51 protein-coding genes (1 of these 51 cut by a window edge) are annotated in these 56632 nt (G+C 66.2%); 32 read left to right on the top strand and 19 right to left on the bottom strand.

What is annotated here, in order from left to right:
• A protein-coding gene (locus N5C88_RS10615; RefSeq protein WP_059374749.1) for a leucyl aminopeptidase crosses the window boundary here: on the bottom strand, positions 1 to 1452 show its 5' portion. It extends 57 nt beyond the left edge of the window; 1452 of the gene's 1509 nt are visible here — the first part of the coding sequence; it begins with the start codon at positions 1450 to 1452; its stop codon lies beyond the left edge, outside the window.
• A 57-nt stretch (positions 1453 to 1509) separates the two neighbouring features.
• Between N5C88_RS10615 and lptF the strand changes: the two genes are divergently transcribed.
• Entirely contained in the window at positions 1510 to 2613 is a 1104-nt protein-coding gene (gene lptF, locus N5C88_RS10610; RefSeq protein WP_059374747.1) for an LPS export ABC transporter permease LptF, read from the top strand.
• Positions 2614 to 2664: 51 nt separating this feature from the next.
• Here the strand turns inward: lptF and N5C88_RS10605 are convergent, their stop codons facing one another.
• Positions 2665 to 3585, bottom strand: coding sequence for a LysR family transcriptional regulator (locus tag N5C88_RS10605; protein ID WP_059374745.1), 921 nt, complete (start codon positions 3583 to 3585; stop codon positions 2665 to 2667).
• Positions 3586 to 3810: 225 nt separating this feature from the next.
• Here N5C88_RS10605 and N5C88_RS10600 point away from each other — a divergent pair, with 225 nt between their 5' ends.
• The 4 genes from N5C88_RS10600 to N5C88_RS10585 all read left to right on the top strand — a co-directional run bounded on the left by N5C88_RS10600 (position 3811) and on the right by N5C88_RS10585 (position 8172).
• Complete coding sequence (locus N5C88_RS10600) at positions 3811 to 5028, top strand: ABC transporter substrate-binding protein (RefSeq protein WP_059374743.1); 1218 nt, start codon at positions 3811 to 3813, stop codon at positions 5026 to 5028.
• A 93-nt stretch (positions 5029 to 5121) separates the two neighbouring features.
• Positions 5122 to 6615 carry a CoA-acylating methylmalonate-semialdehyde dehydrogenase gene (locus N5C88_RS10595; RefSeq protein WP_059374741.1) on the top strand — a complete coding sequence of 498 codons (1494 nt, stop codon included), beginning with the start codon at positions 5122 to 5124 and terminating at the stop codon, positions 6613 to 6615.
• 94 nt (positions 6616 to 6709) lie between these two features.
• On the top strand, positions 6710 to 7654 hold the full coding sequence (locus N5C88_RS10590) for a CysB family HTH-type transcriptional regulator (RefSeq protein WP_054450660.1): 945 nt from the start codon (positions 6710 to 6712) through the stop codon (positions 7652 to 7654).
• 194 nt (positions 7655 to 7848) lie between these two features.
• Entirely contained in the window at positions 7849 to 8172 is a 324-nt protein-coding gene (locus N5C88_RS10585) for a DUF2325 domain-containing protein (RefSeq protein WP_054451313.1), read from the top strand.
• A 157-nt stretch (positions 8173 to 8329) separates the two neighbouring features.
• Here N5C88_RS10585 and N5C88_RS10580 read toward each other — a convergent pair whose 3' ends face one another.
• Entirely contained in the window at positions 8330 to 8989 is a 660-nt protein-coding gene (locus N5C88_RS10580; protein ID WP_059374739.1) for a C40 family peptidase, read from the bottom strand.
• Positions 8990 to 9276: 287 nt separating this feature from the next.
• On the opposite strand from N5C88_RS10580, the gene N5C88_RS10575 reads away from it, so the two are divergent.
• The 6 genes from N5C88_RS10575 (at position 9277) to ltaE (ending at position 17193) form a co-directional block, all read left to right on the top strand.
• Entirely contained in the window at positions 9277 to 11166 is a 1890-nt protein-coding gene (locus tag N5C88_RS10575) for a propionate--CoA ligase (protein WP_059374737.1), read from the top strand.
• Complete coding sequence (locus N5C88_RS10570) at positions 11163 to 11570, top strand: heme-binding protein (protein ID WP_042792413.1); 408 nt, start codon at positions 11163 to 11165, stop codon at positions 11568 to 11570. The genes N5C88_RS10575 and N5C88_RS10570 overlap by 4 nt, the downstream gene beginning before the upstream one ends.
• A 113-nt stretch (positions 11571 to 11683) precedes the next feature.
• The gene (locus N5C88_RS10565; protein WP_251879514.1) at positions 11684 to 12907 is read left to right on the top strand and encodes an MFS transporter; all 1224 of its coding nucleotides are present in this window, start codon (positions 11684 to 11686) and stop codon (positions 12905 to 12907) included.
• A gap of 217 nt (positions 12908 to 13124) precedes the next feature.
• Entirely contained in the window at positions 13125 to 15104 is a 1980-nt protein-coding gene (acs, locus tag N5C88_RS10560; protein ID WP_059374732.1) for an acetate--CoA ligase, read from the top strand.
• 152 nt (positions 15105 to 15256) lie between these two features.
• Positions 15257 to 16144: a DMT family transporter gene (locus N5C88_RS10555; RefSeq protein ID WP_118931830.1), complete on the top strand. Its 888-nt coding sequence runs from the start codon at positions 15257 to 15259 to the stop codon at positions 16142 to 16144.
• A 38-nt stretch (positions 16145 to 16182) separates the two neighbouring features.
• A complete protein-coding gene (ltaE, locus tag N5C88_RS10550) occupies positions 16183 to 17193 on the top strand; it encodes a low-specificity L-threonine aldolase (protein ID WP_280015289.1) in 1011 nt (336 codons plus the stop codon).
• A gap of 13 nt (positions 17194 to 17206) precedes the next feature.
• On the opposite strand, the gene N5C88_RS10545 is transcribed toward ltaE, so the two are convergent.
• Positions 17207 to 18541 (bottom strand): aspartate aminotransferase family protein, encoded by a 1335-nt coding sequence (locus N5C88_RS10545; protein ID WP_059374726.1) that lies wholly within the window; start codon positions 18539 to 18541, stop codon positions 17207 to 17209.
• Between the two features lie 159 nt (positions 18542 to 18700).
• Positions 18701 to 19582 (bottom strand): GntR family transcriptional regulator, encoded by an 882-nt coding sequence (locus N5C88_RS10540; protein ID WP_280015288.1) that lies wholly within the window; start codon positions 19580 to 19582, stop codon positions 18701 to 18703.
• A gap of 157 nt (positions 19583 to 19739) precedes the next feature.
• Between N5C88_RS10540 and N5C88_RS10535 the strand changes: the two genes are divergently transcribed.
• The 5 genes from N5C88_RS10535 to N5C88_RS10515 are packed head-to-tail and all read left to right on the top strand — an operon-like array spanning position 19740 to position 26020.
• On the top strand, positions 19740 to 20846 hold the full coding sequence (locus N5C88_RS10535; protein WP_059374723.1) for a C45 family peptidase: 1107 nt from the start codon (positions 19740 to 19742) through the stop codon (positions 20844 to 20846).
• 50 nt (positions 20847 to 20896) lie between these two features.
• Positions 20897 to 22468 carry an ABC transporter substrate-binding protein gene (locus tag N5C88_RS10530; RefSeq protein WP_280015287.1) on the top strand — a complete coding sequence of 524 codons (1572 nt, stop codon included), beginning with the start codon at positions 20897 to 20899 and terminating at the stop codon, positions 22466 to 22468.
• A gap of 6 nt (positions 22469 to 22474) precedes the next feature.
• Positions 22475 to 23419 carry an ABC transporter permease gene (locus N5C88_RS10525; RefSeq protein WP_013392266.1) on the top strand — a complete coding sequence of 315 codons (945 nt, stop codon included), beginning with the start codon at positions 22475 to 22477 and terminating at the stop codon, positions 23417 to 23419.
• A gap of 7 nt (positions 23420 to 23426) precedes the next feature.
• A complete protein-coding gene (locus tag N5C88_RS10520; protein WP_059374719.1) occupies positions 23427 to 24248 on the top strand; it encodes an ABC transporter permease in 822 nt (273 codons plus the stop codon).
• Positions 24245 to 26020, top strand: a complete 1776-nt coding sequence (locus N5C88_RS10515) for an ABC transporter ATP-binding protein (protein ID WP_280015286.1) — start codon at positions 24245 to 24247, stop codon at positions 26018 to 26020. The genes N5C88_RS10520 and N5C88_RS10515 overlap by 4 nt, the downstream gene beginning before the upstream one ends.
• A 10-nt stretch (positions 26021 to 26030) precedes the next feature.
• Here N5C88_RS10515 and N5C88_RS10510 read toward each other — a convergent pair whose 3' ends face one another.
• The 4 genes from N5C88_RS10510 to N5C88_RS10495 all read right to left on the bottom strand — a co-directional run bounded on the left by N5C88_RS10510 (position 26031) and on the right by N5C88_RS10495 (position 30130).
• A complete protein-coding gene (locus N5C88_RS10510; RefSeq protein ID WP_059374714.1) occupies positions 26031 to 26375 on the bottom strand; it encodes an antibiotic biosynthesis monooxygenase in 345 nt (114 codons plus the stop codon).
• On the bottom strand, positions 26372 to 27475 hold the full coding sequence (locus N5C88_RS10505; protein ID WP_280015285.1) for a cytochrome: 1104 nt from the start codon (positions 27473 to 27475) through the stop codon (positions 26372 to 26374). Before N5C88_RS10505 ends, N5C88_RS10510 begins: the two co-directional genes overlap by 4 nt.
• A 72-nt stretch (positions 27476 to 27547) precedes the next feature.
• The gene (locus N5C88_RS10500) at positions 27548 to 28408 is read right to left on the bottom strand and encodes an NAD-dependent epimerase/dehydratase family protein (protein ID WP_280015284.1); all 861 of its coding nucleotides are present in this window, start codon (positions 28406 to 28408) and stop codon (positions 27548 to 27550) included.
• A 75-nt stretch (positions 28409 to 28483) separates the two neighbouring features.
• The gene (locus tag N5C88_RS10495; protein WP_165867786.1) at positions 28484 to 30130 is read right to left on the bottom strand and encodes an electron transfer flavoprotein-ubiquinone oxidoreductase; all 1647 of its coding nucleotides are present in this window, start codon (positions 30128 to 30130) and stop codon (positions 28484 to 28486) included.
• Between the two features lie 112 nt (positions 30131 to 30242).
• Between N5C88_RS10495 and N5C88_RS10490 the strand changes: the two genes are divergently transcribed.
• The 3 genes from N5C88_RS10490 (at position 30243) to N5C88_RS10480 (ending at position 32240) form a co-directional block, all read left to right on the top strand.
• Positions 30243 to 30692 (top strand): acyl-CoA thioesterase, encoded by a 450-nt coding sequence (locus tag N5C88_RS10490; protein WP_059374708.1) that lies wholly within the window; start codon positions 30243 to 30245, stop codon positions 30690 to 30692.
• A gap of 184 nt (positions 30693 to 30876) precedes the next feature.
• Positions 30877 to 31575: a CoA transferase subunit A gene (locus tag N5C88_RS10485; protein ID WP_025137174.1), complete on the top strand. Its 699-nt coding sequence runs from the start codon at positions 30877 to 30879 to the stop codon at positions 31573 to 31575.
• Between the two features lie 11 nt (positions 31576 to 31586).
• On the top strand, positions 31587 to 32240 hold the full coding sequence (locus N5C88_RS10480) for a CoA transferase subunit B (protein WP_054450695.1): 654 nt from the start codon (positions 31587 to 31589) through the stop codon (positions 32238 to 32240).
• A gap of 44 nt (positions 32241 to 32284) precedes the next feature.
• Here N5C88_RS10480 and N5C88_RS10475 read toward each other — a convergent pair whose 3' ends face one another.
• Positions 32285 to 32743: a GNAT family N-acetyltransferase gene (locus tag N5C88_RS10475; protein WP_059374706.1), complete on the bottom strand. Its 459-nt coding sequence runs from the start codon at positions 32741 to 32743 to the stop codon at positions 32285 to 32287.
• A gap of 191 nt (positions 32744 to 32934) precedes the next feature.
• On the opposite strand from N5C88_RS10475, the gene N5C88_RS10470 reads away from it, so the two are divergent.
• The 9 genes from N5C88_RS10470 to N5C88_RS10430 all read left to right on the top strand — a co-directional run bounded on the left by N5C88_RS10470 (position 32935) and on the right by N5C88_RS10430 (position 44103).
• Positions 32935 to 33810 (top strand): MurR/RpiR family transcriptional regulator, encoded by an 876-nt coding sequence (locus N5C88_RS10470; RefSeq protein WP_059374704.1) that lies wholly within the window; start codon positions 32935 to 32937, stop codon positions 33808 to 33810.
• A complete protein-coding gene (locus N5C88_RS10465; protein ID WP_059374702.1) occupies positions 33807 to 34787 on the top strand; it encodes an isoaspartyl peptidase/L-asparaginase in 981 nt (326 codons plus the stop codon). Before N5C88_RS10470 ends, N5C88_RS10465 begins: the two co-directional genes overlap by 4 nt.
• Positions 34788 to 34831: 44 nt before the next feature.
• A complete protein-coding gene (locus N5C88_RS10460) occupies positions 34832 to 36712 on the top strand; it encodes a dipeptide ABC transporter ATP-binding protein (protein WP_054450703.1) in 1881 nt (626 codons plus the stop codon).
• Between the two features lie 67 nt (positions 36713 to 36779).
• Positions 36780 to 38333, top strand: coding sequence for a glutathione ABC transporter substrate-binding protein GsiB (gsiB, locus tag N5C88_RS10455; RefSeq protein WP_059374697.1), 1554 nt, complete (start codon positions 36780 to 36782; stop codon positions 38331 to 38333).
• Between the two features lie 89 nt (positions 38334 to 38422).
• Complete coding sequence (gsiC, locus tag N5C88_RS10450; protein ID WP_013392281.1) at positions 38423 to 39343, top strand: glutathione ABC transporter permease GsiC; 921 nt, start codon at positions 38423 to 38425, stop codon at positions 39341 to 39343.
• A gap of 7 nt (positions 39344 to 39350) precedes the next feature.
• Entirely contained in the window at positions 39351 to 40250 is a 900-nt protein-coding gene (gene gsiD, locus N5C88_RS10445; protein WP_059374694.1) for a glutathione ABC transporter permease GsiD, read from the top strand.
• Positions 40251 to 40358: 108 nt separating this feature from the next.
• The gene (locus N5C88_RS10440; RefSeq protein WP_280015283.1) at positions 40359 to 41453 is read left to right on the top strand and encodes a P1 family peptidase; all 1095 of its coding nucleotides are present in this window, start codon (positions 40359 to 40361) and stop codon (positions 41451 to 41453) included.
• Between the two features lie 20 nt (positions 41454 to 41473).
• Complete coding sequence (locus N5C88_RS10435) at positions 41474 to 42298, top strand: M55 family metallopeptidase (RefSeq protein WP_059374691.1); 825 nt, start codon at positions 41474 to 41476, stop codon at positions 42296 to 42298.
• A gap of 14 nt (positions 42299 to 42312) precedes the next feature.
• Positions 42313 to 44103 (top strand): aminopeptidase P family protein, encoded by a 1791-nt coding sequence (locus N5C88_RS10430; RefSeq protein ID WP_280015282.1) that lies wholly within the window; start codon positions 42313 to 42315, stop codon positions 44101 to 44103.
• Positions 44104 to 44175: 72 nt separating this feature from the next.
• Here N5C88_RS10430 and N5C88_RS10425 read toward each other — a convergent pair whose 3' ends face one another.
• A complete protein-coding gene (locus N5C88_RS10425) occupies positions 44176 to 45177 on the bottom strand; it encodes a hypothetical protein (RefSeq protein WP_059374686.1) in 1002 nt (333 codons plus the stop codon).
• A 221-nt stretch (positions 45178 to 45398) separates the two neighbouring features.
• Here N5C88_RS10425 and N5C88_RS10420 point away from each other — a divergent pair, with 221 nt between their 5' ends.
• The 4 genes from N5C88_RS10420 (at position 45399) to ftsB (ending at position 49312) form a co-directional block, all read left to right on the top strand.
• Positions 45399 to 47051, top strand: a complete 1653-nt coding sequence (locus tag N5C88_RS10420) for a CTP synthase (protein WP_054450715.1) — start codon at positions 45399 to 45401, stop codon at positions 47049 to 47051.
• A 203-nt stretch (positions 47052 to 47254) separates the two neighbouring features.
• Entirely contained in the window at positions 47255 to 47539 is a 285-nt protein-coding gene (locus N5C88_RS10415; RefSeq protein ID WP_013392289.1) for a DUF1330 domain-containing protein, read from the top strand.
• Between the two features lie 4 nt (positions 47540 to 47543).
• Complete coding sequence (gene eno, locus N5C88_RS10410) at positions 47544 to 48830, top strand: phosphopyruvate hydratase (protein ID WP_054450719.1); 1287 nt, start codon at positions 47544 to 47546, stop codon at positions 48828 to 48830.
• A gap of 68 nt (positions 48831 to 48898) precedes the next feature.
• Complete coding sequence (gene ftsB, locus N5C88_RS10405; RefSeq protein WP_059374685.1) at positions 48899 to 49312, top strand: cell division protein FtsB; 414 nt, start codon at positions 48899 to 48901, stop codon at positions 49310 to 49312.
• A 36-nt stretch (positions 49313 to 49348) separates the two neighbouring features.
• Here ftsB and N5C88_RS10400 read toward each other — a convergent pair whose 3' ends face one another.
• The 8 genes from N5C88_RS10400 to N5C88_RS10365 all read right to left on the bottom strand — a co-directional run bounded on the left by N5C88_RS10400 (position 49349) and on the right by N5C88_RS10365 (position 56453).
• A complete protein-coding gene (locus tag N5C88_RS10400) occupies positions 49349 to 50083 on the bottom strand; it encodes a TadE/TadG family type IV pilus assembly protein (RefSeq protein ID WP_280015281.1) in 735 nt (244 codons plus the stop codon).
• 91 nt (positions 50084 to 50174) lie between these two features.
• Entirely contained in the window at positions 50175 to 51104 is a 930-nt protein-coding gene (hslO, locus tag N5C88_RS10395; RefSeq protein WP_059374681.1) for an Hsp33 family molecular chaperone HslO, read from the bottom strand.
• A 73-nt stretch (positions 51105 to 51177) separates the two neighbouring features.
• Positions 51178 to 51699, bottom strand: a complete 522-nt coding sequence (locus N5C88_RS10390) for a gamma carbonic anhydrase family protein (RefSeq protein ID WP_059374679.1) — start codon at positions 51697 to 51699, stop codon at positions 51178 to 51180.
• Between the two features lie 22 nt (positions 51700 to 51721).
• Positions 51722 to 53416, bottom strand: a complete 1695-nt coding sequence (locus N5C88_RS10385) for an AMP-binding protein (protein ID WP_280015280.1) — start codon at positions 53414 to 53416, stop codon at positions 51722 to 51724.
• Between the two features lie 127 nt (positions 53417 to 53543).
• Positions 53544 to 54416 carry a UDP-2,3-diacylglucosamine diphosphatase gene (locus N5C88_RS10380; RefSeq protein ID WP_118935179.1) on the bottom strand — a complete coding sequence of 291 codons (873 nt, stop codon included), beginning with the start codon at positions 54414 to 54416 and terminating at the stop codon, positions 53544 to 53546.
• Positions 54417 to 54560: 144 nt separating this feature from the next.
• On the bottom strand, positions 54561 to 55469 hold the full coding sequence (locus N5C88_RS10375) for a DUF2167 domain-containing protein (protein ID WP_059374673.1): 909 nt from the start codon (positions 55467 to 55469) through the stop codon (positions 54561 to 54563).
• Between the two features lie 148 nt (positions 55470 to 55617).
• On the bottom strand, positions 55618 to 56136 hold the full coding sequence (locus tag N5C88_RS10370) for an RDD family protein (RefSeq protein ID WP_059374672.1): 519 nt from the start codon (positions 56134 to 56136) through the stop codon (positions 55618 to 55620).
• 128 nt (positions 56137 to 56264) lie between these two features.
• Positions 56265 to 56453: a hypothetical protein gene (locus tag N5C88_RS10365; protein ID WP_006389355.1), complete on the bottom strand. Its 189-nt coding sequence runs from the start codon at positions 56451 to 56453 to the stop codon at positions 56265 to 56267.
• Between the last annotated feature and the right edge of the window lie 179 nt (positions 56454 to 56632).

Genomic DNA, 56632 nt, shown 5'->3' with positions numbered 1-56632 from the left:
CTTGTCCTTGCCGCCGCGCCAGGCGGTGCCGGCGATGTCCAGGTGGGCCCAGCGGTACGAGGTGGCAAAGCGCGACAGGAAGCAGGCCGCCGTGACCGCGCCCGCCGGAGGACCGCCGATGTTGGCGAGATCGGCGAAGTTGGACTTGAGCTGTTCCTGGTAGGCGTCGTCCATCGGCATGCGCCATGCGGTGTCCAGCGACTGGCGGCCGGCCGCGGCCAGCGCGTCGGCCAGGGCGTCGTCCTTGGAGAACAGGCCGCTGTTGACGTTGCCCAGGGCCACCACGCAAGCGCCGGTCAGGGTGGCGATGTCGATGACGGCGGACGGCTTGAAGCGTTCGGCGTAGGTCAGCGCGTCGCACAGCACCAGGCGGCCTTCGGCGTCGGTGTTCAGGATTTCGATGGTCAGGCCGGCCATGCTGGTGACCACGTCGCCCGGCTTGTTGGCCTTGCCGCTGGGCAGGTTTTCGCAAGCGGGGATCAGGCCCACCACGTCCAGCGGCAGCTCCAGTTCGGCCAGGGCGCGGAACGAGCCCAGCACGCTGGCGGCGCCGCACATGTCGTACTTCATTTCGTCCATGGTGGCGGCGGGCTTGAGCGAGATGCCGCCGGCATCGAAGGTGATGCCCTTGCCGACCAGCACAATGGGGCCTTGCGCGCCCTTGGCGGTCTTCTTGGCGGTCTTGCTGCCGGCATGGCGCAGGACGATGAAGCGCAGCGCTTCCTCGGAACCGCGCGCGACCGACAGGAACGAGCCCATGCCCAGCGCTTCGACCTGCTTGCGGTCCAGCACTTCCACCTTCAGCGACTTGAACTCGCGGGCCAGGCGCTTGGCCGTTTCGCCCAGGTAGGTCGGCGTGCAGATATTGCCGGGCAGGTTGCCTAGCGTGCGGGTCAGGTCCATGCCGTTGGCGATGGCGCCGCCTTCGCGCAGGCCCTTCTGGGCCTGGGCCGCGTCGGCGCGCTCGACCACCTGGACGATCTTCTTGAGCTTGGGACGGGCGTCGCGGTCGGGCTTGCCGAAGCTGGCGTCGTAGTGATAGGTGGCGTTGCCGGCTGCGATCGCGGCGCTGCGGGCGCGCGCGATGACGGCCACGTCCGCGATCGGGTTGGCGACCAGCGTGGACACGCCTTCGGCCAACTGGGCCGATACGCAGGCCGCGGCGAAGGCCTGCTCGGCCGAAGCGTGGGCGCGGGCCGAATATTCTTCCTGCTTGCCCAGGCCGACCAGCACCACGCGCTGCGCGGACACGCCGGGCAGGTTGCGCAGGGTCAGCGTGGAGCCGGCGCGGCCGCGGAACTCGGCCTTGACCACCGAACGCACGGCGCCGTTGGAAGCGCGGTCGATGAGATCGGCGGCGGGGCTCAACACGCCTTCCGCATAGACCCCGACGGCCAGGGCGGCGGTCTTGACTTGGTGCAGGGAAGCAGTGGTCTGTGTGCTAAATTCCATGAGGGTTTCCCGTGTACGTCTGTGTAGAATGCGGTCGATTATCCCGCATATTCTCCCATGTCTCTATTCAAACGCTCTGTCGTCAGCGAGATCACCAGTCACGCTGGCGTTGTCTTTTCCACGTTGCTCATCGTATGGCTCAGCGTGCTGCTCGTGCGCCTGCTCGGCGAAGCCGCGGGCGGCAACATCGGGGCGGACGTCGTGGTGGTGCTGGCCGCGCTGTCGACCATCACCGCATTGCCGACCATTCTCGCGGTCTCCGTCTTCATCGCGGTCCTCACCACCGTCACCCGCAATTACCGCGAATCCGAAATGGTGGTGTGGTTCGCCAGCGGCCTGTCGCTGGCCGATTGGTTCCGGCCGGTGCTGCGCGTCGCCATCCCGGTGGCACTGGCGGTGGCGGGGCTGACACTGGTGGCGGCGCCCTGGGCGTACCGCCAGATCGGCGAATACCATGAACGCTTCGAGCAGCGGTCCGACCTGTCCAAGGTCACGGCCGGCCAGTTCGCGGAATCGTCCGGCGGCAACCGTGTGTTCTTCGCCGAGGATCCCCTGGAACCCAGCGACGAACTGGGCAACGTGTTCGCGCGCGAAAATGGCCCCGAATGGCTCAGCGTGCTGACCGCCAGCAAGGCCCACAGCGAAACTTTGCCCAATGGCGACCGCTTCCTGGTGCTGGGCGAAGGCCATCGCTATGACCTGAAGCCGGGCACGCCCGAGATCCGGCTGGTGCACTTCGACAAGTACGGCCTGCGCCTGGAAAGCAAGTCGGGCGGAGATCCCGTGGCCGAAGCGCGCGCCAACGCGGAACGTTCCGCCAAGGCGCGCACCACCTCGCAACTGATCGCGGACAACACCAACAGCAGCTGGTCGCAAGTGATGTGGCGGGTCTCGCTGCCGCTGGCCGCGCTGAACCTTGCGCTGCTGGCGATTCCGCTGGGCGCCGTCAATCCGCGCCTGGGGCGTTCGGGCGACCTGCTCATCGCCGGCCTGGTGGGCCTGCTCTACATGAACCTGATGAACCTGTCGCGCGCCTGGATCTCCAACGGCAAGCTGAGCTTCGGCGTGGGCGTGTGGGCGATCCATGCCTTGGTGGCGATGCTGACCTTCTTCCTGCTGATGCGGCGCTTGCGCGTGAAGGCGCCCAAGAACAGCGCCTGACGCCGGCACATCCAACGCCTTGCGGCCCGCCCAGCGCGGGCCGCGGCTTTTTCAGGGCAGGTACTTCATCGTGCCGCCCTTGCCGGCCAGCAGGTCGGCGTTCTTTAGCACCGACTTGCGGATGAATTCCCACAGGGCCGTCACGCGCTTGAGCTTGCGCAGGTCTTCATGGCAATACATCCAGAACGAGCGCGTGATCTCGACCTCGTCCGCCAGCACCGGCGTGAGCCGCGGGTCCTGCGCGGCGATGAAGCAGGGCAGGATCGCCAGCGACTGGCCCTGCAGCGCGGCGTGGTACTGCGCCACCACGCTGGTGCTGCGCAACACCACCTTGCTGGCGGGCAGCAGGTCTTCCAGATAGCGCAGCCGCTCGCTGAACAGCAGTTCGTCGACGTAGCCGATGAAGGTGTGGTCGGCCAGGTCCGCGCGCTCGCGGATCGGCGGGTGGCTGGCCAGATAGCCGGGCGTGCCGTACAGGCGCAGCGTGTAGTCGCACAGCTTGCTGCACACATAGGGGCCGCGCTGGGGGCGTTCGATGGTGATGGCCAGGTCGGCTTCGCGCTTGGACAGGCTGACAAAGCGCGGCACCGGCAGGATGTCCAGCGTGATGTGCGGATAGCGCCGCTGGAAGTCCGCCGCCAGCGGCGTCAGCACATAGCTGCCGAAGCCCTCGGTGGCGCCGATGCGCAAATGCCCCGACAGCGCCTGGCCGATGCCCGACAGGTTTTCGCGGGCGGAGTGCACCGTGCTCTCCATCTGTTCGGCATGCACGAACAGGCGCTGGCCGTCTTCGGTCAGCACGAAGCCCGCGCTGCGCGACTTCTCGAACAGCAGGGTGTCCAGCTCCGCTTCCAGCGCGCGGATGCGCCGCGACACCGTCGTGTGCTCGACGCCAAGCTTGCGCGCCGCGGCGCTCACCCGCTGGGTGCGGGCCACTTCCAGGAAATATCTCAGGCTGTCCCAATCAAGCACTTTCCGGTTCTCCAGGCCCGGCTGCGCGCTGCGCCGCCGGTCAAATTTTGCTTGTGCATGAATGCACAAGGAATGTGCATTTCTAGTGTTGCTTGTTGATTTTCACACATCTACACTGGGTCGGCGGGCTTGGGGCCTGTAGCCAGGCTCTCCGGGGTCTGAACCCCCCGGGACCGCAGGCCGCGAAGACGGCGCCATAACGCATAAAACTCAGGAGACAAATCCATGAAATTGCACGCACGCGGGCTGGCCGTAGGCTTGTGTCTGGGCGCCGCATTGGTCGGCCAGGCGCAGGCGGCGGATAAGCCGCCAGTGAAGATCGGCATTCTGACGGACATGTCTGGCACCTACGCCGGCATGGGCGGGCCTGGTTCGGTGGCGGCGGCGCAGTTGGCCATCGACGACTGCCTGGCCGCGGAATGCAAGGGCATGAAGATCGAGCTGGTGTCCGCGGACAACCAGAACAAGGCCGACGTGGGTGCGGCCAAGGCGCGCGAATGGTTCGACCGCGACGGCGTCACCGCCATCGCCGACCTGACCAATTCCGCGGTGGCGCTGGCGGTGCAGGGCATCGCGCGCGAAAAGAACAAGGTGGTGATGTTCTCCGGTCCCGCCACCACGGCGCTGACCAACAAGGAATGCTCGCCGGTGGGCTTTCACTGGATGTTCGACACCTACTCGCAGTCCGCGGGCGGCGCCAAGGCCACGGTGAAGGCGGGCGGCAAGTCCTGGTACTTCATCACCGTGGACTACGCCTTCGGCCACTCGCTGGAAGCCGACACGGCCAAGGCCGTGCAGGCGCTGGGCGGCACTGTGGCCGGCAGCGTGCGCCATCCCCTGAACGCCCCGGACTTCGCGTCCTACCTGCTGCAGGCGCAGGCCTCCAAGGCCCAGGTCGTGGCCCTGGCCAATGGCGGCCAGGACACCGTCAACGCGGTCAAGCAGGCGCGCGAATTCGGCATCGTGGCCGGCGGCCAGCGCCTGGTGTCGCTGCTGATTTTCCTGTCGGACCTGCGCGCGCTGGGCCTGGAAAGCGCTCAGGGCCTGTCCTACGTGGACGGCTTCTACTGGGATTACGACGATGCCACGCGCCAGTGGTCCGCGCGCTTCGAGAAGGCCTTCCGCGGCCTCAAGCCGACCATGACGCAGGCGGGCGTGTACTCCAGCGTGCGGCATTACCTGCGCTCGGTGGCCGCTTCCGGCAGCACCGACGGCAAGGTGGTGGCCGACAAGATGCGCGCGCTGCCCATCGAGGATCCGATCATGCGCAACGCTTCCATCCGTCCCGATGGCCGTGTGATCCACGACATGTACCTGTATGAAGTGAAGAAGCCGTCCGAGTCCAAGGGCGGTTGGGACTATTCCAAGCTGGTGGCCACCATTCCGGCCGCCGAAGCCTTCCAGCCCTTGGCGGATTCGAGCTGCCCGCTGGTCAAGAAGTAAACCCGGGGCGCCGGCAGGCCCTTGCCGCCGGCGCCTCACCATCCATGTATGCGGATTCCATCCGCATCGACCATGCAGTGTGAGGAGCATCAAATGAGTGAAGTCCCCCGCGTTCCGCTATTGATCGGCGGCAAGCTCGTGCAGTCCAAAACCACCGAATGGCGGGACGTGATCAATCCCGCTACCCAGGAGGTCGTCGCCAAGGTGCCCTTCGCCACGCGCGAAGAGCTGGACCTGGCCGTCTCCAACGCCAAGGAGGCTTTCAAGACCTGGCGCAACAGCGGGCAGGGCGCTCGCATGCGCGTCATGCTGAAGTTCCAGGAACTGCTGCGCGCCAACTCCGGCAAGCTGGCCGAAATGATCACCCGCGAGCACGGCAAGACCCTGCCGGACGCCGAGGGCGAAGTCGGCCGCGGCCTGGAAGTGGTGGAGCACGCCTGCTCCATCGCCAACCTGCAACTGGGCGAATACGCCGAGAATGCCGCTTCCGGCATCGACGTCTACACGCTGATCCAGCCGCTGGGCGTGTGCGCGGGCATCACCGCGTTCAACTTCCCGGTCATGCTGCCTTGCTTCATGTTCCCGATCGCCGTGGCCTGCGGCAACACCTTCGTCCTCAAGCCTTCCGAGCAGGATCCGACGTCCTCGCTGTTCCTGGCGCAGCTGGCGCTGGAAGCCGGCCTGCCGCCGGGCGTGCTGAACGTGGTGCACGGCGGCCCGGAAACCGCCAACGGCCTGTGCGAACACCCCGACATCAAGGCGGTCTCGTTCATCGGCTCGACCCGCGTCGGCACCGAGATCTACAACCGCGCCTCCGCCGCGGGCAAGCGCTGCCAGTCCATGATGGGCGCCAAGAACCACTGCGTGATCCTGCCGGACGCCGATCCCGAGGTCGCGCTGAACCAGCTGGTGGGCGCTGCCTTCGGCGCTGCCGGCCAGCGCTGCATGGCCTCGTCCGTGGCCGTGCTGGTGGGTGAAGCCCGCAACTGGCTGCCTGACTTCGTCGAACGCTCGAAGAAGCTCAAGGTCAATTCCGGCATGGACCGCGAGGCCGATCTCGGTCCCCTGGTCTCGCCCAACGCCAAGAAGCGCGTCGAAAGCCTGATCCAGAAGGGCGTGGACGAAGGCGCCAAGCTGCTGCTGGACGGCCGAAGCCTGAAGGTCGCCGGTTTCGAGCAGGGCAACTTCGTGGGCCCGACGATTTTCGACGGCGTCACCGAAAACATGACCATCTACACCGAGGAAATCTTCGGGCCGGTCCTGTGCGTGGTGGGCGTTGAAACGCTGGAGGACGCGGTCGCGTTCATCAACCGTAATCCCAACGGCAACGGTGTGGCGCTGTTCACCCAGGATGGCGGCGCGGCGCGCTACTTCCAGAACAACATCGACGTCGGCCAGGTCGGCATCAATGTGCCGATCCCGGTGCCGGTGGCCTGGTTCAGCTTCACCGGTTCGCGCGGTTCCAAGCTGGGCGACCTGGGCCCCAACGGCAAGCAGGCCGTGCAGTTCTGGACGCAGACCAAGACCGTCACCGCGCGCTGGTCGGCCCATGCCAAGAGCGTGAATACCACGATCTCGATGCGCTGAACTGGGGACGCCTTGCATGTAAGCTTATATAAATAAGTTATATAACAAGGCGCCCTTATTACTTATAATTGGCCCGTCTAACAGGGGCCAATTCATGAACCTGCAGCAATTTCGTTTTGTCCGCGAAACCATCCGGCGCGACTTCAATCTGACCGAAGCCGCCCGGATGCTCTACACCTCGCAGCCCGGCGTTTCCAAGGCGATCATCGAGTTCGAGGACGAACTGGGCATCAAGATCTTCGAACGGCACGGCAAGCGCATCAAGGGGCTGACCAAGCCCGGCCTGGCGGTGTCGCAGGTCATTGACCGCATCATGCGCGAAGTGGACAACCTGAAGAAGGTCAGCGACGAGTTCGCGCGCCGCGACGAGGGCGGCCTGGTCATCGCTTGCACCCACACCCAGGCGCGCTATCTGCTGCCCCGCGTGATTCCCGCATTCCGCAAGCAATTCCCCAAGGTGCACCTGTCGCTGGCCGAAGGCAGCCCCGCGCAACTGGCCGAAATGGTCCTGCACGAGCAGGCCGACCTGGCACTGGCGACGGAATCGCTGGCCTTGACGCCGGGCCTCGCGACCTTGCCGGTCTATGCCTGGGAACACACCGTGGTGGTGCGCCCGGATCATCCCCTGGCCGAACTGACCTCCAGCGCCGCCAAGCGCCTGTCGCTGGCGCAACTGGCCGAATATCCCATCGTGACCTATGACCGCGCCTTCACCGGCCGCAGCACCATTGATGAGATCTTCGCCAACCAGGGCATCCATCCCGACATCGTGCTGGAAGCCATCGATGCCGACGTCATCAAGACCTATGTCGACGTGGGCCTGGGCATCGGCATCATCGCTGGCGTGGCCTACGATCCGCGCCGCGACAGCAATCTGGTGGGCCTGCCGGTGGGCCATCTGTTCGGCACGCATACGACCCGCGTGGGCGTGAAGGCAGGGGTGTTCCTGCGCGACTACGTCTATACCTTCCTGGAGATGCTGGCGCCTTCGCTGACCCGCGCGGTGGTGACGGAAGCGGTGCAGGGGACGCCCAAGTAGCAGGCCGTTTCCTCGGGGATTGGAGGCGCGACGCCGTTGGGTGGCGCGCCTTTTTCTTGCCGCGACACGGTCCGCCCTATCCCCTTCCATATGCTCATAAAAATAATTAAATAAGAACGGATCTCATTTGAGTTGACTAAAAAATAGGAATCATTATCATTACATCCAGTCTCAACGACCCAGTGAGGTTCATCATGACGGCAGGATTAAGTGCAGTGGTAGTGGGCGCCGACCGCCTCGGCAACATTCCGGATCTGCTCAAAGGGCACAACATTTCGATCACGCACCACATCAGCGGGCGTGATCCCTCGCATCAAAAGAAGACGTTGCAACTGCCCTCGGGCACCCAGCTGGTCATCCTGCTGACCGACTTCCTGGGCCATAACGTCATGAAAACCTTCCGCAACGCCGCGCAACGTGGCGGTATCCGGGTCGTCGCTTGTCGACGTTCGGTGTGCAGCATGCAGCAGGCCCTGCAGCAATGCGGCCTGTGCCAGCGGGCAGGCTCGGTGCACTGAAAACACGGTCTGCCGCCGCCTAACAAAAACTGGGGAGGCCGGAACGGCCTGCGGCCCAAAACGCCGCGAAGAGATGTAAAAAAACGCCGCCGGACTGGAAAGTCCGGCGGCGTTTTGCTTGTGGCGGGGAGAGCCTGGCGGCTATCCTGGGGGCGTATCAGTTGGAGGCGCGGGCGGAAGCCATCAGGCTGTTGTCCAGGCGGCGCGCGCCGTTGTAGCGCTTGGACCAGTAGGCCATGGTCATGTTTTCCACGCGGACCACGCCGCCGGCGCTGGGCGAGTGCACGAAGCGGTCGTCGCCCAGGTAGATGCCCACGTGCGAGTAGCGGCGGCCCAGCGTATTGAAGAAGACCAGGTCGCCGGCCTTCAGTTCATTCTTGGCGATCGAGACGCCTTGCTGCGCCATTTCGGCGGCGTTGCGGGGCAGTTTCAGGCCCAGCGAGCGTTCGGCGGTGTACGTGACCAAGCCGCTGCAGTCGAATCCGGTGTCGGGGGAGTTGCCGCCGAAGCGGTAGCGGATGCCAAGATGGTTCAGGGCTTCGCTGACCAGGGCGTTGTCGCTATTGACGCCCGAGTGGGTCTTCTGGCGTTCGCGCTTGAATTTCTGGCTTACCAGTACGCCGATGGGATCATCGGAGGTGGCGACCCATTCCGTCTCGTAGGGGTCAATCTCGGACGTATGGGCGGTTGACTTTTGATTTGTAGCGGCACAACCTGCCAGACCCACCACGCATGCAACCAACGCCAGCAAGCGCAGACCGCGAGTTGCTTGGCCGGAGGAAGGATTCAGTCTCGCGTGGTTGGAGTGTCGATGCATGCGCCTGGGGGTGATTTGCAGATAACGGCAAAAAACACGGAATTCGCCGTGAATGTGGCCGAGATGTCAGCAAAATCAACATTGTTCTACAACTTCGCGGGGATTCTACCAAACTTTTAAGACCAGTTCGTTACGAAACCGGCGTTAATGTCCATGCAGCGTGGACATTTGGTAGAACATTTTGACTTGCGGCAAGCCTCGTGCAAGGTTTGCCTACCAGAATGGCCGAAGGATCGGAGAAGAAATCAATCAGCCTTAAGGCCTAAGAAAGATAACAGGAGACATAAATGCAAAAAACCCGGGATTTCCATTACCGCTCGATACACGACCGCGACGCTTTCTGGCGGGAAGAGGCCGGCCGCATCCACTGGGAGACGCCTTTCGAGTCCGTGCTGGACTTCTCCCGGCCGCCGTTCGCCAAGTGGTTCACGGGCGGGCGCACCAATCTCTGCTACAACGCCGTCGACCGCTGGCTGCCGACCCAGGCCGACGCGCCGGCCCTGATCTGGGTGTCCACCGAGGTCGACCGGGAGCGTGTCTACACGCGCCAGGAAATGTACGAAGAGGTCAACGCCGCCGCGGCCATGCTCAAGGAGCTGGGGGTGGGGCGCGGCGACCGGGTGCTGCTGTACATGCCCATGGTGCCGGAAGCCGTGTTCACCATGCTGGCGTGCGCGCGGATCGGCGCGGTGCACTCGGTGGTGTTTGGCGGCTTCGCCTCGGTCAACCTGGCCCAGCGCATCGACGACGCGGCGCCCAAGGTGGTGGTCTGCACCGACGGCGGTTCGCGCGGCGGCAAGGTCGTGCCCTACAAGCCCCTGCTGGACCGCGCACTGGCGCTGGCCAAGACGCCGCCGGCCTCGGTGGTGGTGTTCGACCGCGGCCTGGCGCCATTCGAACCCGTCGCAGGACGCGACCTGGATTACGCGACCCTGCGCCAGCGGCATCTGGGCGCGCGGGTGCCTGTGGAATGGCTGGAGTCCTCGGAGCCCAGCTACATCCTCTATACCTCCGGCACCACCGGCAAGCCCAAGGGCGTGCAGCGCGATACCGGCGGCTACGCCGTGGCGCTGGCCTCGTCCATGGAATACCTGTTCGACGGCCGCGCTGGCGATACCTTCTTCTGCACCAGCGACATCGGCTGGGTGGTCGGCCACTCCTACATCATCTACGGCCCCCTGATCGGCGGGCAGGCGACGGTGCTGTATGAAGGCACGCCGGTGCGTCCGGACGGCGCCATCCTGTGGAAGCTGGTGGAGCAGTTCGGCGTGAACACCCTGTTCTCGGCGCCGACGGCGGTGCGCGTGCTCAAGCGCCAGGATCCGGAGCTGCTCAAGCGCCACGACCTGTCCTCGTTGCGCGCGGTCTACCTGGCGGGCGAACCGCTGGACGAACCGACCGCGCAATGGATTTCAGGGGGCCTGGGCAAGCCCATCATCGACAATTATTGGCAGACGGAATCGGGCTGGCCGATCCTGTCGGCCCAGCCTGGCGTGGAAAAAGTCCCGACGCGCTTCGGCAGCCCGTCGTTCCCGGTGTACGGTTTTGACGCGCGCATCGTCAGCGAGTCCACCGGCGAGGACCTGGGCCCCGACCAGAAAGGCGTGGTGGCCATCGTGCCGCCGCTGCCGCCGGGCGCCATGTCCACCATCTGGGGCGACGACGAGCGTTTCGTGCAGACCTACTTCACGTCCATTCCCGGCCGCCAGGTGTATTCGACATTCGATTGGGGGCTGGTGGACGCCGACGGCTACTGGTTCATCCTGGGCCGCACGGACGATGTGATCAACGTGGCGGGCCACCGGCTGGGTACGCGCGAGATCGAGGAATCCGTCAACAGCCACAACGCGATTGCCGAGTGCGCGGTGGTGGGCGTGGCGGACTCGCTCAAGGGCCAGGTCGCGATGGCGTTCGCCGTGCTCAAGAATCCCGCCGGGGCCGAGACTGAAGAAGGGGCAAAGCGCCTGGAAGGCGATATCATGCGGCTGGTGGAAGAGCAGCTGGGAGCGGTGGCGAGGCCCGCCAGGATCCGGTTCGTGGGCGCATTGCCCAAGACCCGTTCCGGCAAGGTCCTGCGCCGCGCGATCGTCGCGGTATGCGAAGGACGCGATCCCGGCGATCTGACCACCATAGAAGATCCCACCGCCCTGGAACAAATAAAGGAGTCGCTGCAATGAATACCAAGCCCGTGCTGAGCGCCGAAGACGTCAAGAAGATTTTGGCTGCGGCCGAAGCACACGCCCTGCAGAACAAGTGGGCCGTTACGATCTCCGTGGTCGATGATGGCGGCCATCTGCTGGGCATGCTGCGCCTGGACGGCGCGGCTCCGATTTCGGCGCACATCGCGCCGGCCAAGGCCAAGACCGCGGCGCTCGGCCGCCGCGAATCGCGCGTCTACGAGGAAATGATCAACAACGGCCGCTACTCGTTCCTGTCGGCCCCCTTGATCGACGGCCTGCTGGAAGGCGGCGTGCCGGTCGTGGCCGATGGCCACGTGGTCGGCGCGGTCGGCGTGTCGGGCGTGAAGTCGAGCGAAGACGTGCTGATCGCTCAAGCTGGCATCGCCGCCCTGGGCCTATGAGCCACGGCGAGCCGTCGGATGCGCCGGCCGGCGCGTCCGCGCAGAACGCCGGGCCAGGGGGCGACGGCCCCCTGAATCCCGGTGTGGCCAAACGCGAGGTCTGGGCCTGGGCCATGTACGACTTCGCCAATTCCGGCTACACCACCGTGATCCTCACGGCGGTGTTCAGCACTTATTTCGTCGGTGTGGTCGGCGGGCGCGCCCCGTGGGCCACGCTGGCCTGGACCGCGGCGCTGTCGCTGTCCTACCTGCTCATCATGCTGACCATGCCCACGCTGGGCGCCCGCGCCGATGCGCGCGCCAGCAAGCGCCGCTTGCTCTTTACGAGCACGGTGGGCTGCGTGGCCGCCACGCTGGTGCTGACGCAGGCTGGGCCTGGGGACGTCTGGCTGGCGCTGGCCGCCATCGTCGTTTCCAACTACTGCTATTGCGTCGGCGAGTCCGTGGTCGCGGCCTTCCTGCCGGAACTCGCGCGGCCCTCCGCGCTGGGGCGGGTTTCGGGCTGGGGCTGGAGCTTCGGCTATTGCGGCGGCATGCTCACGCTGGGCCTGTCGCTGGTGGTCGTGACGCTGGCCGAGGGGCGCGGTGAAACCGCCGAGCATTTCGTGCCGTGGGTGATCGTGGTCACCTGCGCGGTGTTCGCGCTGGCGGCGCTGCCATCCTTCTTCCTGCTGCGTGAACGCGCGAAGCCGCAGGCCGGCAAGCAGGAAGCGCTGCACATGCTCAAGCGCCTGGCCTATGCCTGGCGCGAAACCGGCCAGCACTTTCCGGAGTTCCGCCGCCTGCTCATGTGCATCGCCTGCTACCAGGCGGGGATTTCGGTGGTAATCACGCTGGCGGCGGTCTATGCCTCGGAGGTCATGGGCTTTACCACGCCGCAGATCATGCTGCTGGTGTTCACCGTGAACATCGGCGCGGCGGCCGGCGCGTTTTCGTTCGGCTACGTGCAGGACCGCATTGGCCACAAGCCGGCGCTGGCCCTGACGCTGTGCGGCTGGATCCTGATGGTGCTGGTGGCCTACGCCGCCGTGACCGCGCCCGTGTTCTGGGTCGCCGCCACCTTGGCCGGGTTGTGCATGGGCACCACGCAGAGCGCCGGCCGCGCCATGACCGGCGCCCTGGCCCCCGCCGGCCGGCTGGCCGAGTTCTATTCGCTGTGGACCTTCGCGGTGCAGTTGGCCGCGGTGATCGGTCCGCTGACCTACGGCCTGGTGACCTGGGCCACGCACGGCAACCACCGGCTGGCGATCCTGGTCACCGGCCTGTTCTTCGTGGGCGGCCTCATCCTTTTGTCGCGCGTGGACGTGAAGCGCGGGCTGGAACGGCGCGCCGCCTGAGGCGTGCGGGTCGCGCAGGCTGCTATCCTTATGGACTGTCCGGTGCCGCCGCGTCGAGAGCGCGGCGGCACGCCTTGATTACCCCGCGCCGGCCTTGCGCCGCGGGCTCCGGCCCGCATTTTGCGTAAGGTGCCCGTAAGAGCGTGGCGATACGGTTGCGGTTGGGTAATGAACAAGCGGCACAAACAAACAGAATTACCGATTGGAGACAAAGATCATGTCGAACGCTATTGAGTCCGTACTGGTGGAAACCCGGGTGTTCCCGCCGCCCGAGCGCGCTGCGGAAGGCGCCGCGATTCCCAGCATGGAGGCCTACAACGCGCTGTGCGCGCAGGTCGAGAACGATTTCGACGGATTCTGGGCCGGGCAGGCGCGCGATAACCTGCAATGGACCAAGCCGTTCACGCAGGTCCTGGACGAATCGGACGCGCCGTTCTACCGCTGGTTCGGCGATGGCGAACTGAACGTGTCGGCCAACTGTCTGGACGTGCACCTGACCAACGGCAACGCCGACAAGACCGCCATCATCTTTGAAAGCGACGACGGCAAGGTCAACAAGGTCAGCTACCGCGAATTGCTGGCGCGCGTCTGCCGCTTCGCCAATGGCATGAAGGCGCTGGGCTACAAGAAGGGCGACCGCGCCATCATCTACATGCCCATGTCGATCGAAGCCGTGGTGGCCATGCAGGCCTGCGCGCGCCTGGGCGTGACGCACTCGGTGGTGTTCGGCGGCTTCTCGGCCAAGAGCCTGCAGGAGCGCATCATGGACGTGGGCGCGTCGCTGGTCATCACCGCCGACGAGCAGGTGCGCGGCGGCAAGACCATACCGCTCAAGCCCGCGGTCGAGGAAGCCTTCACCATGGGCGGCTGCGAGGCCGTGACCAAGGTCATCGTGTACCGCCGCACCGGCGGCAAGGTGCAATGGAACGAAGGCCGCGACCTCTGGATGCATGACGTCGAGGCCGGCCAGCCCGACACCTGCGAGCCCGTGCCGGTCAACGCCGAGCATCCGCTCTTCATCCTCTATACCTCCGGCTCCACCGGCAAGCCCAAGGGCGTGCAGCATTCCTCGGCAGGCTATCTGCTGTGGGCGCTTTTGACCGTGAAGTGGACCTTCGACGCCCGCAAGGACGACGTGTACTGGTGCACGGCCGACGTGGGTTGGGTTACCGGCCACACCTACATCACTTACGGCCCGTTGGCGGCGGGCCTGACGCAGGTGGTGTTCGAAGGCGTGCCGACCTATCCCAACGCCGGCCGCTTCTGGGACATGATTGCGCGCCACAAGGTCACCACGTTCTACACCGCGCCCACCGCGATCCGCTCGCTGATCAAGGCCGCCGAGGCCGCGCCCGAAGCGCATCCGCAGAACTACGACCTGGACAGCCTGCGCATCATCGGCACGGTGGGCGAACCCATCAATCCCGAAGCCTGGATGTGGTATCACAAGAACATCGGCCGCGAGCGCTGCCCCATCGTGGACACCTGGTGGCAGACCGAGACCGGCGGCCACATGATCACGCCGCTGCCGGGCGCCACGCCGACCAAGCCGGGTTCCTGCACCTTGCCGCTGCCGGGCATCGCCGCGGCCATCGTCGACGAGACGGGTGGCGATGTGGAGCAGGGCAATGGCGGCTTCCTGGTCATCAAGCGTCCGTGGCCCGCCATGATCCGCAACATCTGGGGCGACCCGGAACGTTTCAAGAAGAGCTACTTCCCCTCGGAACTGCGCGGCTACTACCTGGCCGGCGACGGCGCGCAGCGCGATGCGGACGGCTATTTCTGGATCATGGGCCGCATCGACGACGTGCTGAACGTGTCCGGCCACCGCCTGGGCACGATGGAAGTCGAATCCGCGCTGGTGGCGCACGAGCTGGTGGCGGAAGCCGCCGTGGTGGGCCGCCCGGACGACACGACGGGCGAAGCCGTGGTGGCCTTCGTGGTGCTCAAGCGTTCGCGTCCGGAAGGCGACGAGGCGCAAGCCATCGCCAAGGTGCTGCGCGACTGGGTGGCCAAGGAGATCGGCCCCATCGCCAAGCCCAAGGACATCCGCTTCGGCGACAACCTGCCCAAGACGCGCTCGGGCAAGATCATGCGCCGCCTGTTGCGCGTGGTCGCCAAGGGCGAGGAAATCACGCAGGACGTTTCCACGCTGGAGAACCCGGCCATCCTGGACCAGTTGGCCAAGTCCCTGTGATCGTTCCCGTCCACTTGATGGACGGGAACGGCCCGCCTGCGGCCGCCGGAGGCGGCAAGGCAGGCGCATAATGTCATACGCCCGTATCGGAACCGCCGGTACGGGCGTATTTGCTTTTTCGCGTCCAGAATTTCCCCTACGGAGCCGTGCCAGTGAGCCGCAGCAGTTTCGATCGTGCAGGGCTAGCCCTGATGTTCAGCACCATCCTGGTCTGGGCGGGCAGCTGGATCGCGATGAAACTGATCGTTCCCTACATCGGCCCCTTCGACTTCGTGGCGCTGCGCTACGTCTCGGGCGGCCTGGTGCTGTTCGCGCTGGTCATCGCGCTGCGGCGGCCGCTGGCGATGCCGCCCTGGAAGCTGACCTTGTTGATCGGCCTGACGCAGACGGCCGGATTCCAGGGCTTTGTGCAGACCGCGCTGGTGTCGGGCGGTGTGGGCAAGGTCTCGCTCATGGCGTACACGATGCCGTTCTGGGTGATCCTGTTCGCATGGTGGCTGCTGGGCGACCGCCCCACCGCGCGCCATGGACTGGGTATCGGGCTGGCCGCCATTGGCCTGGTGTGCTTCGTCGAACCCTGGAACGGCCTCGGCGATATCCGTCCCGTGCTGCTGGGGTTGGGCAGCGGCCTGTGCTGGGGCGTGGGTACCGTGCTGTCCAAGCGCATGTTCGAACGCCATGCGCCCGATGTGATGACTTTCACGGCCTGGCAGATGCTGCTGGGCGGCCTGGTCATGACGCCGGTCGCTTTTCTTGTGCCGCAGATGCCCGCCCAGTGGGGCTGGCAGCTATGGGCCGGCATGACCTACATCGTGCTGATCGCGACGGCCGCGGGCTGGCTGCTTTGGCTGCTGGTGGTGCGTTTGGTGCCAGCGTCTATCGCGGGCCTGTCCAGCCTGGGCGTGCCGGTCGTGGCGATGCTGTTCGCCTGGGCGCTGCTGTCCGAGCAGCCTACCGCGGCGGAGCTGGGCGGCATGGTGCTGATCCTGGCCGGCATCTGGGTCGTGAGCCGCGCGGCGCCGGCGGCGCGCGCCGAATAAACGCTTTTTGAATTCCTTTTCCTATCCTGGGACATTCCATGATCGATCTGCGTAGCGACACCGTCACCCGGCCATCCGCAGCCATGCTGCAGGCCATGGTATCCGCGCCCCTGGGCGATGACGTGATGGGCGATGACCCGACCGTGATCCGCCTGCAGGAGGCGGTTGCCGAGCGCACGGGCAAGGCGGCCGGCCTGTTCTTCCCGTCCGGCACGCAAAGCAACCTGGGGGCGCTGATGGCCCATTGCGAGCGGGGCGACGAGTACCTGGTGGGCCAGCTCGCGCACACCTACAAGTATGAAGGGGGCGGGGCGGCCGTGCTGGGCAGCATCCAGCCGCAGCCCATAGAACATGCGGCCGATGGCACCTTGCCGCTGGACAAGTTGGCCGCGGCGCTCAAGCCCGAGGGCGATGCGCATTTCGCCCGTACCCGGCTGCTGGCGCTGGAGAACACTTTCCACGGAAAGCTGATTCCGGCCAGCTACGTGCAGGCCGCGACAGCCTGGGCGCGCCAGCATGGCCTGGCGACGCATCTGGACGGCGCCCGCGTGTTCAATGCGGCGGTTGCCAGCGGCAAGCCGGTGGCGGACCTGTGCGCGCCTTTCGATACGGTGTCCATTTGTTTTTCCAAGGGCCTGGGCGCTCCCGTGGGGTCGGTGCTGGTAGGCAGCGTCGAACTCATCGCCCGCGCCCGCCGCTGGCGCAAGATGCTGGGCGGCGGTTTGCGCCAGGCTGGCGTGCTGGCCGCGGCTTGCCTGTATGCGCTGGAGCACAACGTGGAACGCCTGGCGCAAGACCACGAGAACGCCCGACTGCTGGCGGAGGGGCTGCGCGCCATTCCGGGCGTAAAGGTATTGAGCCAGGACACCAACATGGTGTTCGCGGAATTCGAGCCCGCGCGCTGCGAGGAACTCACCGCCAAGCTGGTTGCCGACGGCATTCAGATGCGGGCCGTGTATGGCGGCCCGACCCGCCTGGTCACGCACCTGGACGTGTCCGCCGCGGACGTGCGGCAGGTGGTCCAGGCGGTGGCCCGGCACCTGGCATAAGCAGGGCGGGCGCTCAGGCGTCCGCGCGCAGCACGTCCGACAAGACCGAGAACAATTCGTCGATCTGCGCGCGCTCGATGATGAGCGGGGGCGACAGCAGCATGGTGTCGCCCGCCGAACGGATCAGGCAGCCGCGTTCCAGGCAGGCCTGGTGCACGGCGTACGCGCGCTGGCCGGGCTTGCCTTCCAGCGGTTCGAGTTCGATGGCGGCCAGGAGGCCGATGTTGCGGATGTCCACCACGTGCGGCAATCCCTTCAGGCTGTGGGCGGCGTCCTCCCAGTAGCGCCAGAGCTCGCGGCTGCGCTGGAACAGGCCTTCGCGGCGGCAGATGTCCAGGGTCGCCAGGCCGGCGGCGCAGGCCACCGGATGGCCGGAATAGGTGTAGCCGTGCGACAGCTCGATGGCGCTGTCCGGTCCCTGCATGAAGGCATCGTAGACATGCTGCTGCACCAGCGTGGCGCCCATGGGGATGGCGCCGTTGGTCAGCCCCTTGGCGCTGGTGATGATGTCCGGCGTGACGCCGAAGTGCGATGAGGCGAACGCGCCGTCGATGCGGCCGAAGGCGCAGATCACTTCGTCGAAGATCAACAGAATGCCGTGCGCATCGCAGATCTGCCGCAGTTTCTGCAGATAGCCCTTGGGCGGCACCAGCACCCCGGTCGAACCCGCCACGGGTTCCACGATGACGGCCGCGATGGTGGAGGCGTCGTGCAGCGCGACGATGCGCTCCAGTGTATCGGCCAGGTGGGCGCCCCAGTCAGGCTGGCCGCGCGTATAGGCCATCTGGCTGCGGTCATAGGTGTGCGGCAGATGGTCCACGTAGGGCAGCAGATTGCCGAACGGCTTGCGGTGGCCGGCGATGCCCGACACCGACAGGCCGCCGAACCCCACCCCGTGGTACGAGCGTTCGCGTCCGATCAGGCGCACCCGCTGGCCCTGTCCGCGCGCGCGGTGATAGCCCAGCGCGATCTTCAGCGCGGTATCCACCGCTTCGGATCCGGAATTCGAGAAGAACACATTGGAGAACCCGGCGGGCGCTTCCTGGCGCAAGGACTCGGCCAGCTCGAAGGCCAGTGGGTGGCTCATCTGGAACGACGGCGCGTAATCCAGTTCATGGGCGGTGCGGGCGATGGCCTCGACGATTTCCGGGCGGCGGTGTCCGGCGTTCACGCACCACAGGCCCGCAATGCCGTCCAGCACGCGGCGTCCGTCCGGCCGGATGTAGTGCATGCCCTCGGCGGCGCTGAACAGCACGGGCGCGCGCTTGTAGCGGCGGTTCGCGGTGAAGGGCATCCAATAGGCTTCGGCGTTGATGGCGGGGGTGGGATTAGGCGCTGACGATGACATGGGGCTTCCGGCATGTGGAGATTCGGGGTTTCTATTTTGTATTAATCAATTGATAAATACAATACAAGAAGACCCGAAGGTAATCCGCAGCGCGAGCGTCACGCGTGCCGGAGACCCGCTATGGCGGGCTGGCGGACGAATGAAGATGGAGAGGGCCGGTTAAGACACTTGCAGCGAGGTCTTCAAGTGGCGCCGCATGAGCTGCGAAGCCCATTCCTGGTCGCCGGCCTCGAGCGCGTCGATGATCTGCAGGTGTTCGCTGCTGGAGTTGACGAAGCGCGCGTCGCGGTAGAACGCGGCGTGCTCTTCCAGCCGGCGCAACTGGTTCTGCTGCTGCACCGCCTGCAGGATGTAGCGGTTGCCCGAGAAGCGGGCCAGCATCTCGTGGAACGAGGCGTTGAGATTGAAGAACTCGGTGGCCGAGATGTCGGCGTCGCTGCGCGCCGCCAGCGCTTCATGCGCGGCGCGCATGCGCGCCAGCGCTTCCCGGTCCAGGCGGAAGGTGGGCTCCAGCAGGCCGGCGCATTCGATGGTCATGCGGAAACGGTAGCTCTCGTTGAGCGCGTCGCGGTTTTCCAGCGACGGCGCGAACTGCCAGCCATGGCCCTTGCGCTTTTCGATCAGGCCGTCCGCGGAAAGCTGCAGCAGGGTCTTGGCCAGCACGCTGCGCGGTGCCGGATAGCGCTGCTGCAGGTCGCGCTCGGTAAAGGTTTCCGGCAGCTCGCGCGAGGCGCGGTCATCGATCAGGCGCCGGTACAGCTCGTCCTGGGTGGGGCCTGCGCCCTCGATGGCGGGAGGCGCGGCCGCCGCGTGCGCCGCCACCGTGTAGCCGCTATTGGGGCGGTGCGTGATGAGGCCCTGCGCGGCCAGCAGCTTGAGCGCGCCGCGCACGGGCGTGCGCGAGACCTCGTAGCTCGCCGCCAGCGTTTCCTCCGAGAGGTGGTCGCCGGGCGCATGGCGCCGGGCCACGATGTCTTCCGCGATATGGCGCGCCAGGTCGACTTGCAGCGGAGTGGGGCGGGCGGGAGCGGCGTTGGACATGGGGGATGGGCGCGAAGGGCGGCAGAGTCGGAATGGTACCGGAGAGCTACGCGCGCGGCGTTCGCGGTGATGGCCCCGGGGAAACCCTTGTATTGAACTTTTTCATATATTAGTACAAAATTTGTCCGTCTTGAACCTTGCTCCGGAGCCTTGAGCCGTGACTTTGCCCACTCCCTTCCCCCTGGTCGATGTACAGGGCAGCCCATACGAGCGGGGCCGCCAGCATGGCGCCGCCGTCCCCGAGCGCGTGGCGCGCAGCGTGGCCCTCTACCGCGGGCAGCTGGAGCGGCGCGGCGTTGCCGCGGACCGCTTGAAGGAACTGGCCGCCGCCATGGTGCCGGTGGTGGGCGACTATGACGCGGCCTACCTGGAAGAGCTGCGCGGCATCGCCGACGGATCGGGCCAGGCGCTGGAGGACGTGGTGGTCATCAACTGCCGCACCGAAATGATGTTCGGCCATGCCGAGCTGGGCCGCGCCCGCAAGGGGCTGGACGATGGCTGCACCGGCCTGGTCGTGCTGCCCGAGGCCGCCGCCGGCGGCAAGCTCATGCATGCCCATAACTGGGACTGGCGCGAGGAATGCGTGGACACCGGCATCGTGCTGCGCATGCGCCGCGAAGACGGTCCCGACCTGCTGGTGTTCACCGAGGCGGGCAGCCTGGCGCGCCACGGCTTCAACAGCGCGGGCGTTTCCCTGTCCGGCAACTTCCTGTCCTGCGAGCACGACTATCAGCGCCCGGCCGAGGTGCCGCTGGTGCTGGTGCGGCGCAAGATGCTGGAAGCCTCCAATATCTGCAACGCCATGAAGGTGCTGTGGGCCTCGCGGCGCTTCTGCTCCAACAACCTGATGCTGGCGCAGGCGCAGGGCGAGGCGGTCGATCTGGAATGCTCGCCCGACGAAATCTTCTGGATCACGCCCGAAGACGGCCTGCTGGTGCACGCCAACCACTGGATCAGCCCGCCCGCGCGCGCCAAGCTGTTCGACAAAGGCCTGGCTGCCAATCCGGATTCGATCTACCGCCAGCGCCGCGTGCAGGACATGCTGGCGCGCGCCGCCGGCGGCATCGACTGGGACACGGTCAAGCGCATCCTGGCCGACGACTTCGCCGCGCCCGACGGCGTGCTGCGTTCGCCCAAGCCGGCCAGCTTCGACAGCATCTCGGCCACGGTGGCCACCACCTTGATGGAGCCGGCCAGCGGCGTGATGTGGATCGCGCGCAAGCCCTACGAAGGACGCAACTTCGCGGAGTACCGGCTCTTCTGAGCCGGCCCCCAGACCCATATGCGGCGAGCGCCGCGCCTGGAGTGATCCCTATGAATTCGCATGCTACGCACGCCAAGAACGCGCTGCTGTTATCCGCCGCGCTGGCCGCCGCCGCGGCCGGCCTGCCAGCCGCCGTGCGGGCGCAGGCCGCCGCGCCCGAAATCCGCTACGCCGAAGGTTCGGGCACGCCGACCACGCTGCCTGGCGGGCGGTCCCGCAACACTTCCACCGACAACGTGCTGGCGCACGTGGTGGAGTCCCTGGTGGCGCTGCGCGCCGACATGAGCGTGGCCCCCATGCTGGCCGACAGCTGGACGCTGTCCGACGACAAGCGCGCCTATACCTTCAAGCTGCGCCAGGGCGTCACTTTCCATGACGGCACGCCCATGACCTCGGCCGACGTCAAATGGACCTACGACTACCTCAACGGCGCCCAGTCCGAGTATTCCTGCAAGAACCTCTATGACGGCAGCAAGGGCGCCAAGGTCGTGGCGGTGGAGACGCCCGATCCCGCTACCGTGGTGTTCAGGCTGGAGCAGCCCTACGCGCTGTTCCTGGACCAGATGGCCAGCGTGCAGTGCCCGATGCCGGTGCTGAGCGCCAAGAGCGTCGACGCCGAGGGCAAGTGGGCCAAGCCCATCGGCACCGGGCCCTACGTGCTGGCGGAATGGAAGAAGGAACAATACCTGCTGCTGACGCCGTACGCCGGCTACAAGCCGCGCGAGGAAGCGCCCAGCGGCATGGCCGGCAAGAAAACGGCACAGGCCAACGTGCGCTTTGTGGTGATTCCGGATGCGGCCGCGCAGAAGGCGGCGCTCATGGCGGGCCAGGTCGACGCCTACAACGCGGACGAGGACAATCTGCCGGCCAAGGACCCGCGCTGGAACATCGTCACCGAGCAGGGTCTGGACACGGTCAACCTGCTGATGCAGACGCGCGCGCCGCTGCTGTCGGACGTGAACATGCGCCGCGCCATCGCGCTGGCGCTGGATTTTCCCGGCATTGCCAAGGCTTTGAGCAACGGCCACGCGGCCTATAACCCGTCCCTGGTGCCCGCGGCCAGCGTCTATTACTCCGAAACCGACCGCGCCGGCTACGAAAAGAACCTGAAGGAGGTCAAGCGCCTGCTGGACGCCGCCGGCTATCGCGGCGAACCCCTGAAGCTGCAGGCCAACAAGCGCTATCCCTATCTGTACCGCGTCGCGGTGGTGACGCAGCAGCTGTTGGGCAAGGCCGGCATCAAGGCCGAGCTGGACATGCTGGAATGGGGCACCCAGGTGACCAACTTCCGCGAAGGCAAGTTCGAGCTGATGGCATTCGCCTATTCGGCGCGCACCGAGCCCGCGCTGATGTTCCGCGACGTGATCGGCGACAAGTCCAAGACGCCCATGGCCCAGTGGGAAAGTCCGGAGGCCGCGGCCATCCTGGAAGGCATAGAAGCCGAGTCCGATCCCGCCGTGCGCAAGCAGGCCTTCGATAAGCTGCATGCGCTGATGCTGCGCGACGCGCCGCTGCTGATGTACTACAACAAGCCCGGCTATGTGGTCGTCTCCAGCAAGCTGGAGGGCTTTACCGGCTGGCCGCTGCGCAAGCCGCGTTTCTTCAACGTGACCAAGAACTGAGGCGCCGTGCTGGGCTATCTACTCAAGCGCATCGCGGCGTCGGTGCCCACCGTGATCGTCGTCACGGTGCTCGTGTTCGCGCTGATACGCGCGATCCCCGGGGATCCGGCCTCGCTGATGCTGGGCGATATCGACAACCCGGCGCTGCTGGCCGAAATGCGCCACGCGCTGGGGCTGGACCGTCCCGTTGGCGAGCAGTTCCTGATCTGGGTGGGCAACGCGCTGCAGGGCGACCTGGGCATGTCCATCGCGCGGCGCGAACCCGTGATGCACCTGGTGCTGACGCATTTCGCGGTGACGGCCCAGGTGGTGCTGACCGCCACGCTGCTGGCCTGCCTGGTGGCGGTGCCCGCCGGCATGGTGGCCGCGTGGCGCCAGAACCGCCGCGCCGACACCGCCATCGTGTCGACCTCGATCCTGTTCGTGTCCATGCCCAGCTTCTGGGTCGGCATCCTGCTGATCTGGCTGTTCGGGGTGAAGCTGAACTGGCTGCCGGTGTACGGCTTCGAATCCATCGCCCAGGGCGGATTGGGCGCGGCGCGCTACCTGGTGCTGCCGGTCTGCGCCATCGTGCTGACGGAAATCGCCGCCATCACGCGCATGATGCGCGCCAGCACCATCGAGACGCTGCGGCTGGAATACGTGGCGCATGCGCGCGCCAAGGGCCTGCCGGAAAAGCGCGTCATGCTGCGCCATGTGCTGCCCAACTCGTTCGGCCCCACCTTGACGGTGATCGGCCTGATGTTGGGACATCTGTTGTCGGGCGCGGCGGTGATCGAGACCGTGTTCACGCTGCCGGGCATCGGCCGGCTGCTGGTGGAAAGCATCTATGCGCGGGACTACCCCGTGGTGCAGGGCTGCCTGCTGTTCATCGCGCTTTTGTACGTGGCGGTCAACCTGGTGGTGGATCTGCTGTATCCGCTGTTCGACCCGCGCGTGAAGCTTCAATAGGATCATCATGGGCTTTAAACATACCAATGCCGTCCTGGGCGGCGCGCTGGTCGGGGGCGTCGTGCTGCTGGCCCTGGTCGGGCTGGTGTACACGCCGCACGATCCGCTGGAAGGCGATCTGCTGGCGCGCTTTGCGCCGCCGTCGGCGGAGTACTGGCTGGGCACCGACGAGTTCGGCCGCGACGTGCTGTCGCGGCTGATGGCGGGCGCCGGGGTCAGCGTGGCGGTCAGCGTGTTTTCCGTGCTGCTGGCGCTGCTCCTGGGCACGACGATAGGCGTCACGGCCGGCTACGCGGGCGGCTGGGTCGATCGCGGCATCACCGTGCTGGTGGAGTCGCTGATGGCGTTTCCCGGCCTCTTGCTCGCGCTGGGCATCATGACTGTGCTGGGACCGTCCAAATGGGGCGTGGTGCTGGCGCTGGGCCTGGCGTATTCGCCGTCGGTGTCGCGCATTGCGCGCGGCGCGGCGCTGTCCCTGCGCCAGCGCGATTTCGTCATCGCCTCGCGCGCCACCGGGCATGGCGGCCTGTGGACCGTGTTCCGCCACGTGCTGCCCAACTGCCTGCCGCCGCTGCTCATCTTCGCGACCTCGATCTTCGGTTCCGCCCTGCTGGCGGAAAGCGCGCTGAGCTTTCTCGGCCTGGGCGTGCCGCCGCCGCTGGCCACCTGGGGCGGCATGCTGTCCGAGAGCCGCAACGCCATGGACCAGGCCATCTGGCTGGCGGTATTTCCGGGCGCCATGATTTCGTTGAGCCTGCTGGGCATCAATCTGCTGGGCGACGCGGTGCGCGACCTGCTGGATCCGCGCATGCGGGGGGTGATGGCATGAGCGCTGCAGAACCCCTGCTGTCGGTGCGCGACCTGGAGATCCGTTTTCCCGGCAAGCGCGACGCCGCGCCTGTGGTGAACCGGGTGTCGTTCGATCTGCACGCCGGCGAATCGCTGTCCATCGTCGGTGAGTCCGGCAGCGGCAAGACGCTGATCGGCAAGACCCTGTTGGGCCTGTTGCCCGACTCGGCGCGCATCACGGGCGGACAGGCGCTGTTCGAAGGCCAGGACTTGCTGCGGCAGGCGCCGCGCGATTGGCTGGCGATGCGCGGCACCGGCATCGGCATGGTGTTCCAGGAGCCGATGGTGTCGCTCAACCCGGCATTCCGCGTGGGCGAACAACTGATCGAGGCGCTGGTGCTGCGCCGTGGCATGGCGCGCCGCGAGGCCTGGGACGAGGCGGTCCGGATGCTGGAGCGGGTGCGTGTGCGCGACGCGCAGGATTGCATGAAGCGCTACCCGCATGAATTCTCCGGCGGCATGCGCCAACGCATTCTGCTGGCCGGCGTGATGCTGCTCAAGCCGCGCCTCCTGATCGCGGACGAACCCACCACCGCGCTGGACTGCGTGGTGCAGAAGGAAGTGTTGGACCTGATGTGCGAACTGACGCGCGAGCAGGGCACTGCGCTGATCTTCATCAGCCACAACCTGGCCCTGGTGGCGGCATACACGCAGCGCGTGCTGGTGATGTGCCGCGGTCTTGCGGTCGAGACCGGGCCAGTGGCCGAGGTCCTGTCGCGGCCGGCGGATCCATACACGCTCAGCCTGCTGGACGCGCTGCCCAAGCGCGGTCCGGCCCGTCCCGCCGTCGAAGGGCCGCCCATTCTGCAGGTGGACGGATTGGCAATCGACTACTCGGTCCGCGAGGGCTGGTTCCGCAAACGCGCAGTGCGCGCCGTGCACCGCGCGACGTTCGCGGTGGCGCCGGGGGAAACGCTGGCCATCGTCGGCGAGTCGGGCAGCGGCAAGACCACGGTCATGATGTCCATCCTGGGGCTGGTGCCGCAGGCGCAGGGGCGGATTGAACTGGATGGCCAGGCCTTGCCCGCGGGCGGTTCGGGCCAGTCTTGGCAGGCGGCGCGCCGGCGCGTGCAGATGGTGTTCCAGGATCCCTATTCATCGCTGGACCCGCGCATGACCATCGGCGACCTGGTGGGGGAAGGCCTGCGGCTGGAAGTTGGCATGACGGCGGAAATCCGCCGCAAGCGCGTGGCCGAGGCGCTGCGGGACGTGGGCCTGGGCGAGGGCTACGCGGAGCGCTATGCGCACGAACTCTCTGGCGGCCAGCGCCAGCGCGTGGCCATCGCGCGGGCGCTGGTGCTGCGGCCCGAGGTCATCATCGCGGACGAGCCGGTGTCGGCGCTGGACGTCACCGTGCAGAAGCAGGTGCTGGAGACCCTGATGTCGCTGCAGCGCTCGCATGGCTTTGCCTGCCTGCTGATTTCGCATGACCTGGGCGTGGTCGAGCAGATCGCCGACCGCGTGGTGGTGATGCTGCGCGGCCATATCGTCGAAGAAGGCACGCGCGATGAAGTGTTCGACCGGCCCACGCATCCCTACACGCGCCGTCTGTTGCAGGCAGTGCCGGAACTGCGCGGCAACCGGACCGAGGGCTTTCGCGTGGAAGTGCGCGACCTGCCGGCGGGCCCGGGGCGCGACGAGGCCGATTACTTCGATCCCTCATCCGCGCCGGGCCTGCCCGCGATGACGGCGGTGTTCGAATCCGGCGCCACCCATCGGGTGGCGCTGGCGGCAGCCGCGGCCGGGGCCTGAGGCACAGGCCTCAGCCGTGCCGCTCGCGGCTGTCGGCGGGTGCCGCGTCGCGCTGGTTCATGCCATAGTCGCGCAGCACCTGCGCCACGCGCAGGCGGTAATTGGCGAAGACGCCGCCGCGCCCCGCTTCCTGGGCCCGGCGGTGCGACTCCAGCGTGCGCCAGCGCTGGACCGCCGCTTCATCGCGCCAGAACGAGAGCGACAGCAGCTTGCCCGGCTCGGACAGGCTCTGGAATCGTTCGACCGAGATGAAGCCGTCCACGGCCTTCAGTTCGTCGATCAGGCCGGCGGCGATGTGCAGATAGGGATTGGGGTCGCCGTGGGCGGGTTCGACTTCGAATATCACTGCGATCATGGCGCTTGCTCCTCGGAAAAATCAAACTGCGGCACGCGCGCGTTGGGCAGCGGCCGGTAACGGAAACGGGCCGCCAGCGCGGCGGCATCCAGGCCTGCGCGCAGCAGGCGCGTGAGCGCGCCCGCCGCATGCTGGCGGGCCGGCAGGCGGCCGGGGCAGGCGTGCCCGAACGCGCCGAAAATCCAGTGCGCCTCGGGCTGCGCCGTGGCGGCCGCGGCCAGCACCAGCAGCACGGTCTGGCCGGCTTCGATGTATAGACCGCCGACGTCGATGCCGGCGGCGAGATAGCGCCGCGTGTTGTGCAGCGGCGGGTCGCTGCGTTCCACGTCATCCATCAGCGCCAGCGCCGCATCGCCCGTGAGGTCCGCGCGCAGGCCGCGCCGTCCGGCCAGGATGATGGCGTTGCCCAGCAGGCCTGCGCCGGCCTCGCAGGATTGGAACAGCAGGCCGGCCAGATTGGCGGCCAGCAGCGCCGGCGCTATTCCCGCCCGCGCGCCGTCGTCGCGCAGCCGGCGCAAGGCGGGCGCGGCGTCTGGGGCCTGCAGATGCGACTCCAGGCGTGCCTGCAGACGCTGCGCGGCGGCGTGCCCCGCTTCAATGCGATCCGCCGCTGCGGTGGCGGGCAGCGCGGACAGGAACGCCGCGATATCGGCGGCGCAATCCGCGTACAGGCCTGGCGGCAGGCCCAGGAACGCGGCTTGCGCATGTACCGGCGCGGCGCTCAGGTAACGGTCGACGGCCGCGGCGTCCAGCGGGCCCGGATCCGGCCACATGGGCATACAGGCCTGCGCCGTCTGTTCGCGGAGGTAGGCGCTCAGCAGGGTCTTCACCTGCGTGTGCGTTGCGCTGTCGTTCATGCGCACGAAGCGGCCAAAGAGTTCGCCCGCCGGGCCTGGGCACAGTGCCTTGGGCACGGGCTCCGCCGCCGGACGCACGCGCGCGGCCGGATGTTGCATGATGGCCGCTATCGTGTCCGGATGGCTGGCCACCCACAGGTCCAGCGCCGCCTCGCGATACAGCGGCCGCTCGCGCGCCAGCGCGGCGTAGTACGGGTAGGGGTCGGGGTGAGTGACCGCCTGCAGGGGATGGGCAGGATGCATGGCGATGGCCGGTAATGGATACGGCCGCCAGTATCCGCCAGCCTCGACGGTCACGATTCGATGCGCGGCGAACTATGCCTGCGGCGCGTCCGGGTTGCCTGCCGCTGCCAGCAGTGCGGCATAGCCGAGCCGCGAGTCCGGCCATTGCAGGGCGAAGCCGCTGGCGCGCAGGCGGGCGTTGCTCAGCTTCTTGCTGCCGACGTTGGCCGGCGCCGCCGCCTCGCGCGGCGCGGGGGCGCCGATCAGCCTGGCGAGGTCGGCGTAGAGCTCGTGCAAGGGCAGCGGCGTATCGTCGCAGCCTATGTAGACGGGCGCGGCGTGGGGCAGCAGCGCCAGGTGGACCACGGCCGCTGCCGCGTCGTCGATGTGGATGCGGTTGGCCCAGTGTTGGGGAGAGGCCGGCGCGCCTGCCGCGCCTTGGCGCAGGCGTTCGATCAGTTGCAGGCGTCCGGGCCCATACAGCCCTGCCAGCCGCAAGGCGGTCGAGGGCAGGCCGCGGGCCGCCAACGCGGCTTCGGCTTCGAGCAGGATGCGGCCATTGCTGCCCAGCGGCGCGGGCGGCGTGTCTTCGTCGACCCAGCCGCCCTCGTGTTCGCCGTAGACCGCGCTGGATGAGACGAACACGATGCGCTTGAGCTGCGTGGCGTCCAGTGCGTCCAGCACGTGTTGCAGGCCATCGACGAATACCGCGCGATAGGCGGCGGCTTCGCGCGCGCCGGGCGCGGGCAGGTGGATGAGCCGGGTGACGCCATCGGGCAGGGCGGGCAGTCCGTCGGCGCGGGAAATGTCGCCCCGCAGCCAGCGGATGCCGTCCGCAGTTCCGGCCGGCGGATTGCGGCGCAGCGCGTAGACTTCGTCGCCGCGCGCGAGGAAGCGCCGGGCCGCGCGCTGACCCAGGTCGCCGCAGCCGATGAGGAGTACGCGTTCAGTCATGGATAGTCCTGCCTGTCGAAAAAAAAGGCGCCCCGCGGGGCGCCTGTGGTGGCCGGGCGCGGGCGTCCGGTAGCTTTACATGCCGCTGTAGACGGGCCCTTCGCCGCCTTGCGGGGCCACCCAGACGATGTTCTGGGTCGGGTCCTTGATGTCGCAGGTCTTGCAGTGCACGCAGTTCTGCGCGTTGATCTGCAGGCGGTCCTCGCCGTGGTCGTCCTTGACGAATTCGTACACGCCCGCCGGGCAGTAGCGCGATTCCGGGCCGCCGTACTTGGCCAGGTTGACCTGCACCGGTATGGAGGGATCCTTGAGCGTCAGGTGGATGGGCTCGTTCTCGTCATGGTTGGTGTTCGAGATGAACACCGAGCTGAGCTTGTCGAAGGTGAGCTTGCCGTCGGGCTTGGGGTAGTCGATGCGCGCGCATTGCGATGCGGGCTGCAGACAGGCGTGGTCGGGCTTGTTGTGGCGCAGGGTCCAGGGCATCTTGCCCTTGAGCAGCAGCTGTTCGACGCCGGTCATCACGGTGGCGACGGTGCGGCCCTTCTTGAACCACTGCTTGAAGTTGCGCGCCTTGTTCAGCTCCGCATGCAGCCAGGAAGCCTCGAAGGCCGCAGGGTAGGCGGCCAGCTCGTCCTGGCGGCGGTCGGCGAGCAGCGCGTCGAACGCGGCTTCGGCGGCCAGCTTGCCGGACTTGATGGCGGCGTGGCTGCCCTTGATGCGCGAGGCATTGAGGAAGCCGGCCTCGCAGCCGACCAGCACGCCGCCCGGAAAGGTCAGCTTGGGCAGGGCCAGCAGGCCGCCCGCGGTGATGGCGCGCGCGCCGTAGGCGATGCGCTTGCCGCCTTCGAAGGTGCCGCGGATGGCGGGGTGCGTCTTGTAGCGCTGGAATTCGTCGAACGGCGACAGCCAGGGGTTGGCGTAGTCCAGGCCCACGATCATGCCCACCGCCACCAGGTTGTTGTCCAGGTGATAAAGGAAGGAGCCGCCGTAGGTGTCGGCGTCCAGCGGCCAGCCGGCGGTGTGGATCACCAGGCCGGGCTTGGATTGGGCCGGATCGACTTCCCACATTTCCTTGATGCCGATGCCGTAGGACTGAGGATTGCGGCCGTCGTCCAGCTTGTAGCGGTCGATCAGCTGGCGGCCCAGCTGGCCGCGCGCGCCTTCGGCGAACACGGTGTAGCGGGCGTGCAGTTCCATGCCGGGCTGGTAGTGGTCGGTGTGCGAGCCGTCGCGGGCCACGCCCATGTCGCCGGTGGCCACGCCGCGGACGGCGCCGTTCTCGTCGTACAGCACTTCCACGGCCGCGAAGCCCGGGAAGATGTCCACGCCCAGAGCCTCAGCCTGCTCGCCCATCCACTTCACCACGTCGCCCAGGCGGACGATGTAGTTGCCTTCGTTGTGGAAACAGGGCGGCAGCAGCCAGTTGGGCGTGGTGCGCGCGCCGGTTTCGGACAGGAACATGAACTTGTCATGCGTGACGGGCACGTTCAGCGGCGCGCCTTTTTCCTTCCAGTCGGGGATGAGCTCGGTCAGCGCCAGCGGGTCCATGACGGCGCCGGACAGGATGTGCGCACCCAGTTCCGCGCCCTTTTCAAGTACGCAGACGCCGATTTCCTGATTCTTCTCAGCGGCCAACTGCTTAAGACGGATAGCAGTGGCCAGGCCGGCGGGTCCACCGCCAACCACGACCACGTCATATTCCATCGACTCGCGTTCAGACATTGCAAAGCTCCCCGTATGTATTCCATATATGGCTGGAAGTATTATCGGCGATTGTATTGCAGGCGGAGGCCATGGTTGCCTTCGTATTTCTTTTAGCCATCAGGAGCAATTGGTGAACGCGGACAAAACCTCAGCGCGGATCCTGGCCGTGGGAGATATCCATCAAGTCGAACTGCCTTTGCGGTGGGGCGACTCGGACGCTCTGAACCATCTGAACAATGCGATGTATTTCCGCCTCATGGAAGAGGCCCGGATACAGATACTCTATGGCGCGGGTTTCGCGCTGCCCGCCGATCAGGGACTCATCCTGGCGCATGCGTCCTGCGATTTCCTGCGGCCGTTGACCTATCCGGCCAATGTGCTCGTGACGCACAAGCTCATGCGCATAGGCCGCTCCAGCGCGGAATTCGAATTGCTGCTGGAGAGGGCGGGCGACGAAGGCGGTCCTTATGCCCGCGCGCGCAACGTGCTAGTCTGGATGGACTATGTGGCCAATGCGTCCGCCCCGTGGCCGCATGAGGTGCTGGTCAAACTGGGCGCCATGTTCAAGCCCGGGGCTTGAATCGGCGCCGGCCAAAATAGCGCGTGCGTTGGCCGGCCATGCCGGTAAAATCAGCGCAAAATCAAAAAAGCAATAAGGGCGCGCCACCCTAGGCGCCAGCCGCACAGGACTCCGTACGGTGTTGCTGGGCCGGCGCCGGCAGCCGCGCCCTCTTCAAGTTCGACCTTAACTAGGAGTTGGAGCGATGGACAAGGTTTTTGCAAGCGCCCAGGAGGCGCTGGCAGGCATCGTCAAGGACGGCCAGATGATTGCCGTGGGCGGTTTCGGCCTTTGCGGCATTCCCGAGGCACTGATCGCCGCGCTGCGCGATTCGGGCGTGAAGGACCTCACTTGCATCAGCAATAACGCGGGCGTCGACGGCTTCGGCCTGGGCCAGCTGCTCAATACGCGCCAGGTCCGCAAGATGATTGCGTCCTACGTGGGCGAAAACAAGGAATTCGAGCGCCAGTATTTGTCGGGCGAACTCGAGCTGGAGTTCACGCCCCAGGGCACGCTGGCCGAGAAGCTGCGCGCCGGCGGCGCCGGCATCCCGGCCTTCTTCACCCGCACCGGCGTGGGCACCATCGTGGCCGACGGCAAGGAAATCCGCGAGTTCGACGGCCAACAATACGTGATGGAGCGTTCGCTGGTGCCGGACGTGTCGCTGGTCAAGGCGCACATCGCCGATCGCAGCGGCAACCTGGTGTTCCGCAAGACCGCCCGCAACTTCAATCCGAACGTCGCCATGGCGGGCAAGTTCACGGTGGTCGAAGTCGAGGAAATCGTTGATACCGGCAGCCTGGATCCCGATCAGATCCATCTGCCCGGCATCTATGTGCATCGGATCGTGCTGAATGCCACGCCCGAAAAGCGCATCGAACAACGCACCACTCGCCCGGCCTAAGGAGAACAGACATGGCATGGTCCCGCGATGAAATGGCGGCACGCGCCGCGCGCGAGCTGCAAGACGGCTTTTATGTGAACCTGGGCATCGGCCTGCCGACCCTGGTGGCCAACCACGTGCCCAAGGGCATGGAAGTGTGGCTGCAATCCGAGAACGGCCTGCTGGGCATCGGCCCGTTCCCCACCGACGATGAAGTCGACGCCGACCTCATCAACGCAGGCAAGCAGACGGTCACGACCTTGCCCGGCTCCTCGATCTTCTCGTCGGCGGATTCGTTCGCGATGATCCGCGGCGGCAAGATCAACCTGGCCATTCTTGGCGCCATGCAGGTGTCCGAAAAGGGCGATCTGGCCAACTGGATGATCCCGGGCAAGATGGTCAAGGGCATGGGCGGCGCCATGGACCTGGTGGCGGGCGTTGGCCGCGTCGTGGTCCTGATGGAGCACGTGGCCAAGAAGAAAGACGGCACCGAGGACATCAAGCTGCTGTCCGAATGCAACCTGCCGCTGACGGGCGTGGGCGTGGTCGACCTGATCATCACCGACCTGGGCGTAATGGAAGTCACCGAAAACGGCCTCAAGCTGCTGGAAACGGCGCCGGGCGTGACGGTGGACGAGATCAAGTCCAAGACCCAGGCCAAGCTGGACGTGTCGGCAGTCAAGTAATCCTTGCGCCGCACCCACGAAAAACGCCCCTCCGGGGCGTTTTTTTATGCCGTTTCGTCGAGCCGCATTCCCACATGCGGGATGCCGTCCTCGATGTATTCCTCGGTGACCTGCACAAAGCCGTGGCCGCCGTAGTAGTTGCGCAAGCGGGCCTGGGCACCCAGATACATGGCGCGGCCGGGCCAGCGCAGGCGTACTTCCTGCATCGCATGGCGGATCAGTTCGTGGCCCAGGCCCTGGCCGCGGGTCCAGGGGGCGGTGATGACGCGTCCGATCTCGATCTGGCCGTCCTTCAGCGACGGATCCAGGATGCGGCAATAGGCCGCGAGCTTGCCGTCCTGCCAGGCCATCAGGTGCGAGGTCTGCCCGATCAGATCCTTGCCGTCCATGTCCTGGAAGATGCAATTCTGTTCAATGACAAAGACTTCCGTGCGCAACTGCAGGATCGCGTAGATCTCGGTCACGGTCAGTTCCTGGTGCGGCTTGCAGATCCAATCGGGCATAGCGTCAATCCGGTGTGGCGGGGGTGGGAGGCCATTAGGGCGGGCCTTAGCGTACCTCAAACCGACCCCGTTTTATTTGATGCACTGTTACATGTTTTCACGGGTATACCCTTAGTATGAAAATCTATTTTCTTATCTAAAATTTGTTTGTAAACAGATTTACATAAACTCCCGCTACACCTCCCTCCTCGATGAACAAGGCTGCACTTACGATTGCTGACCGGATCGCCCGGGCCCAGCCCGCGCTGAGCCGTACTCAGCACAAGATGGCCGAGTACGTGCTGGCGCACCAGTTCCGCGCCGCCACCATGACCATCGATGAGTTCGCCGCGGCAGTGGGGGTATCGGTGGCGACCGCCAACCGGTTTGCGCGCGCCCTGGACCTGCCGGGCTATCCGCAGTTCCGCGCCGAACTCGCGCGTGGCTTCGAGGCGGCGCTGGAGCCGGTGGAAAAGCTGCGCACCGAACTGGCGCATTCCGCCAGCGCCGTGCAGATCTTCGCCGCCACGCTGGAAGAAGACATCCGCAACGCCCAGCGCAACCTGCAGTCGCTGGACGCCGCCGCCTGCGAACAGGCAGTGGAAGCCATCCTGGCCGCCGACCGCGTTTTCATCATCGGTTTCGGCGCCAGCGGCTTCCTGGCCGGCCTGTTGCAGCGCGGCCTTTGCATGCATCTGCATTCCGTCGAATCGCTGGCCGGTCCTGGCGGCGTGTCGCACGCGGCGCGCCAGATGGCGCGGATGACGTCCAAGGACCTGGTGATCGCCATCGGCTTTCCCCGCTATCTGGCCGACACGGTGACGCTGGCCGGAGCCGCCAAGCAGGCCGGCGTGCCCGTGCTGGTGCTGACCGACAAGCCCACCTCGCCGCTGGCGCCCACGGCTTCCGTGCTGCTGTATGCGTATTCCGCGCGCCAGCTGATTCCCAATTCCGAAACCGCTGCCCTGGGGCTGATCGAAGCCCTGTCGGCCGCGGTGGCCTATCGGGCCAAGAATTCCGTCGCGGCCGCCGCTGGGGTAACCCAGTCCGTCATGCCGTGGCTCATCCATGGAGTAGGTAAACGATGATTCAACCCGTGATCGCGATTCACGGTGGCGCCGGCGCGATGTCCCGCGCGGCTATGTCGCCCGAGAAAGAACAGGAGTACCTGAGCGCGCTGGAATCCATCCTGACCGCCGGCCAGGCCGTGCTGGCCCGGGGCGGCAGCGCCCTGGACGCCGTGACCGAAGCCGTCCGTCTGCTGGAAGACTGTCCGCTGTTCAACGCCGGCCATGGCGCCGTGTTCACCAGCGCCGCCACCCACGAGCTGGACGCCGCCATCATGGACGGCGCCACGCTGCGCTCGGGCGCGATCGCCGGCGTGCACCGCGTGCGCAACCCGGTATTCGCCGCGCGCAAGGTCATGGAAAACAGCAAGCACGTGTTCTTCGTGGGCGAGGGCGCCGAAGCCTTCGCCAAGGAAGAAGGCGTGGAACTGGTCGATCCTTCCTACTTCTCCACCGAAGCCCGCCGCGAACAGCTGCTGCGCGTGCAACGCGAAACGCCGGAAGCGGCGGTGCTGGACCACGACGGCCAGGCGCTGGTCGCGCGCGGCCAGCCGGCGCCGGCCGATCCGCTGGACTCGGACAAGAAGTTCGGCACGGTGGGCGCGGTGGCGGTGGACGCCCAGGGCAACCTGGCCGCGGCCACTTCGACCGGCGGCATCACCAACAAGCAGGTCGGCCGCGTGGGCGACGCGCCGCTGATCGGCGCCGGCACCTATGCCAGCAACAAGACCTGTGCGGTGTCCACCACGGGTACGGGCGAAATGTTCATCCGCATGGTCGCCGCCTATGACGTGGCGGCCCAGATGGAATATTGCGGCGCGTCGCTGGAAGCGGCCGCCGACCGCGTCGTGCATGAAAAGCTGCCCACCATCGAGGGCAAGGGCGGCCTGGTGGCTGTCGACGCCCAGGGCAATGTGGCCTTGCCGTTCAACACGGAAGGCATGTATCGGGGTTACGCCCGCGTCGGCGAGAAGCCGGTCACCGCTATCTACCGATAAGCGGCGGCGGGTTCGTTTTTTCAGTATTTGGGGAATCAAAAGAGATGGTTGATCGCGCAAACAGCCTGGCGCTGCCGGAAAACCGCGTGGTCCAGGTCGACGACCTGACAGTGCGCTTCGTGGGATCGGAGCGCACGGTCGAAGCCGTGCGCAATCTGTCGTTCCATGTGGACCGGGGCGAGACCCTGGCCATCGTGGGCGAATCGGGTTCGGGCAAATCGGTGACGTCCCTGGCGCTCATGCGTCTGGTGGAGCACGGCGGCGGGCGCATCGCCCAGGGCAGCATGGCCCTGCGGCGGCGCAACGGTTCCGTGATCGACCTGGTCGGATCCAGCCAACGCGAAATGCGCAGTGTGCGCGGCGCGGATATGGCCATGATCTTCCAGGAGCCGATGACCTCCCTGAACCCGGTCTTCACCGCCGGCGACCAGATCGCCGAATCGATCCGCCAGCACCAGGGCAAGGACGCCGCGGCCGCGCGCGCCGAGGCGCTGCGCATGCTGGAACAGGTCCGCATTCCGGAAGCCAAGTCGGTGCTGGACCGCTACCCGCACCAACTGTCGGGCGGCATGCGCCAGCGCGTGATGATCGCGATGGCGCTGGCCTGCAAGCCGGCGCTGCTGATCGCCGACGAACCCACCACCGCGCTGGACGTCACCATCCAGGCGCAGATCCTGCAGCTCATCCGTCAGTTGCAGGAAGAAATGCACATGGGCGTGGTGTTCATCACCCACGACATGGGCGTGGTCGCCGAAGTGGCCGACCGCGTGCTGGTCATGTACCGCGGCGACAAGGTCGAGGAAGGCCCGTCCGAGCAGGTATTCGCCTCGCCGCAGCACCGCTACACCAAGGCGCTGCTGTCGGCCGTGCCGAAGCTGGGCGCCATGCAGGGCACGGACCTGCCCGCGCGCTTCCCGCTGCTGCAGGCCGAAGGCCAGGCCCAGCCCGAGGCCGCTCCCGTCAGCGCGCCCGCCGCGCCGGATGCCAAGCGCGAGCCCATCCTGAGCGTGCGCAAGCTGGTCACCCGCTTCGATCTGCGCGGCGGCATCATGAGCCGCGTGCAGCGCCGCGTGCATGCCGTGGAGCAGGTCAGCTTCGACCTGTTCCCCGGCGAGACGCTGTCGCTGGTGGGCGAATCCGGTTGCGGCAAGTCCACCACCGGCCGTTCGCTGCTGCGCCTGGTCGACAGCCAGGGCGGTGAAATCCGCTTCGGCGGCCGCGACATCGTGCGCCTGAAGAACACCGAACTGCAGTCCCTGCGCCGCGACATCCAGTTCGTGTTCCAGGACCCGTTCGCCTCGCTCGATCCGCGCGTGACGGTCGGCTTCTCCATCATGGAGCCGCTGCTGGTGCACGGCGTGGCCCGTGGCCGCGATGCCGAGCGCCGCGTGGCCGAGCTGCTGGAGCGCGTGGGCCTTCCCGCCGAAATGGCGCAGCGCTATCCGCACGAATTCTCGGGCGGCCAGCGCCAGCGCATCTGCATTGCGCGCGCCCTGGCCCTGAACCCCAAGGTCGTGATCGCGGACGAATCCGTGTCGGCGCTGGACGTGTCGATCCAGGCGCAGATCGTGAACCTGCTGATCGACCTGCAGCGCGACATGGGCATTTCCTTCCTGTTCATTTCGCATGACATGGCCGTGGTCGAGCGCGTCAGCCACCGCGTCGCCGTCATGTACCTGGGCCAGATCGTGGAGATCGGTCCGCGCCGAGCCATTTTCGAGAATCCGCAGCACCCTTACACCAAGAAGCTGATGTCCGCCGTGCCGATCGCCGATCCGGCCCGCCGCCACATGAAGCGCACGCTGTTGTCCGACGAAATCCCCAGCCCTATCCGCAAGCTCGGCGACGAGCCGGTGGTGCAGCCGCTGGTGCAGGTCGGAACGGATCACTTCGTCGCCCGGCATCCGGTCGGCGGAGCGTATTGAGTCAGTCGTCGTAATTGTTTTTCTTCCACCAAACCCCCTAATTCCTTTTTTGGAACCAGGAGTTGCAATGATGAAAGTTCTGCGCCCCACCAAACTGATGGCCGCCGCTGCGCTGGCCTTCGGCGTGATCGCGTCGCCGCTGGCGCATGCCGCCAAGGACGTGACGTTCGCCGTCTCCATCGCGCTGGAAACGCTCGATCCGTACAACACCAACAGCACGCTGAACCAGGCGGCCGGCAAGGCCTACTACGAAGGCCTGTTCGAATTCGACAAGGACCTGAAGATCCAGAAGGTTCTGGCCACCGACTACACCGTCAGCGAAGACGGCCTGGTCTACACCTTCAAGCTGCGTCCCGGCGTGAAGTTCCATGACGGCACCGATTTCAACGCCGAAGCCGTCAAGATCAACTTCGACCGTCCGGCCAATCCGGACAACCGCCTGTCGCGCTACATCCAGTTCAGCGTCATCGACAAGACCGAAGTGGTCGATCCGATGACCGTCAAGATCACGCTGAAGAAGCCGTTCTCGGCCTTCATCAACGCGCTGGCCCACCCGGCCGCCATGATGATCTCGCCCGCCGCGCTGGCCAAGTACGGCAAGGAAATCGGCTTCCACCCCGTGGGCACCGGTCCCTTCGAATTCGTCGAATGGAAGCCGGCCGAATACCTGAAGGTCAAGAAGTTCGACGGCTACTGGAAGAAGGGCTACCCCAAGGTCGACACCCTGACCTTCCGTACCGTGACGGACAACAACACCCGCGCCGCCGTGGTGCAGACGGGTGAAGCGCAGTTCGCCTTCCCGGTGCCGTTCGAGCAAGCCGCCGTGCTGAAGAAGAACGACAAGCTGGACGTGGTCGATCACCAGAACTCGATCATGGCGCGCTACCTGTCGATGAACACGCAGCAAAAGCCGTTCGACAACGTCAAGGTGCGTGAAGCCATCAACTACGCCATCAACAAGGAAGCCCTGGCCAAGGTCGCTTTCTCGGGCTATGCCACCATCGTCGACGGCGTCGTGCCGCAAGGCGTGGACTACGCGTACAAGACCGGCCCGTGGCCGTACGACATCAAGAAGGCCAAGGCCCTGCTGGCCGAAGCCGGCTACCCCAACGGCTTCGAAAGCCAGCTGTGGTCCGCCTATAACGACGGCACCTCGGTGAAGGTGGTGCAGTTCCTGCAGCAGCAACTGGCGCAAGTCGGCATCAAGGTGTCGGTCGAAGTGCTGGAATCGGGCCAGCGCGTGCAGCGCGTCCAACAGGTGCAGAAGCCTGAAGACGCCAAGGTCCGCATGTACTACGCCGGCTGGTCGTCCTCGACCGGCGAAGCCGACTGGGGCCTGCGTCCGCTGCTGACCACCGCCGCGTTCCCGCCGGTGCTCAACAACGTGTCGTACTACTCGAACAAGTCGGTGGACGACGGCATCCAGCAAGCCCTGGCCACGACCGACCGCGCCAAGAAGACCGAGATCTACAAGAACGTTCAGGAAACCATCTGGAAGGACGCCCCGTGGGCCTTCCTGGTGACCCAGAACAACCTGTACGTGAAGTCGAAGAACCTGTCGGGCGTGTACGTTGAGCCGGACACCTCGTTCTGGTTCGGCGACATCGATCTGAAGCAGTAAATCTGGCAGTCACTCTCGGGGCCTAGTCGCCCCTGTAAGGCCACATACGGCGGGGGCGCGGTGTCCCCGCCGATGTTGCAGGAATTTCAATGCTGACCTACATCGTCAAACGTCTTTTGGGCATGATCCCCACGCTGCTGCTGGTGGCCGTGGTCGTGTTCCTGTTTGTGCACATGCTTCCGGGCGACCCGGCGCGACTGGCCGCGGGCCAGGAGGCCGACCAGCAAACCGTCGAGCTCGTGCGCAAGGAACTGGGACTGGATCTGCCCCTGCCGCAGCAGTTCGTGCGCTACTTCAGCCACATGCTGCAAGGCGACCTGGGTACCTCCTTGCGTACCAAGCGCCCCGTCTCGACCGAAATCGCCGACCGTTTCATGCCTACCTTGTGGCTCACGCTCGCCAGCATGGTGTGGTCAGTGACCTTCGGCATGATCATCGGGATCGTGTCGGCGGTATGGCGCAATCGCTGGCCCGACCGTCTCGGCATGACGCTGGCGGTGTCCGGCATCTCGTTCCCCGCGTTCGCGCTGGGCATGATGCTGATGCAGGTCTTCTCCGTGAACCTGGGCTGGCTGCCTACCGTGGGCGCCTCGACCTGGCAACACTACATACTTCCGTCCATCACGCTGGGCGCCGCCGTGGCGGCCGTGATGGCGCGCTTTACCCGGGCTTCCTTCGTGGAAGTCATCCAGGAAGACTTCGTGCGGACCGCCCGCGCCAAGGGCCTGACCGAGCGCCGCGTCGTCATCAAGCATGCGCTGCGCAATGCGCTGATTCCCGTCGTCACGATGATGGGCCTGCAGTTCGGCTTCCTGCTGGGCGGCTCCATCGTGGTCGAGACCGTGTTCAACTGGCCTGGCCTCGGCCGCCTGCTGGTGGACGCCGTGACCCAGCGCGACTATCCGGTGATCCAGGGCCTGGTGCTGCTGTTCTCGCTGGAATTCATCCTGATCAACCTGATTGTCGACGTGCTCTATGGCGTCATCAATCCCAGCATCCGTTACAAGTGAGGCGGCCATGAGCAATACGACACCCGCCACGACCATCGCCGCCGTTCCCAAGAACGACGTGCGCACGCCGGCCACCGAGTTCTGGCGCAAATTCAAGAAGCAGAAGCTCGCCGTCGGCGCGGGCCTCTTCGTCCTGCTGCTCGTCGTCGTCGCGGTTTTCGCGCCGTGGATCGTGCCGTTCGATCCGGAGAACTTCTTCGACTACGACGCCCTGAACGCCGGGCCTTCCGCGACCCACTGGCTGGGCGTGGACTCGCTGGGCCGGGACATCTTCAGCCGCATCATCATGGGCGCGCGCATCTCCTTGGCCGCGGGCTTCCTGTCGGTCGCCATGGGCGCCATCGTCGGCACCTTCATGGGCCTGATGGCGGGCTACTACGAAGGCTGGTGGGAACGCATCACGATGCGTATCTCCGACGTGCTGCTGGCGTTCCCCGGCATGCTGCTGGCCATCGGCGTGGTTGCCATCCTGGGTTCCAGCATGGTCAACGTGATCGTGGCCGTGGCCGTGTTCAGCGTGCCGGCGTTTGCCCGCCTGGTGCGCGGCAACACGCTGTCGATCAAGCAGATGACCTATGTCGAAGCGGTCAAGAGCGTGGGCGCGTCCGACTGGACCATCATAATGCGCCACATCCTGCCCGGCACGATCTCGCCGATCGTGGTGTACGGCACGATGCGTATCGGCACGTCGATCATCACCGCGGCCAGCCTGTCGTTCCTGGGCATGGGCGCTTCGCCTCCCACGCCGGAGTGGGGCGCGATGCTGAACGAAGCGCGCGCCGACATGGTGATCGCGCCGCACGTGGCGATCTTCCCGGCGCTGGCGATCTTCTTCACGGTGCTTGCGTTCAACCTGCTGGGCGACGGCCTGCGCGACGCGCTCGATCCCAAGATCGACCGCAAGTAATCCTGCCGCCGGTCCTCCCTGAAGGGCCGGCGTGGAGGGCGAATCTTTGCGCCGTCGCCCCAGGGCGGCGGCGTTTTACATTCAGGAGCGTGGCGACACGTAGCGAACATGGACAAACAAGCGCTGGACATCCCCCGCATCGGCGTACTGCCATCGGGACCGCTGGATTCGATCTGCGACGTGGGCGAGGTCACGGTTGGCCACCGCACGCTGGCCGAAGGCCCGCTGCAGACCGGCGTGACCGTGGTGCTTCCGCATGGCGGCGATCCCTATCTGGACAAGGTGCCGGCCGCCGCCACCGTGCTGAACGGCTTCGGCAAGAGCACCGGCCTGGTCCAGGTGCAGGAACTGGGCGTGCTGGAAACGCCCATCGGCCTGACCAACACGTTTGGCGTGGGCACGGTGGCCAATGCGCAGATCCGCGCGGCGGTCGCGGCGAACCCTGGCATTGGCCGCGGCATGGCTACCGTCAATCCGCTGGTCTTCGAATGCAACGATGGCTATCTGAACGATATCCAGGCGCTGGCGGTGCAGGAATCGCATTACGCCGAGGCGCTGGCCGCCGCGGACAAGCGGTTCGAGCAGGGCGCAGTCGGCGCCGGCCGGGGCATGTCGTGTTTTTCGTTCAAGGGCGGCATCGGCTCCGCGTCGCGCGTGGCCTCCATCCAGGCGGGACCGCAGTACACCGTAGGCGCGCTGGTGCTGGCGAACTTCGGCCGCCTGCCCAACCTGACCGTGGCGGGCCGGCCCTTCGGCCGACGGCTGGCGCAGCAGCTGGACAGCGGCCTGGCGCAGGCGGGCGAGAACGCCGCCATCGTGCCCGAGAAGGGTTCCATCATCCTGCTGCTGGCTACCGACGCGCCGCTGGACTCGCGCCAGTTGCGCCGCCTGTCGCTGCGGGCAGGGGCAGGGCTGGCCCGCACCGGTTCGGTGTACGGCCACGGCAGCGGCGATATCGCGCTGGCGTTTTCCACGGCCTATACGGTGCCGCAACTGCCCGAGCAGCCCATGCCGGCGGTGGCGATGCTGCACGAGGCCCGCATCGATCCCTTGTTCGAGGCGGCCGCCGAAGCCTGCGAACAGGCCATCATTTCCGCGCTGTGGCATGCCGAAGGCGTGACGGGGCGCGACGGCAACCACCGCGCCGCGATCCGCGACGCGGCGCCGCAGTGGCGCCAGTGGCTGTCCGAAACCGAATTCTGAAATCCTCCGAGGCTGATCCCATGAAGATCCTGATTTCCACCGACATCGAAGGCGTTGCTGGCGTCTTCCATTCCGAACAAGTCCGCGCCGGCAACGGCGAATACGAGCGCGCCCGCGCCTGGATGACCGCCGAGGCCAACGCGGCCGTGCAAGGCGCGATCGCCGGCGGCGCCGAAGAGATCCTGGTCAACGATTCGCATGGCGGCTTTCGCAACCTGCTGCCCGACGGCCTGGACGAGCGTGCACGCCTGGTGCTGGGCAAGCCGCGCTACCTCGGCATGATGGGCGGCCTGGAAGAGGGCTGCGACGCGGTCTTCATGATCGGCTACCACTCGCGCTCGCAAGGCCGCGGCATCCTGGCCCACACCATCAACAGCTTCGCCTTTGCGCGCGTGTTCATCAACGGCATGGAGCTGGGCGAGGCCGGCCTGTACGGCGCGCTGGCGGGCGAGATGGGCGTGCCCGTCATCCTGGGCACCGGCGACGATGCCTTCATCGCGGAGACCCGCGATACCTTCCCGGGCGCCGAATGGGTGCAGACCAAGGTGGCCCATGGGCAGGGCAGCGGCGTGACCCTGTCGCCTGCTGCATCGCGCCGCGCGATTGCGTCCGCCGCCGAAACCGCCGTGCGCAATTTGAAGAAAGGGGGAGTGGTTCCTTTCCGCATTCCCGCCCCTATAGAATGCCGGTTGCAGACGCAGAGCTCGGCCCTGGCCGACCTGTTCTGCATGTGGCCCACGCTGGAACGCGTGGACGGCGTGACCTTGCGATTCACCACGGATAGCATGCAGTCCGCCGTCCGCACGCTGAACAGCCTGGCCGCCATGTCTTTCATGTTGCGCTAAGGATCCCATCCCCCATGTCTAGCACCGACGCCCGTATTGCCCAATTGCGGCAGGCCATGAGCCGCCGCGGCCTGTCCGCCTATGTCGTTCCGTCCTCGGACCCGCACCTGTCCGAATACCTGCCCGCGCGCTGGCAGGGACGGCGCTGGTTGTCCGGCTTCACGGGCTCGGTCGGCACGCTGGTGGTCACGGCCGATTTCGCCGGCCTGTGGGTGGACAGCCGCTATTGGGTACAGGCCGAAGCCCAGTTGGCCGGCACCTGCGTGCAACTGATGAAGATCGCGCTGGCCACGACGCCGGGCCATGTGGACTGGCTGGCGGCCAATGCCAAGGCGGGCGAGGTCATCGGAGTGGACGGACAGGTGCTGGGCCTGGGCGCGTTCCGTGCCCTGTCGGCGGCCGCGGCCTCGGCCGGCGCCGTCCTGGAAATCCGCGAGGATCTGCTGGACGACGTCTGGGCGGACCGTGCCGGACTGCCTGGCGCCGCCATCTATGAACACGTGGCGCCCGAAGCCTGCGTGACCCGCGCAGACAAGCTGGCGCAGGTACGCGCCGCCATGCGCACGCATGGCGCCGACGTGCATTTCATCAGCACGCTGGACGACATCGCCTGGCTCTTCAACCTGCGCGGCGCGGACGTGGACTACAACCCGGTTTTCGTCGGCCACGCGCTGGTCGGGCTGGACCATGCCACGCTGTTCGTGGCCGAGGGCAAGATCGACGACGCCCTGCGCGCCGTGCTCGCGGCCGATGGCGTGGAAGTGGCCGCCTATGCCCAGGCGGCCGATGCCCTGGCCTCGCTGGAACTCGATCAGAAGTTGCTGATCGATCCGGCCCGCGTGACCTGCGGCGTGTTCCATGCGATGGACCCCGCCGTGCCGCGCGTCGAAGCCATCAATCCGTCCACGCTGCTGAAGTCCCGCAAGACCGATGCCGAGCTGGCGAACGTGCGCCAGGCCATGGCGCAGGACGGCGCGGCGCTCTGTGAGTTCTTCGCCTGGTTCGAAGGCGCGCTGGGCAAGGAAACCATCACCGAACTGACCATCGACGAGCAGATCACCGCTGCCCGCGCGCGCCGGCCGGCCTATGTCTGCCCCAGCTTCGCCACCATCGCCGGCTTCAACGCCAACGGCGCGATGCCGCACTACCGCGCCACCCAGGAATCGCACGCCACCATCGAAGGCGACGGCCTGCTGCTGATCGACTCGGGCGGCCAGTACCTGGGCGGCACGACCGACATCACCCGCGTGGTCGCGGTGGGCACGCCCAGCGCCGACCAGAAGGTGGACTTCACGCTGGTGCTCAAGGGCATGATCGCGCTTTCGCGCGCCTCGTTCCCGCGCGGCACGCCTTCGCCCATGCTGGACGCCATCGCGCGCGCGCCCATCTGGGAAGGCGGGGCGGAATACGGCCATGGCACGGGCCATGGCGTGGGTTACTTCCTGAACGTGCACGAAGGCCCGCAGGTCATTTCCTACCGCGCCGTTCCGGGCCCGCATACCGCCATGGAGCCCGGCATGATCACCTCCAACGAGCCGGGCATCTACCGCCCGGGTCGCTGGGGCGTGCGCATCGAGAACCTGGTCGCCAATCGCGCCTGGCTGACCTCGGAATTGGGCGAATTCCTGTGCTTCGAAACGCTGACGCTGTGCCCGATCGACACGCGCTGCATCGAACCGTCGCTGATGCGCGCCGACGAAATCGCCTGGCTCAACGACTATCACAAGACGGTGCACGAACGCCTGTCGCCGCTGGTCGAAGGCGAGGCGCTGGCCTGGCTGCAGCGCCGCACCGCCGCGATCTGAACCGCTGCGTGAGTGCATGAAAAAAGGCCGCGGGCGCAATGCCCGCGGCCTTTTGCTTTGCGCGAAATCAGGTCAGCTTGCGGGCGTGGCAGCCTTGGCGCCGGGATACAGCGCGAGCCTGCCGATCAGGCAGCCCAAGGCCAGCAGCGCGCCATAGGCCAGCAGCGTCAGGCCGGCGGCCGCATGGGATTCCGCGGCGCGCATCAGTTGCCCCCAGGTCATCGCCCGGACGGCCAGGAATCCCAAACCTATGCCCAGCGCCTGCGCCAGCCAGAAGGCGATGGAGCCGTGGGCGACGGCCCGCCCGAATCGGGCCGCGCCGATCGGGCGCGGCAGGACGTTCAGGCAGACCAGGGTGCATAGACCCAGCAGGGCCGCGGGCAGGACCAGATAGCCCAGCGCGTACGCCGTCCAGCCAGCGCCCTGAGCCTGCATCTGCAGGAAGCCGCCCAACGAGATCGAAACGGTCAGTTGCCAGACCAGCACGGTCAGCCCGGTTGTCCAGGCGGCATGGCGCCGTTCATAGGCCGGGCCGCCGGCCGGGCCTGCGGGCTGCACGGTCCAGGCGGCAATGCGCACGATGACGCAGATGCCGATGATCTCCAGCACGATGCTCACGAGCTTGGTGATGGTGTTCAGGGCCAGAAACTGGCCGATCATGCCGAAGCCGAGCCGTTCCTGCAGCACGTCGCGATGGTCCATGACGAAGCGCATCAGCGTGTTTTGCAGGAAGGCGATGCCGGCCGCCACCGCCAGGGTGTAAAGCAGAAACAGCGCGATGAAGGTGCCGAACAGCTTGCGCGGCTCGGTCACCGCCTGGGTGTCATGGCGCGCCAGCCAGCCTCGCATCGCTCCCCAGGCGGTCAGCCCGGCGATCACCGCGCCCGCGACAATATGGGCCAGCAGCGGCGCCAGGAACTGCGGCTGGCTGTACATCTCCCGCATTTGCTCGAACTGGGGCAGGGCCAGCAGGCTGTACGACTGGACCAGCGCCGAGTAAGCCAGGCGCAGGAAAACGGCGGTAAGTGCAAGACGCCAGGCGAGCGAGTAGGAGGATCGGGCGGGATCGGTCATCGGCGAAAGGATGGAATGTTGAGAAAAAACAGCAAGCAGAAAAATAGGGATCGAACATAGCACGGCGCTGCGCCGCGCCACACAAGGCGATGGCCCTTGCGCCGATTCGAGTGCTGCCAAATGTTACGCCCCGGAGCTAGGGGAAAACCCAAATAAGCTCCGCCTCCCGGCTATAATCCAAATTTCCCGCACGCGCCCGCTCGTCCCGGGTGCTCATTACGATGACCAAATACGTATTTGTCACCGGCGGTGTGGTGTCTTCCCTGGGCAAAGGCATCGCCGCTGCGTCGCTCGCCGCCATCCTCGAGTCGCGTGGCCTGCAAGTCACCATGCTGAAGCTCGACCCGTACATCAACGTCGATCCGGGCACCATGAGCCCGTTCCAGCATGGCGAGGTGTTCGTCACGGAAGACGGCGCCGAAACCGACCTGGACCTTGGCCACTACGAGCGTTTCATTTCGGCTCGCATGCACAAGGTGAACAACTTCACCACCGGCCAGATCTACGAATCGGTACTCCGCAAGGAGCGCCGCGGCGACTACCTGGGCAAGACCGTCCAGGTCATTCCGCACATCACCAACGAAATCCAGGACTTCATCGCCCGTGGCGCCGAAGCCGCCTGGAACGGCAACACCGACGTCGCGATCGTCGAGATCGGCGGCACCGTGGGTGACATCGAGTCCCTGCCGTTCCTGGAAGCCGCGCGCCAGATGAGCCTGCGCATGGGCCGCAACAACGCCGCCTTCGTGCACCTGACGCTGGTGCCCTTCATCGCGTCGGCCGGCGAGCTCAAGACCAAGCCGACCCAGCACTCGGTGCAGAAGCTGCGCGAAATCGGCATCTACCCGAACGCGCTGCTGTGCCGCGCCGACCGCCGCATCCCGGACGACGAGCGCGCCAAGATCTCGATGTTCTCCAACGTGCCCCTGGACGCGGTCATCTCCGTCTGGGACGCCGATTCGATCTACAAGATCCCGGCGATGCTGCATGCGCAGGGCGTGGACAACATCGTCTGCGAAGCGCTGGGCCTGACCCCGCCGCCGGCCGACCTGTCCATGTGGGACAACCTGGTCGAAGCGCTGGAGCACCCGCAGCACCAGCTCACCATCGGCATGGTCGGCAAGTACGTCGACCTGACCGAGTCGTACAAGTCGCTGACGGAAGCCCTGGTACACGCCGGCATCCACACGCGCTCGAAGATCAACATCGAGTACATCGACTCCGAAGACATCGAAACCCGCGGCACCGACCAGCTCAAGCACCTGGATGCCATCCTGGTTCCGGGCGGCTTCGGCAAGCGCGGCACCGAAGGCAAGATCGCCGCGATCCGCTACGCCCGTGAAAACGGCGTGCCGTACCTGGGCATCTGCCTGGGCATGCAGCTGGCCGTGATCGAGTTCGCGCGCCACGTCGCCGGCCTGGGCGGCGCCAACAGCACGGAATTCGATCCGTCCGCGCCGCATCCCGTGGTGGCCCTGATCACCGAATGGATGGACCGCGAAGGCAAGGTCGAAAAGCGTAACCAGTCGTCCGACCTGGGCGGCACCATGCGCAAGGGCGCGCAGCGCGTGCCGATCAAGCCGGGCACCCGCGCGCAGTCGATCTACGGCGACGAAGTGAACGAGCGTCACCGCCATCGCTACGAGGTCAACAACGTCTACGTGCCGCGCCTGGAAGAAGCCGGCATGGTGATCAGCGCCCGCACGCCGACCGAGAACCTGCCGGAAATGATGGAATTGCCCGACCACCCGTGGTTCGTGGGCGTGCAGTTCCACCCGGAGTTCACGTCGACCCCGCGTGACGGCCACCCGTTGTTCGCCAGCTATATCCGCGCCGCCATCGAGCAGAAGGCTCGTCGCGGTCAGGAGGCGTAATGCGCGTCTGCGGTCTGGAGTTCCGTAAGCGGATCTTCGGGACCGCGGGCCGCCGCCTCAGCGCCGCCCTATACGGCGGCGCTTCTTTCGGATACAACCAATTAGCATCGGATATGCGTCGCCCGGCCGCCTTGCGCGACACTGGCGGCGTCGCCGTATCCGGCGTCAGACCGAAACCAACGCAACTGCTCTGAAGGAATCCCATGAGTGCCTACCTCATCGCCGACGTCTCAGTGACCAAGCCCGCGCAGTACGAGGATTACAAGCGTCTGTCCACGCTCGCGATGCGCGCGTACGATGCGAAGATCCTGGTGCGCGGCGGCGATTCCAGGCACCTCGAGGGCCGTGAGCCTGGCCGTACCGTCGTCATGGAGTTCCCCTCCATGACCGCGGCCCAGGCTTTCTACGACTCCTGGCAGTACCGCCGCGCCCGCAATGCCCGCGAAGGCGCGGCTGTCATGAATATGTTTATCGTTCAGGGAATGTAAAGTCATGAGTGCTATCGTCGATATCATCGGCCGCGAGATTCTGGATTCGCGCGGCAACCCCACCGTCGAATGCGATGTGCTGCTGGAGTCCGGCGCCATGGGCCGCGCGGCCGTGCCGTCGGGCGCGTCCACCGGCGCGCGCGAAGCCATCGAGCTGCGCGACGGCGACAAGAGCCGTTATCTGGGCAAGGGCGTGCTGCGCGCCGTCGAGAACCTGAATACGGAAATCTCGGAAGCCCTGATGGGCCTGGACGCCCAGGAACAGACCTTCGTCGATCGCACCCTGATCGAGCTGGACGGCACCGAATCCAAGGAACGCCTGGGCGCCAACGCGATCCTGGCTGCCTCCATGGCCGTGGCCCGTGCCGCCGCCGACGAATCGGGCCTGTCCCTGTACCGCTATTTCGGCGGCAGCGGCCCCATGAGCATGCCCGTGCCGATGATGAACGTCATCAACGGCGGCGCGCACGCCAACAATACGCTGGACCTGCAGGAACTGATGATTCTGCCGGTGGGCGCAGGCAGCTTCCGCGAAGCCCTGCGCTGGGGCGCCGAAGTCTTCCATATGCTGAAGAAGCTGATCCACGGCCAGGGCATGTCCACGGCAGTGGGCGACGAGGGCGGTTTCGCGCCCAACGTGGCCAGCCATGAAGCCGCCATCCAGCTGATCCTGAAGGCCATCACCGAAGCCGGCTACGAGCCGGGCACGCAGATCGCCCTGGGCCTGGATTGCGCCAGCTCCGAGTTCTACCGCGACGGCAAGTACACGCTGGCCGGCGAAGGCGGCATCTCGCTGTCCTCGCAGGAATTCACCAACCTGCTGGCCACCTGGTGCGACAAGTACCCGATCATCTCGATCGAAGACGGCATGGCCGAAAACGACTGGGAAGGCTGGAAGCTCCTGACCGACCAGTTGGGCAAGAAGGTGCAGCTGGTGGGCGACGACCTGTTCGTCACCAACACCAAGATCCTGCGCGAAGGCATCCAGAAGGGCGTCGCCAACTCGATCCTCATCAAGATCAACCAGATCGGCACCCTGACCGAGACCTTCGCTGCCATCGAAATGGCCAAGCGCGCCGGCTACACCGCCGTCGTGTCGCACCGTTCGGGCGAAACCGAGGACTCCACCATCGCCGACATCGCCGTGGCGACCAACGCCATGCAGATCAAGACGGGTTCGCTGTCGCGTTCGGACCGCATGGCCAAGTACAACCAGCTCCTGCGCATCGAGGAAGAGCTGGCTGAAGTCGCGTCGTATCCTGGCTTGGAAGCTTTTTACAACCTGCGTTGATGAGAAGCGCGGCCCCCGGCGCAATCCCGGGGCCGCATCCACGCCACGACTGCTGAGGGTTCCCGCGTATGCGCCTGTTGTTCCTGGTGCTGTTCGTGCTGCTAGGCCTGATCCAATACCCGCTGTGGCTGGGTAAGGGCGGGTGGTTCAAGGTCTGGGATCTGCAACGCCAGGTGGCGGAGCAACGCGAGACCAACGAAGGCCTGCGCGCGCGCAATGCCGCATTGGAAGCGGAAGTGCGCGACCTCGAAGGCGGCTCCGGCGCCATCGAGGAACGCGCCCGCGGCGAACTGGGCATGATGCGCGACGGCGAGGTGTTCGTGCACATCCTGCCGCAGAACACCCCGGCCCCGGCTGGCGGCGCCTCTTTGGCTGCCGACGCCGCGGCCAAGCCGGCCACGCCCGCGCGCGCCAGCGCGCCGGCGGCCCGCCCGGCGGCGACGCCTCCCAAGCCCGCCAATCAGGCCAATACCCGGCACTGAGCGCTGGCTGCCGTTCCTGTTCATCCCCCGTTCCGTTCAGCCGCAGCGCATGCTGCGGCATTCGCCGTACACGATGCCGGCGGGTTGCGGCGTCCTGCGCGCCCAATCCACCGGGGGCGAGTGCATCTCCGTTTCCAGTTCCATGCGCAAGGGCAACAGGCCCCGGGCCTGCGCGTTGCCGGCATAGCTGCCGCGATCGGCGCCCAGCGCGGCCAGCAATGCCCGCAAGGGCGGCAGCAGCGGCTTGTGCAGATAGGTCAGCCGCAGCTTCAAGGTGTTGGCCTGGAAGATGGTCTGTCCGCCCGGATGCGGCGGCCGGCGCGCATGCTGCAGGTCCTGGTAGCCGTTGTCGATGGCGCGCAGGCCTGACGCCGCGGGCACCTTGAGGTCCGGGCGGGCGTGTTCGCGGAACGATTGCTCATCGGGCAGCAGGACTTCGATGCGCCAGGGGTGGGTGCCCGAAATGGCAGCCAGCTCGGCTTGCTCGTCAGCTTGGCGGCGGCGCGCGCCAGCCTGGCCTTGCGGGTCCGCGTGGCGCGGCAGCAGGGCCTGCAGAAAGGCCGTCCGCATGCGCGCGGGATCGCCGTTGCCGGTAGCGCCGGCGCGCGCCGCCTCCATCAGCGCCAGATAGGCCATCTGGCGCACGCCCTGCCAGCGGGCGGCCTCGATCGCCAGCAAGCCCAGCAGCAGCACCACGGCGCCAGCCACCGCGAATTCGATGGCGGCGGCGCCGTGTTGCCGGCAGGAGGGAGCATGAAAAAAGGCGGTCATGGCTGCGCAGTCTGGCGCAGGCATGACCGCCTGTCGATGAGGATAAGCCGGTGTGATCGAAACGTCCCGGCGGCCAGGCCGCCGGTGTGGATCAGTGCACCGTGGGAGGTTCGTCCGCGGAGGGAGCCGTGCCGGACGAGAACAAGGTGGCACAGTCGACGGAGTCGAACTTATACGGTTTGCCGCAGAAGTCGCAGGCCACGTCGACCTGGCCGCGTTCGGCCAGGATGCTGTTGATCTCTTCCTGGCCCAGCGTGCGCAGCATGCTGGCCACGCGTTCGCGGGTGCAGGGGCAGTGCCAGCGCACCGCCAGCGGATCGAACGCCACCAGGGTTTCCTCCCAGAACAGGCGATGGATCAGCGTGTCGATGTCGGTGGCCAGCAGTTCGTCGCGCTTGATGGTGCCGGCCAGGGCGCAGGCGCGGTCCCAGGTTTCGGCGGCGTTCTGTTCGGTGAGCGCGGGCGCGTCCGAGCCGCCATGGTAGGGCAGGCGCTGGATCAGCATGCCCGTGGCATGGTCGGCGTCGGCCGCCAGCCACAGCCGGGTATCCAGCTGTTCGGAGGCCTTCATGTAGTGCTGCAGCGCTTCGGCCACGGTGTCGCCCTGCAGGGGCACGATGCCCTGGTAGGCCTGTTGGCCCGGCAGCTTGCGCTGCGGGTCCAGCACCACGATGAACCGGCCGTTGCCGCCCGGGTTCAGCAGGCTTTGCATGTTGCCATCGCTGGGTACCTCGTGGCCTTCGCGCATCTTGACGGTGGCGCGCAGGCTCAGGTCGTTGCGGCATTCCACCACCAGCAGGGCGATGGGGCCGTCGCCCTGGATCTGCAGCACCAGCGAGCCGTCGAACTTGATGTTGGCGGCCAGCAGCGTGGACGCCGCCACCAGTTCGCCCAGCAGGTGGGTGATGGCGGGAGGATAGTCGTGATTGGCCTGCACGGCCTTCCAGGTCGCGTCCAGGCGCACGGCCTGGATGCGGACGCTGCGGTCTTCGGTAAGGTATTTCTTGAGCTGATCGGTCATGGAGGAATGTTAGCCGATCAGGCCCGTCTATTCCCCCTGCCGCCAGCAGGGTCGAAGCGCCGCCCAGGGGCGCTCAGCCGATCCGTTTCAGCGCGGTCTTGTAGTGTTGGCCGCGCGCCACGTAATGGGCAGTGTTCTTGTGCAGATTGGCGATTTCCTCGGCCGAGAGTTCGCGGACGATCTTGCCGATGCCGATGACCAGGGAGTTGTCGGGAATGATGCGATCTTCGGGAATGATCGCGCCGGCGCCGATCAGGCAGTTGCGGCCGATGACCGCGTTGTTCAGCACGATGGCCTGCATGCCCACGAGGGCGCCTTCGTGGATGGTACAGCCGTGCAGCATGGCTTGATGGCCCACCGTCACGTTGGGGCCGATGGTCATGGGACAGCCGTCGTCCACATGCAGCACGCTGCCTTCCTGGATATTGGTGCCGCTCTTGATCAGGATGGCGTCGTTGTCGCCGCGGATCGACACGTTGGACCAGATGCTGACGCCTGCCTCCAGCGTTACGTTGCCGATGATGTCGGCGCTGTCGGCCACGTAGGCCGCCGGGTCGATGCGGGGAATCAGGTCGTCGAGCTGGTAAATGGGCATGCCTAGGTCTCCGGTTGCGGCTTCACGCCTTGGGGGTGTGCGGCGCGTCTGTAATGCCTGCGGTCATCCGCGAGCGCTCTTCTTCGCGCAGGCGCAGGATGCGGCGCTGGATTTTACCGGTGGTGGTCATGGGCAGCTCGTCGACGAATTCGATCTCCTTGGGGTACTCGTATGGGGCCAGGCGCTCGCGCACATGTTCCTGCAGGTTCTCGATGATGTCGTTGCGGTCGCGCTGCGCGAATTCCGGCGTCAGCACCACGTAGGCCTTGACCAGGGCGCCGCGCTCGGCGTCGGGCTTGGGCACGACCGCGGCGTTGGCCACGGCCGGATGTCCGATCAGGCAGCTTTCGATTTCGCCCGGGCCGATGCGGTAGCCGGCGGACTTGAAGACGTCGTCGGCGCGGCCCGCGTACCAGAGGTAGCCGTCGGCGTCGATCTTGGCCAGGTCGCCGGTCAGGCACCAGTCGCCCTTGAACTTGGCCTGGGTGGCGGCTTCATTGCGCCAGTAGCCCAGGAACATCACGGGATCCGGATAGCCATGGATGTCGAGCCGGTTGACGGCGATCTCGCCGGTGGCGCCGGGCGCCACGGGCTTGCCGTCCTCGTCCAGCACCGCGACGTTGTGGCCGGGGTAGGGGCGGCCCATGCTGCCAGGCTTGGCGGGCCAGCGCTTCTGGCTGTTGCCCACCACGTAGTTCATTTCCGTCTGGCCGAACATTTCGTTGGGCGTCACGCCCAGCGCCGATTGGCACCATTCGAAGACGGTCTCGCCCACGCTTTCGCCGGCGCTCATGATGGAACGCAGGGCCAGCTGGTAGCGGCCGCGCGGCTCCGGCACCGCCTTCATCATCATCTTGAGCGCGGTGGGGAAGAGGAAGGTGTTGGTGACCTGGTAGCGTTCCAGGAGTTCGAATGCGCGCTCGACCGAGAAGCGGCCGCGCGTGCCGACGATGGGGTGTCCGAAGTACAGGGTGGGCAGCAGGGCGTCCATCATGCCGCCGGTCCAGGCCCAGTCGGCCGGCGACCAGAACACGTCGGCGGGCTTGGGGAACCAGTCCTGCGAGGCCACGAAGCCCGGCAGGTTGCCGATCAGCACGCTGTGCGGCAGCAGCGCGCCCTTGGGGGCGCCGGTGGTGCCGGAGGTATAGAGCAGAATGGCCGGATCCGAGGAACGGGTCTGGACCATCTTGAATTCGCTGGGTTGGCGCGCCAGCAGGCTGCGCCAGGGCAAAACACGTTCGTCGGCGAAGCCGATGCCGATGATCTGCTGCAGGTTGGGACAGTTGTCGCTCACGGCCAACAGGTTGGCGCTGGAGGCGTAATCCACGATCGCGACGCGGGTTTCCGAGTCGCGCAGGCGGCTTTCCAGGGCTTCCGGGCCGAACAGGGCGGACAGCGGCAGCACCACGGCGCCGACGCTGTAGATGGCCATATGGGCCACCACGGTCTCGGGCCGTTGTCCCAGCACCACACCGACGCGGTCGCCGCGCCCGACGCCCATTTTCACCAGGCCGTTGGCCAGCTGATTGGCCGCTTCCGCCAGGCGGGCATAGGTCCAGACCTCGCGGTTGCCAGATTCATCTTCGTAGTAGATGGCAATGCGCCGCGCATCCGGACTACTGGATGCCCAGCGGTGGCAGCACGCTTCCGCGATGTTGAACTGGGTGGGTACCAGCCAGCGGAATGTTTGGTAGAGCGCCTGATATTGGTCGTTCATGGCCCTATGTTGTGAGCATGTTGCAGCGTGAACGGGTCAAGTTGGCCCGTTGCCCCAGATGCAAGCATGACCTAGAGGGCCGTGAACTGCAACATCCCCGTTGCGTAACGGGGACGCATACGGGTTATCACGGGTGTTTGCCCTGGCGGCGCAGCGCGGACGGCAGGGCCGGCAGCGTCAGCGAGCGGGGCGGCCGGGTGGCGGGATCGGCTTCGCGTTCCGCCATGACGGCGGCCCAGTCCAGCAGCTGGAGCTGGCCGTCGTGCGTTTCCGCCAGGGCGGACAGGCTCTCCACCCAGTCGCCGTCGTTGCAGTAGAGGATCTCGCCCACATAGCGCAGTTCGGCTTTGTGGATATGGCCGCAGACCACGCCGTCCAGACCGCGGCGCCGGGCTTCGCCCGCCAGCGCCTCTTCAAAGTCCGTGATGAAGGACACTGCGTTCTTGACCTTGTGCTTCAAGTATTGCGACAGGGACCAGTAATGCAGTCCCAGGCGGTGGCGCAGCCGGTTGAAATGATGGTTGATCCACAGCGCCAGTTGATAGAGCCCGTCGCCCAGATGGGCCAGCCAGCGGCTGTGCTGGATCACGCCGTCGAACTGGTCGCCGTGCAGCACCAGCAGGCGCTGTCCCTTGGCGGTGACGTGCACGTCCTCGTCCAGGATTTCGATGTCGCCGAAGGCGTATCCGGCGAACTCGCGCGCGAATTCGTCATGGTTGCCCGGGATGAATACGACCCGGGTGCCGTTGCGCGCCTTGCGCAGGATGCGCTGGATGACGTCGTTGTGCGCCCGGGGCCAGTGCCAGTGCTTGCGCAGTTGCCAGCCGTCGACGATGTCCCCCACCAGGTAAAGGGTGTCGGAATCGTTGTGGTCGAGAAAGTCTATGAGGAATTCCGCCTTGCACCCGGCGGTGCCCAGGTGAATATCGGAAATCCAGAGGGCGCGCCAGTGCGCGGGGCGGATTTCGTTCACGGTCGCGTTCCCAGGGGCTGTGCTCATGCCTGGGAATGAAACCATCCGGCGATGACCGGAACGTGAACGCCGCGTGACACTGTTGTGTCGGCCGGGCGAGGTTTCGCGATGCACGGCGGGCCGCCGTGCATCGGTTTCAAGGCATAGTGCGGCCGCGATCCGAAACGGCGGTCAGGGCTGCTGTTGGTTGGCCTTCTTGGCGCGCAGGCGCTTCCACAGGCCGCCGCCCAGCGCAGCCGCGGCCAGCACGCCGACCTTGGCGAATTTCGCCAGGAAGGCGGCGATCACGGCGAACAGGCCCAGCTTCTTGGCCGCCACGCCAGCCACCAGGGCGGCCAGGCCGTACTCGGCCACCTTGTCGGTCGAGGAATTGAAGTCGGCGTAGCGCTTGCCTTCGACGTAGTTCAGGTTGTCCAGCAAGGTCAGCACGGCCGTCTTGTCCTTGGGCACCATGCTCTTCTGTGTGATCAGGTCCAGCGTGATGTAGCCGTCGCGGCCCAGCGCGTAGGTGTTGTAGTTGACGGTGGGGTTCTCGGTGGCGCTTTCGCCCTTGTGCTTGACGGCGACCGACCAGACCAGGCGCTGCGAGTTGCTGTCGTACTTCGGTGCTTCGACCCAGCCGTCCATGATCAATTCGGGGAAGCCGCGCTTCTTGCGCTCTTCGTTGGACTGCTCGGTGCCTTCGCGCAGGCTGTCCAGCAATTCGTTGACGTTCCAGTTCTTGGCGTCGTCGTCCTTGATGTAGCCGGCCTTGTCGAAATTGACGGTGATGACCCAATCGTCATCGTCGCTCTTGGGCATCACCACGCCCAGCAGGGAAGGATCCTTGCCGTTGCCGTAGGCCGCCATCAGCCGGTCCGCCTGCATGCGCGGCACGAAGAACATGGATTCGGGCAGATGCACGACCGCCTGCTCGCCCAGCTTGACGTCGGCGGGCCCCTCCTGGGCGGCGGCGAAGGCGGCCTTGGTGGCCGCTTCGATCTCCTGCTGGGCGGCCGCGTTCTGCGCGAGCGCACCGGCGGGCAGCAGGAACAGGGCGCTGGCGGCGGCCAGCGCAACACGGGAAAGGAAAGCGCGCATGATGGTTCTGGGGCGTCTGAAAAAAGGGGCCCCATTGTCTTTGCGGTCGACTTTCAACTTTCTGAAAGCAAACGGCTAATTCGGCGCACGATGTTGCCGTTTGTCGCAGGATGTATACGGCGCGGCGGCTGATGCCGCCGGCCCGGGGCTAGCGGGCCTTCTTGTGCCGCGGCGCGTTGCGCAGCCGCGTGCCCAGGATGCGGTCGTGCAGGAACTGGCCGTCGGGATCGAACCAGGACCAGATGAAGATGGTGAAGGGCGCGGCGACGATGAACATGTCCATTGAAGGCCAGCCGGTGGCGCTGGCGGCCGCCCACACGACCGCCGCGCCGGCCAGCACCAGCGGCCAGACCAGGACGTAGCGCAACATCAGGCGGGGCGTGGACGGGGTGTTGCCGTCGCGGTCGACCAGGCGGATGTTCCAGGTCTTCATGGGCAGGGTCTGGCCGCGGCGGCGCCAGCACAGCACGAAGTACGCCCCGATGGCGACGAACAGCCAGGCCTGCCGGGCGCCGCGCAGTTCCAGCGCGTTCTTGCTTTGGGTCAGGGTGTCCAGCAGGTAGCCCGCCAGGAACACCACGCCGAACAGCAGCACGGCTTCGTACATCATGCAGGCGAACCGGCGCAGCCGGTTGGGGGTCTGGTCGAGGAGGGCGTCGGTCGTCATGGGTCGCTATTATCCGACAAAGCCCAGGCCTTCCAAGGCAAAAAAAAACCCACCGGTAAGGGCGGGTCTTAAAAGGGGCTATGCAGCCCCCAAGGGGAAAACTGTTCAGGCCTAAGCCTGGGCCCTGCTTAGGCGGCGGAGTGCGCGTTCTTGGCGCTCGTCTTGCCAGCCAGGGCACGGATGCCGTGGGCCAGCTTACGCAGGCCGGCGGCCAACGCCCGCATCGGGTGCGGACGGAATTGTTCTTCAATAGCCTGGAGCATCAGTTGGCGCTCGAGTTCGTCGGTCAGGCGGATGGTGTTGTTCGGGTTGATCACAATAGCCTCCACGGGCTTGCACTGTTTGTTTAGCTACTAGGGATAACCCGAATTATAGGGGTTAACCCTGAACTTGTGCAAGTGCCCGGTGCATATTGGCAACACCTTGGTGCGATGATGCGCTCAAACGGTGCTGGGGAAAACCATAAGCAAAGATAAGCGCGCCATGTTGCGGCGCC

Origin of the sequence: Achromobacter sp. GD03932 (assembly GCF_029839485.1) — a bacterium.
GTDB lineage: Bacteria > Pseudomonadota > Gammaproteobacteria > Burkholderiales > Burkholderiaceae_B > Achromobacter > Achromobacter bronchisepticus_A.
The sequence above is the reverse complement of the archived record's forward strand: the minus strand, read 5'-3'. Positions and strand labels throughout refer to the sequence as shown.

Coding starts and splice junctions, on each gene's coding strand:
- lptF (WP_059374747.1), top strand. CDS start 1,510: ATGTCTCTATTCAAACGCTCTGTCGTCAGCGAGATCACCAGTCACGCT.
- N5C88_RS10600 (WP_059374743.1), top strand. CDS start 3,811: ATGAAATTGCACGCACGCGGGCTGGCCGTAGGCTTGTGTCTGGGCGCC.
- N5C88_RS10595 (WP_059374741.1), top strand. CDS start 5,122: ATGAGTGAAGTCCCCCGCGTTCCGCTATTGATCGGCGGCAAGCTCGTG.
- N5C88_RS10590 (WP_054450660.1), top strand. CDS start 6,710: ATGAACCTGCAGCAATTTCGTTTTGTCCGCGAAACCATCCGGCGCGAC.
- N5C88_RS10585 (WP_054451313.1), top strand. CDS start 7,849: ATGACGGCAGGATTAAGTGCAGTGGTAGTGGGCGCCGACCGCCTCGGC.
- N5C88_RS10580 (WP_059374739.1), bottom strand. CDS start 8,989: ATGCATCGACACTCCAACCACGCGAGACTGAATCCTTCCTCCGGCCAA.
- N5C88_RS10575 (WP_059374737.1), top strand. CDS start 9,277: ATGCAAAAAACCCGGGATTTCCATTACCGCTCGATACACGACCGCGAC.
- N5C88_RS10570 (WP_042792413.1), top strand. CDS start 11,163: ATGAATACCAAGCCCGTGCTGAGCGCCGAAGACGTCAAGAAGATTTTG.
- N5C88_RS10565 (WP_251879514.1), top strand. CDS start 11,684: ATGTACGACTTCGCCAATTCCGGCTACACCACCGTGATCCTCACGGCG.
- acs (WP_059374732.1), top strand. CDS start 13,125: ATGTCGAACGCTATTGAGTCCGTACTGGTGGAAACCCGGGTGTTCCCG.
- ltaE (WP_280015289.1), top strand. CDS start 16,183: ATGATCGATCTGCGTAGCGACACCGTCACCCGGCCATCCGCAGCCATG.
- N5C88_RS10545 (WP_059374726.1), bottom strand. CDS start 18,541: ATGTCATCGTCAGCGCCTAATCCCACCCCCGCCATCAACGCCGAAGCC.
- N5C88_RS10540 (WP_280015288.1), bottom strand. CDS start 19,582: ATGTCCAACGCCGCTCCCGCCCGCCCCACTCCGCTGCAAGTCGACCTG.
- N5C88_RS10530 (WP_280015287.1), top strand. CDS start 20,897: ATGAATTCGCATGCTACGCACGCCAAGAACGCGCTGCTGTTATCCGCC.
- N5C88_RS10520 (WP_059374719.1), top strand. CDS start 23,427: ATGGGCTTTAAACATACCAATGCCGTCCTGGGCGGCGCGCTGGTCGGG.
- N5C88_RS10515 (WP_280015286.1), top strand. CDS start 24,245: ATGAGCGCTGCAGAACCCCTGCTGTCGGTGCGCGACCTGGAGATCCGT.
- N5C88_RS10510 (WP_059374714.1), bottom strand. CDS start 26,375: ATGATCGCAGTGATATTCGAAGTCGAACCCGCCCACGGCGACCCCAAT.
- N5C88_RS10505 (WP_280015285.1), bottom strand. CDS start 27,475: ATGCATCCTGCCCATCCCCTGCAGGCGGTCACTCACCCCGACCCCTAC.
- N5C88_RS10500 (WP_280015284.1), bottom strand. CDS start 28,408: ATGACTGAACGCGTACTCCTCATCGGCTGCGGCGACCTGGGTCAGCGC.
- N5C88_RS10495 (WP_165867786.1), bottom strand. CDS start 30,130: ATGTCTGAACGCGAGTCGATGGAATATGACGTGGTCGTGGTTGGCGGT.
- N5C88_RS10485 (WP_025137174.1), top strand. CDS start 30,877: ATGGACAAGGTTTTTGCAAGCGCCCAGGAGGCGCTGGCAGGCATCGTC.
- N5C88_RS10480 (WP_054450695.1), top strand. CDS start 31,587: ATGGCATGGTCCCGCGATGAAATGGCGGCACGCGCCGCGCGCGAGCTG.
- N5C88_RS10475 (WP_059374706.1), bottom strand. CDS start 32,743: ATGCCCGATTGGATCTGCAAGCCGCACCAGGAACTGACCGTGACCGAG.
- N5C88_RS10470 (WP_059374704.1), top strand. CDS start 32,935: ATGAACAAGGCTGCACTTACGATTGCTGACCGGATCGCCCGGGCCCAG.
- N5C88_RS10465 (WP_059374702.1), top strand. CDS start 33,807: ATGATTCAACCCGTGATCGCGATTCACGGTGGCGCCGGCGCGATGTCC.
- N5C88_RS10460 (WP_054450703.1), top strand. CDS start 34,832: ATGGTTGATCGCGCAAACAGCCTGGCGCTGCCGGAAAACCGCGTGGTC.
- gsiB (WP_059374697.1), top strand. CDS start 36,780: ATGATGAAAGTTCTGCGCCCCACCAAACTGATGGCCGCCGCTGCGCTG.
- gsiC (WP_013392281.1), top strand. CDS start 38,423: ATGCTGACCTACATCGTCAAACGTCTTTTGGGCATGATCCCCACGCTG.
- gsiD (WP_059374694.1), top strand. CDS start 39,351: ATGAGCAATACGACACCCGCCACGACCATCGCCGCCGTTCCCAAGAAC.
- N5C88_RS10440 (WP_280015283.1), top strand. CDS start 40,359: ATGGACAAACAAGCGCTGGACATCCCCCGCATCGGCGTACTGCCATCG.
- N5C88_RS10435 (WP_059374691.1), top strand. CDS start 41,474: ATGAAGATCCTGATTTCCACCGACATCGAAGGCGTTGCTGGCGTCTTC.
- N5C88_RS10430 (WP_280015282.1), top strand. CDS start 42,313: ATGTCTAGCACCGACGCCCGTATTGCCCAATTGCGGCAGGCCATGAGC.
- N5C88_RS10425 (WP_059374686.1), bottom strand. CDS start 45,177: ATGACCGATCCCGCCCGATCCTCCTACTCGCTCGCCTGGCGTCTTGCA.
- N5C88_RS10420 (WP_054450715.1), top strand. CDS start 45,399: ATGACCAAATACGTATTTGTCACCGGCGGTGTGGTGTCTTCCCTGGGC.
- N5C88_RS10415 (WP_013392289.1), top strand. CDS start 47,255: ATGAGTGCCTACCTCATCGCCGACGTCTCAGTGACCAAGCCCGCGCAG.
- eno (WP_054450719.1), top strand. CDS start 47,544: ATGAGTGCTATCGTCGATATCATCGGCCGCGAGATTCTGGATTCGCGC.
- ftsB (WP_059374685.1), top strand. CDS start 48,899: ATGCGCCTGTTGTTCCTGGTGCTGTTCGTGCTGCTAGGCCTGATCCAA.
- N5C88_RS10400 (WP_280015281.1), bottom strand. CDS start 50,083: ATGACCGCCTTTTTTCATGCTCCCTCCTGCCGGCAACACGGCGCCGCC.
- hslO (WP_059374681.1), bottom strand. CDS start 51,104: ATGACCGATCAGCTCAAGAAATACCTTACCGAAGACCGCAGCGTCCGC.
- N5C88_RS10390 (WP_059374679.1), bottom strand. CDS start 51,699: ATGCCCATTTACCAGCTCGACGACCTGATTCCCCGCATCGACCCGGCG.
- N5C88_RS10385 (WP_280015280.1), bottom strand. CDS start 53,416: ATGAACGACCAATATCAGGCGCTCTACCAAACATTCCGCTGGCTGGTA.
- N5C88_RS10380 (WP_118935179.1), bottom strand. CDS start 54,416: ATGAGCACAGCCCCTGGGAACGCGACCGTGAACGAAATCCGCCCCGCG.
- N5C88_RS10375 (WP_059374673.1), bottom strand. CDS start 55,469: ATGCGCGCTTTCCTTTCCCGTGTTGCGCTGGCCGCCGCCAGCGCCCTG.
- N5C88_RS10370 (WP_059374672.1), bottom strand. CDS start 56,136: ATGACGACCGACGCCCTCCTCGACCAGACCCCCAACCGGCTGCGCCGG.